The 45,329-nt window shown below is 69.1% G+C and carries 44 protein-coding genes; 21 read left to right on the plus strand and 23 right to left on the minus strand.

Annotated elements, in window-relative coordinates; all coding sequences use genetic code 11:
- Positions 1 to 81: 81 nt before the first annotated feature.
- From MJ797_RS09335 to MJ797_RS09345, 3 genes are read right to left on the minus strand one after another with little or no spacing between them, the layout of a single operon-like run.
- Positions 82 to 750 carry an E3 binding domain-containing protein gene (locus tag MJ797_RS09335; RefSeq protein WP_239333740.1) on the minus strand — a complete coding sequence of 223 codons (669 nt, stop codon included), beginning with the start codon at positions 748 to 750 and terminating at the stop codon, positions 82 to 84.
- A 4-nt stretch (positions 751 to 754) separates the two neighbouring features.
- Positions 755 to 1,738, minus strand: coding sequence for an alpha-ketoacid dehydrogenase subunit beta (locus MJ797_RS09340; RefSeq protein ID WP_239333742.1), 984 nt, complete (start codon positions 1,736 to 1,738; stop codon positions 755 to 757).
- A gap of 39 nt (positions 1,739 to 1,777) precedes the next feature.
- The gene (locus tag MJ797_RS09345) at positions 1,778 to 2,830 is read right to left on the minus strand and encodes a thiamine pyrophosphate-dependent dehydrogenase E1 component subunit alpha (RefSeq protein ID WP_239333744.1); all 1,053 of its coding nucleotides are present in this window, start codon (positions 2,828 to 2,830) and stop codon (positions 1,778 to 1,780) included.
- A 289-nt stretch (positions 2,831 to 3,119) separates the two neighbouring features.
- Between MJ797_RS09345 and MJ797_RS09350 the strand changes: the two genes are divergently transcribed.
- The 3 genes from MJ797_RS09350 (at position 3,120) to efeB (ending at position 8,460) form a co-directional block, all read left to right on the plus strand.
- A complete protein-coding gene (locus tag MJ797_RS09350; RefSeq protein ID WP_239333887.1) occupies positions 3,120 to 4,655 on the plus strand; it encodes an AMP-binding protein in 1,536 nt (511 codons plus the stop codon).
- 230 nt (positions 4,656 to 4,885) lie between these two features.
- Complete coding sequence (gene efeU, locus MJ797_RS09355; RefSeq protein ID WP_239333746.1) at positions 4,886 to 7,030, plus strand: iron uptake transporter permease EfeU; 2,145 nt, start codon at positions 4,886 to 4,888, stop codon at positions 7,028 to 7,030.
- A 95-nt stretch (positions 7,031 to 7,125) separates the two neighbouring features.
- The gene (gene efeB, locus MJ797_RS09360) at positions 7,126 to 8,460 is read left to right on the plus strand and encodes an iron uptake transporter deferrochelatase/peroxidase subunit (protein WP_374581859.1); all 1,335 of its coding nucleotides are present in this window, start codon (positions 7,126 to 7,128) and stop codon (positions 8,458 to 8,460) included.
- A gap of 183 nt (positions 8,461 to 8,643) precedes the next feature.
- Here efeB and MJ797_RS09365 read toward each other — a convergent pair whose 3' ends face one another.
- Positions 8,644 to 9,501 carry an SDR family oxidoreductase gene (locus tag MJ797_RS09365; RefSeq protein ID WP_239333750.1) on the minus strand — a complete coding sequence of 286 codons (858 nt, stop codon included), beginning with the start codon at positions 9,499 to 9,501 and terminating at the stop codon, positions 8,644 to 8,646.
- 136 nt (positions 9,502 to 9,637) lie between these two features.
- On the opposite strand from MJ797_RS09365, the gene MJ797_RS09370 reads away from it, so the two are divergent.
- The 7 genes from MJ797_RS09370 (at position 9,638) to MJ797_RS09400 (ending at position 15,315) form a co-directional block, all read left to right on the plus strand.
- A complete protein-coding gene (locus tag MJ797_RS09370) occupies positions 9,638 to 10,063 on the plus strand; it encodes a helix-turn-helix domain-containing protein (protein WP_239333752.1) in 426 nt (141 codons plus the stop codon).
- Between the two features lie 185 nt (positions 10,064 to 10,248).
- Positions 10,249 to 10,395, plus strand: coding sequence for a hypothetical protein (locus MJ797_RS09375; RefSeq protein WP_239333754.1), 147 nt, complete (start codon positions 10,249 to 10,251; stop codon positions 10,393 to 10,395).
- Between the two features lie 51 nt (positions 10,396 to 10,446).
- Positions 10,447 to 12,168, plus strand: coding sequence for a helix-turn-helix domain-containing protein (locus MJ797_RS09380; protein WP_239333756.1), 1,722 nt, complete (start codon positions 10,447 to 10,449; stop codon positions 12,166 to 12,168).
- A gap of 136 nt (positions 12,169 to 12,304) precedes the next feature.
- Positions 12,305 to 13,708: an SRPBCC family protein gene (locus MJ797_RS09385; protein ID WP_239333758.1), complete on the plus strand. Its 1,404-nt coding sequence runs from the start codon at positions 12,305 to 12,307 to the stop codon at positions 13,706 to 13,708.
- Positions 13,693 to 14,037, plus strand: coding sequence for a 2Fe-2S iron-sulfur cluster-binding protein (locus MJ797_RS09390; RefSeq protein WP_239333760.1), 345 nt, complete (start codon positions 13,693 to 13,695; stop codon positions 14,035 to 14,037). Before MJ797_RS09385 ends, MJ797_RS09390 begins: the two co-directional genes overlap by 16 nt.
- 22 nt (positions 14,038 to 14,059) lie before the next feature.
- Positions 14,060 to 14,266: a hypothetical protein gene (locus MJ797_RS09395; RefSeq protein ID WP_239333762.1), complete on the plus strand. Its 207-nt coding sequence runs from the start codon at positions 14,060 to 14,062 to the stop codon at positions 14,264 to 14,266.
- Positions 14,263 to 15,315: an NADP-dependent oxidoreductase gene (locus tag MJ797_RS09400; RefSeq protein WP_239333764.1), complete on the plus strand. Its 1,053-nt coding sequence runs from the start codon at positions 14,263 to 14,265 to the stop codon at positions 15,313 to 15,315. The genes MJ797_RS09395 and MJ797_RS09400 overlap by 4 nt, the downstream gene beginning before the upstream one ends.
- 134 nt (positions 15,316 to 15,449) lie before the next feature.
- On the opposite strand, the gene MJ797_RS09405 is transcribed toward MJ797_RS09400, so the two are convergent.
- The 5 genes from MJ797_RS09405 to MJ797_RS09425 all read right to left on the minus strand — a co-directional run bounded on the left by MJ797_RS09405 (position 15,450) and on the right by MJ797_RS09425 (position 20,496).
- Entirely contained in the window at positions 15,450 to 16,610 is a 1,161-nt protein-coding gene (locus MJ797_RS09405) for an epoxide hydrolase family protein (RefSeq protein WP_239333766.1), read from the minus strand.
- A gap of 350 nt (positions 16,611 to 16,960) precedes the next feature.
- Positions 16,961 to 17,746: a ThuA domain-containing protein gene (locus tag MJ797_RS09410; RefSeq protein WP_239333768.1), complete on the minus strand. Its 786-nt coding sequence runs from the start codon at positions 17,744 to 17,746 to the stop codon at positions 16,961 to 16,963.
- Positions 17,747 to 17,764: 18 nt separating this feature from the next.
- On the minus strand, positions 17,765 to 18,526 hold the full coding sequence (locus tag MJ797_RS09415; RefSeq protein WP_239333770.1) for an SDR family NAD(P)-dependent oxidoreductase: 762 nt from the start codon (positions 18,524 to 18,526) through the stop codon (positions 17,765 to 17,767).
- 113 nt (positions 18,527 to 18,639) lie between these two features.
- The gene (locus MJ797_RS09420; protein WP_239333772.1) at positions 18,640 to 19,419 is read right to left on the minus strand and encodes an SDR family NAD(P)-dependent oxidoreductase; all 780 of its coding nucleotides are present in this window, start codon (positions 19,417 to 19,419) and stop codon (positions 18,640 to 18,642) included.
- Between the two features lie 390 nt (positions 19,420 to 19,809).
- A complete protein-coding gene (locus tag MJ797_RS09425; protein WP_239333774.1) occupies positions 19,810 to 20,496 on the minus strand; it encodes a TetR/AcrR family transcriptional regulator in 687 nt (228 codons plus the stop codon).
- Positions 20,497 to 20,538: 42 nt separating this feature from the next.
- On the opposite strand from MJ797_RS09425, the gene MJ797_RS09430 reads away from it, so the two are divergent.
- Positions 20,539 to 21,168, plus strand: coding sequence for a TetR/AcrR family transcriptional regulator (locus tag MJ797_RS09430; protein WP_239333776.1), 630 nt, complete (start codon positions 20,539 to 20,541; stop codon positions 21,166 to 21,168).
- A 147-nt stretch (positions 21,169 to 21,315) separates the two neighbouring features.
- Here the strand turns inward: MJ797_RS09430 and MJ797_RS09435 are convergent, their stop codons facing one another.
- The 7 genes from MJ797_RS09435 to MJ797_RS09465 form a co-directional block, all read right to left on the minus strand.
- Positions 21,316 to 22,767, minus strand: coding sequence for a flotillin family protein (locus tag MJ797_RS09435; protein ID WP_239333778.1), 1,452 nt, complete (start codon positions 22,765 to 22,767; stop codon positions 21,316 to 21,318).
- An 83-nt stretch (positions 22,768 to 22,850) separates the two neighbouring features.
- Entirely contained in the window at positions 22,851 to 23,060 is a 210-nt protein-coding gene (locus tag MJ797_RS09440) for a hypothetical protein (RefSeq protein ID WP_239333780.1), read from the minus strand.
- A gap of 318 nt (positions 23,061 to 23,378) precedes the next feature.
- Positions 23,379 to 23,660 (minus strand): hypothetical protein, encoded by a 282-nt coding sequence (locus tag MJ797_RS09445; protein ID WP_239333782.1) that lies wholly within the window; start codon positions 23,658 to 23,660, stop codon positions 23,379 to 23,381.
- Positions 23,661 to 23,945: 285 nt separating this feature from the next.
- Complete coding sequence (locus MJ797_RS09450) at positions 23,946 to 25,700, minus strand: PEP-utilizing enzyme (protein ID WP_239333783.1); 1,755 nt, start codon at positions 25,698 to 25,700, stop codon at positions 23,946 to 23,948.
- A 140-nt stretch (positions 25,701 to 25,840) separates the two neighbouring features.
- On the minus strand, positions 25,841 to 26,329 hold the full coding sequence (locus MJ797_RS09455; RefSeq protein WP_239333785.1) for a VOC family protein: 489 nt from the start codon (positions 26,327 to 26,329) through the stop codon (positions 25,841 to 25,843).
- A 63-nt stretch (positions 26,330 to 26,392) separates the two neighbouring features.
- Positions 26,393 to 27,310: a sugar phosphate isomerase/epimerase gene (locus MJ797_RS09460; RefSeq protein ID WP_239333787.1), complete on the minus strand. Its 918-nt coding sequence runs from the start codon at positions 27,308 to 27,310 to the stop codon at positions 26,393 to 26,395.
- A gap of 91 nt (positions 27,311 to 27,401) precedes the next feature.
- Complete coding sequence (locus tag MJ797_RS09465; RefSeq protein WP_239333789.1) at positions 27,402 to 28,856, minus strand: aldehyde dehydrogenase family protein; 1,455 nt, start codon at positions 28,854 to 28,856, stop codon at positions 27,402 to 27,404.
- Positions 28,857 to 29,342: 486 nt separating this feature from the next.
- On the opposite strand from MJ797_RS09465, the gene MJ797_RS09470 reads away from it, so the two are divergent.
- From MJ797_RS09470 to MJ797_RS09500, 7 genes are all read left to right on the plus strand, one after another.
- A complete protein-coding gene (locus MJ797_RS09470) occupies positions 29,343 to 30,173 on the plus strand; it encodes a polysaccharide deacetylase family protein (protein ID WP_239333791.1) in 831 nt (276 codons plus the stop codon).
- 145 nt (positions 30,174 to 30,318) lie between these two features.
- Positions 30,319 to 31,365 (plus strand): ATP-binding cassette domain-containing protein, encoded by a 1,047-nt coding sequence (locus MJ797_RS09475; protein ID WP_239333793.1) that lies wholly within the window; start codon positions 30,319 to 30,321, stop codon positions 31,363 to 31,365.
- Entirely contained in the window at positions 31,362 to 32,174 is an 813-nt protein-coding gene (locus tag MJ797_RS09480; protein WP_239333795.1) for an ABC transporter permease, read from the plus strand. The genes MJ797_RS09475 and MJ797_RS09480 overlap by 4 nt, the downstream gene beginning before the upstream one ends.
- Positions 32,175 to 32,317: 143 nt before the next feature.
- Positions 32,318 to 33,397 carry a maleylpyruvate isomerase N-terminal domain-containing protein gene (locus tag MJ797_RS09485; RefSeq protein WP_239333797.1) on the plus strand — a complete coding sequence of 360 codons (1,080 nt, stop codon included), beginning with the start codon at positions 32,318 to 32,320 and terminating at the stop codon, positions 33,395 to 33,397.
- Between the two features lie 533 nt (positions 33,398 to 33,930).
- Positions 33,931 to 34,353 (plus strand): RNA-binding S4 domain-containing protein, encoded by a 423-nt coding sequence (locus MJ797_RS09490; protein WP_239333799.1) that lies wholly within the window; start codon positions 33,931 to 33,933, stop codon positions 34,351 to 34,353.
- Between the two features lie 157 nt (positions 34,354 to 34,510).
- Positions 34,511 to 35,143 carry an ECF RNA polymerase sigma factor SigK gene (gene sigK / locus MJ797_RS09495; protein WP_239333801.1) on the plus strand — a complete coding sequence of 211 codons (633 nt, stop codon included), beginning with the start codon at positions 34,511 to 34,513 and terminating at the stop codon, positions 35,141 to 35,143.
- Entirely contained in the window at positions 35,140 to 35,904 is a 765-nt protein-coding gene (locus tag MJ797_RS09500; RefSeq protein WP_239333803.1) for an anti-sigma factor, read from the plus strand. Before sigK ends, MJ797_RS09500 begins: the two co-directional genes overlap by 4 nt.
- Positions 35,905 to 35,987: 83 nt before the next feature.
- On the opposite strand, the gene MJ797_RS09505 is transcribed toward MJ797_RS09500, so the two are convergent.
- Complete coding sequence (locus MJ797_RS09505) at positions 35,988 to 37,211, minus strand: malic enzyme-like protein (RefSeq protein ID WP_239333889.1); 1,224 nt, start codon at positions 37,209 to 37,211, stop codon at positions 35,988 to 35,990.
- A gap of 195 nt (positions 37,212 to 37,406) precedes the next feature.
- Between MJ797_RS09505 and MJ797_RS09510 the strand changes: the two genes are divergently transcribed.
- Positions 37,407 to 38,087 (plus strand): DsbA family oxidoreductase, encoded by a 681-nt coding sequence (locus MJ797_RS09510; protein ID WP_239333805.1) that lies wholly within the window; start codon positions 37,407 to 37,409, stop codon positions 38,085 to 38,087.
- Positions 38,088 to 38,443: 356 nt separating this feature from the next.
- On the opposite strand, the gene MJ797_RS09515 is transcribed toward MJ797_RS09510, so the two are convergent.
- Positions 38,444 to 38,968, minus strand: a complete 525-nt coding sequence (locus tag MJ797_RS09515) for a GNAT family N-acetyltransferase (RefSeq protein ID WP_239333807.1) — start codon at positions 38,966 to 38,968, stop codon at positions 38,444 to 38,446.
- Positions 38,965 to 39,237, minus strand: a complete 273-nt coding sequence (locus MJ797_RS09520; protein ID WP_239333809.1) for a DUF1778 domain-containing protein — start codon at positions 39,235 to 39,237, stop codon at positions 38,965 to 38,967. The genes MJ797_RS09515 and MJ797_RS09520 overlap by 4 nt, the downstream gene beginning before the upstream one ends.
- Before the next feature lie 549 nt (positions 39,238 to 39,786).
- On the opposite strand from MJ797_RS09520, the gene MJ797_RS09525 reads away from it, so the two are divergent.
- Both MJ797_RS09525 and MJ797_RS09530 read left to right on the plus strand, forming a co-directional pair.
- Positions 39,787 to 39,975, plus strand: coding sequence for a type II toxin-antitoxin system HicB family antitoxin (locus MJ797_RS09525; protein WP_239333811.1), 189 nt, complete (start codon positions 39,787 to 39,789; stop codon positions 39,973 to 39,975).
- Positions 39,975 to 40,199: a type II toxin-antitoxin system HicA family toxin gene (locus MJ797_RS09530; RefSeq protein ID WP_239333813.1), complete on the plus strand. Its 225-nt coding sequence runs from the start codon at positions 39,975 to 39,977 to the stop codon at positions 40,197 to 40,199. The genes MJ797_RS09525 and MJ797_RS09530 overlap by 1 nt, the downstream gene beginning before the upstream one ends.
- Positions 40,200 to 40,372: 173 nt before the next feature.
- Here the strand turns inward: MJ797_RS09530 and MJ797_RS09535 are convergent, their stop codons facing one another.
- The 4 genes from MJ797_RS09535 to MJ797_RS09550 form a co-directional block, all read right to left on the minus strand.
- Positions 40,373 to 40,573, minus strand: a complete 201-nt coding sequence (locus tag MJ797_RS09535; RefSeq protein ID WP_239333815.1) for a hypothetical protein — start codon at positions 40,571 to 40,573, stop codon at positions 40,373 to 40,375.
- 396 nt (positions 40,574 to 40,969) lie between these two features.
- Positions 40,970 to 41,554, minus strand: coding sequence for an isopentenyl-diphosphate Delta-isomerase (gene idi / locus MJ797_RS09540; protein WP_374581839.1), 585 nt, complete (start codon positions 41,552 to 41,554; stop codon positions 40,970 to 40,972).
- 104 nt (positions 41,555 to 41,658) lie between these two features.
- Complete coding sequence (locus tag MJ797_RS09545) at positions 41,659 to 42,570, minus strand: aromatic prenyltransferase (protein ID WP_239333819.1); 912 nt, start codon at positions 42,568 to 42,570, stop codon at positions 41,659 to 41,661.
- 1,204 nt (positions 42,571 to 43,774) lie between these two features.
- Positions 43,775 to 44,560, minus strand: coding sequence for a class I SAM-dependent methyltransferase (locus tag MJ797_RS09550; RefSeq protein ID WP_239333821.1), 786 nt, complete (start codon positions 44,558 to 44,560; stop codon positions 43,775 to 43,777).
- Positions 44,561 to 45,329: the final 769 nt, after the last annotated feature.

A 45,329-nucleotide genomic window follows, 5' to 3' on the forward strand; every position in this document is an offset into this window, starting at 1 on the left:
GGGAATGGACCGGCCTGGGGGTGGGGGGTGCCGGTGTCGCAGCCGGTTCCACGCCGCGGGTGCCGTCCCTGAACGACTTCGTCATCCGGGCGGCGGCGGTAATGCGCGATCGCGTGTGTCGGCGGCGGCCGCGAGGTCCACGTCCGCCCGGCGGATGCGTCCGCCCGCCCCGGTGCCGGCCACCGTGGCGAGGTCGACGCCGAGGGTCTCGGCGTGCCGGCGCACCAACGGGGCCGGCGGTGGCGGGGCGGCAGTTGGCGGGATGGCCGCTGGCGGGATGCCGGGAACCGCCGGGCGCGCGGTGGTCGCGGCGGTGGTCGCGGCGGCAACGGTGGTCACCCGGGCGGTCGCCGCCGCCTCGATGTCCTCGGAGACGATCCGGCCATCTGGACCGGTGCCCTGGACGGCCGTGAGATCGATGTCGTGTTCCCGCGCCACCCGGCGGGCGTTCGGGGACGCGAAGCGCCGCTCGGCCGGCGCGGGGCGGGCCCGCGGTCCGCCGGGCGGCACCTCTCCCGCGGCGAGCAACCAGCCCACGAGCGCGCCTGGCGGCAGCGTGGCCCCGGCCGCGACGACCGGATGGAAGAGTCCCTCCCCCTCGGCCTCGACGTCCGCGTCGACCTTGTCGGTGGCGAGCCTCATGATCACATCACCGGGACGGACCAGACCACCGGCCGGCACGACCCATTCGGTGATCGTGCCTTCCCGCATCGTCAGCCCGAGCTTGGGCAGCAGCACCTCGACAGCCATGGCGTCAGCCTCGGGCGAGCAGCCGGCGGCAGCCGTCGGCTATCCGGGTGCGGTCGGGGATGTACGCCCGCTCCAGCACCGGGCTGAACGGCACCGGGGTGAACGGCGCGCCCAGGCGCGACACCGGCGCGTCGAGGTAGTCGAAAGCGGCCTCCTGGACCTGCGCGGCGATCTCCGCGCCGATGCCACCGAACCGTACGGCCTCGTGCACCACAAGCACCCGGTTGGTGCGCACCACCGACTGCACGATCGTCTCGCTGTCCAGCGGCTGCACGGTGCGGGGGTCGATGACCTCGACCGAGACGCCCTCGGCCGCGAGCTCCTCGGCGGCGGCCAGCGCCTCGACGGTCATCCGGCCCAGCGCCACGACGGTGACGTCGTCACCGGTACGCAGCGTGGCGGCCGTGCCGATCGGCACCTCGTAGATCTCCTCGGGCACCTCGCCTCTGGATCCGAGCAGCGCCTTGTTGAGCATCACGATGACCGGGTTGTCGTCACGCACAGCGGAGACGATCATCCCTTTGGCGTCCGCCGGGGTGGCAGGCATGAGCACCTTGAGGCCCGGGGTGTGCGCAAGCCATGCTTCCAGGCTCTGGGAGTGCTGCGCGGCGGCGCCGAGCCCGGCACCCGCCGCGGTCGTGATCGTGAGCGGGACGCTGACCGAGCCGCCGTACATGAACTTCATCTTCGCCGCCTGGTTGACCACCTGGTCCATGCAGACGCCGAGGAAGTCCATGAACATCAGGTCGCACACCGGCCGCAGGCCACGGGCGGCGGCGCCCACACCGAGGCCGATGATCGCAGCCTCGGAGATGGGGGTGTCCACAACACGGCGCGGCCCGAACTCCGACAGCAGCCCGTCGAACATGTGGAAGACCCCGCCGTAGCCGGCGACATCCTCACCGGCTACGAACACGTCGTCGTCGTCGCGCATGACCTGCGCGAGGCCCTCGTTGAACGCTTTGACGTAGGTCAGAGTGCGTGTCATCGGCCGTTGAGCTCCTTTCACCGCTGGTCGCCGTGGGCGTCACACGCTGTAGACATCCCGGGCGATGTCGGCCGGGTCCGGCTCGGGACTCGCCGCGGCGAAGGCGATCGCCGCGGCGACCTCGGCCCTGGTCTGCGCCCAGATCTCCGCAAAACGCTCCGGCGCGACCGTGCCGGCCGCGGTGGCCCCGCTCTCCAGCAACTTGATCGCGTCACGTTCCTTCCAGGCGTCGATCTCCTGCTGGGTGCGGTACGGGATGCGCAGGCCCTTGACACCCTGATGATCGTAGTAACGGTAGGTCTTGGCCTCGACCAGCGTCGGGCCGCCACCGGACCGGGCCCGCTCCACCGCGCGCAGGGTGGCCGCCCGGACGGCGGCCGCGTCCATGCCGTCACAGATCTCGCTCGGCATGCCGTAGGCCGCCGCGCGATCGGCAACATCGGTGAGCAGCATGTGCCGGGCCTGCGGGGTGAACTCGGCATAGCCGTTGTTCTCGCAGACGAGCACCACCGGCAGGCGCAGCACGGCGGCGAGGTTGGCTGCCTCGTGGAAGCTGCCGATGTTGGAGGCGCCGTCGCCGAAGAAGGCCATCGCGACGGTGCCGTCGCGGCGGTAGGCGCCGGCGAACGCCGCGCCCACCGCGATCGGGATGCCCGCGCCCACGATCCCGTTCGCGCCGAGCATGCCGATCGACAGGTCGTTGATGTGCATGCTCCCGCCCCGGCCGTGGCAGTAGCCGTCGGCCCGGCCGTACAGTTCGGCGAACATCCGGCGGAAGTCCGCGCCCTTGGCGACCGCATGGCCATGCCCGCGGTGGGTGGAGGTGATCTGGTCTTCGTCCCGCAGCGTGCTGATCGCGCCAGCGGCGACCGCCTCCTGCCCGACGTAGAGATGCAGGAAACCGGGCAGCGTGCCGGCCTCCATCAGCCGGCCGGCCTCGGTCTCGAACACCCGGATGCGCACCATCCGGCGGTGCAGGTCCAGGAGCACGCCCGCGTCGGCACCGGCGTCGGCGTTGGTGGTGGCGACGGCCGCGGGCCGGGCGGGCCGGGCGGGCCGGGCGCTCTGGTCGGCCGCGACGGCTCGCGTCATGATGCCTGCCCCTCTCTCCCTGGCCCGGCGTCCGCGCACAGCGGACCGCTGCGCCGTCCGAGCATCCTGGAGTTTGTCGAAATGGACTCTAGTAAGAGATGCCTCCCCACACCAGACTCATAGCCGATGTTTGTCGTTGGCCCCCACAGCAAGAGCGCCCGCGGTGCCCACGGCGGAGGCCGGAACTGTTTCTTGACTGCTCTTACAGTTATGGGTCTACATTCGACGTGACCAGCAAGCACGCAGCCGGCAGACGTGAGAAGCGGGGCGGTGAGGTCCGTTGGAGCTGGTGGGGATCGGTGCGCGGGCACGGCGTGAGCCGGCTGGCGTCGCCCTCGTCGACGACACCGGCCAGCTCACATGGGCGGAGCTCGCCGACCAGATACGCGCCGTGGCCGCCGAGATGCTTGCCGTCGCGGGCGGTGACGGCGCGCGGGTCGCCGTCACCGGTGAGAACCTCATCCCAACCCTTGTCGCGCATGCCGCGGGCATCTGCGCCGGGGTCGGTACCGTGGCGCTGTCCCGCCAGCTCACCGCCGGTGAGTTCGCCGACCTGCTCGTGGACGCCGGCGCGGTGGCCGCCGTCGCCGGGCCGGCTGGCCGCGAGGGCATCGCCCGGGCCGCCACGTCCGCGCGGTTACGTGCCGTTATCGTCCACGGCGCCGCCCCCGAACCGCACCCCGGCTGGACGGACTGGACGGACTGGACGGGTAGTGACCGGCCGTTGCCGACCATCGCCGGCCGGCCCGCCCGGCCGCCTCTCGTCTACACATCCGGCACCACCGGGCGGCCGCGGGCCACCGAGGTGCGCTGGACCGCGCCGGCCCCCGGCACCGCGGCCGGCTATGCCGCCGCGCTGGCTACCCGCTCGGCTTTCCCGCCCGGCCCGCACCTCGTGGTCGGGCCGCTGGCACACAATGGCCCGCTCAGCTGCCTGCGCCATCTGCTGTCCGGGCAGCCCGTGATCATACTCGGCCGGTTCGACGCGGAGCGTGTGCTGCGGCTCATCGAGGCCCACCGGGTGACGTCGTCGGTGATGGTCCCGACGCACTTCGCCCGGCTGCTCGCCCTGCCCGCGGGCGTACGCGGTCGCTACGACGTGACCAGCCTGCGCAGTGTCTCCCACACCGGGTCAGCCTGCCCGCCCGACACCAAACGGGCAATGATCAACTGGTTCGGGCCGGTGCTGGTGGAGTCGTATGGAGGCAGCGAGGCGGGCACTGTCTGCCGCATCACAAGCGACGAATGGCTTGCCCGGCCCGGGTCGGTCGGGCGATGCGTACCACCGTTCGAGGCGGTCGTCCTCGACGCGGACAACGCGCCGGTGGGCGTCGGCGAGATAGGTGTGCTGGGTTTTCGCGCCCCGGCCGACCGGGGCATCCGTTATCACGGCGACCCCGTCAAGACCGCGGCCGCCTACCTCGCGCCCGGTGTGTTCACGCTCGGCGACATCGGCTTCGTCGACACGGATGGTTACGTCCACATCACCGACCGGCTCGCGGACATGGTCGTCTCCGGTGGGGTGAACCTCTACCCGGCCGAGTGCGAACGTGTGCTGGCGGACCACCCGGCGGTCGTGGACGTGGCCGTGATCGGTGTGCCCGACGCGGACCTGGGCGAGACGCTACGGGCGCTGATCGTGCCCCGTGGAGAACCGCCGGGCCCAGGCGAGCTCGACCGCTTCTGCCGGCTGTCACTCGCATCATACAAATGCCCCAAATCATACGAAATGGTCGCAGACCTTCCCCGTAACGCCATGGGGAAGCTTGACAAAAAAGCGTTACAACGCTCTTACTGGCGCTCTGAGCGCACCATCGCGGGATGACATCCCGTACATCAGGGCAACCCGCCAGACATCATGATCAGCCATGATGCCCAGACGGGACCACCCACGGAGAGCACGCCCACCCGCACGCCAGCCGCCCGGCTGACCAGACGGACAGCTGTCTTCTGATCTCATCTGAAACCTGATGATGCTCTCTAATTAAGTGAAGTTTACTTATACTTCTGATAACCTCCGCTAGGTCGACATCAGCGATCACGGAGGTATCAGGCGTGTGGAGTGAGGTTGTCCCGAACCTGCTCATCGGGTTACGTGAAGGTCTGGAAGCGGGTCTGATCGTCTCGATTCTGGTCGCCACGCTTGTGCGTGCCGGCGAGCGGGCGCGCCTGCCCCAGGTCTGGACGGGCGTGCTGGCCGCCGTCGCGCTCTCCGCAAGCTTCGGTGCCGTCCTGACCTTCGCAGCCACCGAGCTGTCGACCAAGGCCCAGGAAGCGTTCAGCGGCATCCTGAGCCTGGTCGCGGTCGGGTTCGTCACCATAATGATCTTTTGGATGCGCAGCTCGGCGCGGGCGCTGTCCAGTGAGATCAGCGAAAAGATCACGGCTGCGCTGGCACTCGGGCCGGGCACGTTGATCATCACCGCGTTCCTGGCCGTCGCCCGGGAGGGGCTGGAGACGTCCCTGTTCGTCTGGACGACCACCCGCGGCGCGTCCGAATCGGTCGCTCCGCTGCTCGGAGCCTGCGCCGGCCTCGCGCTCGCCACCGGTTTGTGCGTCGGCATGTACCGGCGGGCCGTGAAGATCAACCTGACGAAATTCTTCACGCTCACCGGCATCGGGCTCATCGTGATCGCGTCCGGCGTGGCCGGCTACGGCCTACGTGATCTACAGGAGAGCGGCATCCTGCCCGGCATCGACGCGGCCGCGTTCAACCTCGGCGCCACCGTCGACCCGAGCTCGTGGTACTCCAGGCTCGTCGAGGGCATCTTCAACATCACGCCGCGTATGAGCGTGCTCCAGGTCGTCGGCTATCTCGGCTATCTGATCCCGGTCATGGTCCTGTTCGTCCGGGGCATCCGCCCCGCCCCGGCGGCACCCGCAGCTGTGCCGGCTGCCACCGCGTCGGCAACCACCGCGCCGGCAGCCAGCGGGGCCGAGGTGCCCCGGCCGGCGCCAGCCGAACCGGCACCGGCACCAGCACCAGCACCAGCACCAGCACCAGCACCAGCACCAGCGGCTACCAAATCACGGCGGGTGCCTCGGTGGGTACTCCCAGCGGCCCTGGTGGCGGTGCCGGCCGTTGCCGCTGGCGGCGCCATCCTCGCCCTCGGCCCGTCCGCCCCAACCGGCGGCACGACGATCGAGGCGACCTCCGCTTCCTGCGTCACAGCCTGGGAGGCTCCGCGGCCGGGCCGCATGATGTTCACTGTCCGCAACACCGGTGGGCAGACCATGGAGATACGCTTCATCGACCCGGCAAACGGGGCGATCCACGCCGAGATCGAACTGCTCGCGCCGGGCACCAGCCGGCCGCTGTCCGTGACCATCGGTGGTGGCACCTATGCCTGGCAGTGCCTGCCCGACGGCGGGGAGCCCGTCGTCTCGGCGAGCCGGCGGGTAGCCGGGTCGAGCGCCGGCGGGCAGGCGATCATCCCGGTCACCGAGGAGACCTTGAAGGCACCGGTGGAGGCCTACCGGGCGTTCGTCACCGCCGGCCTGGCCACGCTGCAACGCGACACCGACACGCTTCGGGCTGACATCGAGTCAGGTGACCTCGACGCGGCCCGTCGCGACTGGCTCCCGGCTCATCTCGGCTACGAACGCCTCGGCGCCGCCTACGGCACGTTCGGCGATTTCGACGCGTCGGTCAACGGCCAGCCCGCTGGCCTGCCGGACGGCGTCAGCGACCCGGACTTCGCCGGGTTCCACCGCGTCGAGTACGGGCTGTGGCACGGCGAATCGATGGACTCGTTGAAAGCGGCCGCCGCGAAACTCGCCGATGCCGTCGGTGCGCTCGCCACGGCCTTCCCGACCCAGGAACTCGATCCGAACGACCTGGCCCTGCGCAGCCATGAAATTCTCGAGAACACCCTCGAGTTCCAGCTCACCGGTGCCGCCGACCAGGGCAGCAACACAACGCTGGCAACGGCCGCGGCGAACGTGGACGGCACCCGCGAACTGTTGACAATCATCACACCGCTGCTGGCGGCCCGTGCGCCAGCGACGCTGGCGGCGTCCGAACGCGAGCTCGACGCGTTCGGATCGCTCCTGGCACGGATCGCCCACCCCGCCGGGACCTGGATCGCTCCGGCCGCCCTCCCCCGCGCAGACCGGCAGCACTTGAACGGCAGCCTCGGCGCGCTGGTGGAAACCCTCGCGCCCATCCCGGACATCCTGGAAATCAGGAGCGCCGGATGACCGGGCCCGGCCTGCCCAGCCCCAACACCAACACCAACACCAACACCAACACCACCGCATCCTCTGCCGCGCCGTCCTCCGGAGTGCCACCCATCATGGCCGAAGCGTCCGAACCGTCACCGCCGCCGCGGCAGGCAACCGCCGCTGACACCGCCACCACAGCCGTCACCAGCTGTCCGGTGCCCCGGCGCCGCGCCGGGTTCGCCAGGGGCGCGCTCGGGCGCCGGTCCTTTCTCGCTGGCGCGCTGGCCGCGGGCGCGGCCGTGGGCGCCGGGGGCACCGTGCTGGCCACCACCGCCAACGCCGACGACGGCAGCCCCAGGAGCTCCGACGAGGTGGTCGCCTTCCACGGGACCCACCAGGCCGGGATCATCACACCACCACCGGCGGCGGCGGTGTTCGCGTCCTTCGACGCGATCACGACGGACCGGGCCGGGCTTGTCGACCTGTTCAGGACAATCACCGAACGGGCCCGTTTCCTGACTGCCGGCGGCACCCCGGTCGACCTCGGCACGACCGCCCCGCCGTCGGACAGCGGCATCGTCGGGCCCGCGGTGCCCCCGGACGCGCTGACCGTCACCGTCGGTGTGGGCGCATCCCTGTTCGACAACCGGTTCGGCCTGGCCGACCGAGCGCCGCGCCACCTCACACCGATGCGCACCTTCCCCAACGACAACCTGGACGCGACGCAGTGCCATGGCGACATCAGCCTCCAGCTGTGTGCGCACAGCCGCGACACCGTGCTGCACGCGCTGCGTGACATCGCCCGGCACACCCGCGGCGGCATGCAGCTGCGGTGGCGCATCGACGGCTTCCAGAACCAGCCCCGGCCGTCGGGAGCCCAACGCAACCTGCTCGGCTTCAAGGACGGCATCGCCAATCCGGACGTGACCAGCGCCGCCGAGCTGGACCGGCTGGTCTGGGTGCGCGGCGGCGACGAGCCCGCCTGGACCACGGGCGGCTCCTACCAGGTCATCCGGGTCATCCGGATGCTGGTGGAGTTCTGGGACCGGGTCTCCCTCAACGAGCAGGAAATGATGATCGGCCGGCGCCGGGACACCGGCGCGCCGCTGGACGGCACGGCCGAGACCGACACCCCGGCCTACGCCGGTGACGCCGACGGGAAGATCATCCCGCTCGACGCGCACATCCGGCTGTCCAACCCCCGCACGGCCGAGACCGCCGACTCCCGTATCCTGCGCCGCGGCTACAACTACGACCGGGGCATCGACACCAACGGCAACCTCGACATGGGCCTGGCCTTCTGCTGCTACCAGCAGGACATCGCCCGCCAGTTCGAGGCGACCCAGACCCGGCTCATCGACGAGCCGCTGGTCGACTACATCAGCCCGACCGGTGGCGGCTACTTCTTCGTCCTGCCCGGCGTCCGGGACGCCGCCGACCACCTCGGCCGCACCCTGCTCACCTGACCCTGCTCACCTGACCCTGCTCACCTGACCCCGAATGCCGGCCTGGCCGGACGAGGGAGAGCCGGTGGCGGGCTGGGACCGGGTAACACCGGCCCGCCACCGGCCATGATCGCTGCTATCAGGCACATATACCCAATAACCGATTCCGGGCCTGCCCCGGCCCCGCCTACCGCCTTCGCCCGGTCAGGCCTTGGCGGCGACGGCTACCGCGTCGGCGAGGCTGGTGGTGGGGCGGCCGAGCAGGCGGCGCAGGTCGCCACTGTCGGTGGTCAGCTCGCCGCGGCCGATGCCGAGATCCGAGTCGGCGAGCAGGCTTGCGAAGGCCTCGGGGACACCAACGTCGACGAGAGCTTTGGTGTACTCCTGGGCAGGCAGGTTCTGGTAGACGACCGTCCTGCCGCTCTGGCGGGAGACCTCGGCGGCCAGCTCGGTCATCGTGAAGGGCTCGTCACCGCCCAGTTCGTATACGGCGCCCGCCTGGCCGGCACCCAGCAGGACGGCAGCCGCCGCGGCGGCGAAGTCGGCGCGGGTGGCGCCGGCGATCCGGCCGTCGCCCGCGGCGCCGAGGAGCACGCCGTGTTCGAGCGCGGGAGCGAGGTTGTCGGTGTAGTTCTCGATGTACCAGCCGTTACGCAGGAAGACGAACGGCAGGCCGGAGCCGCGGATGATCGACTCGGTGGCCTTGTGCTCCGTGGCCAGTGCCAGACCGGTGGTGTCGGCGTTGAGGATGCTTGTGTACGCGATGCGGCCGACGCCGGCCGCGACGGCCGCATCCACGATGTTGCGGTGCTGGGCCGCGCGCTGGCCGACCTCGTTGGAGGAGATCAGCAGCAGCCTGTCCGTGCCGGCGAGGGCGGTGGCGAGCGTCTCGGGCCTGGTGTAGTCGGCCTCCCGGACCTGCACGCCGCGGGCGGCGAGATCGGCGGCCTTCTCAGGGCCGCGCACGGCCGCGACGACGTCGTCGGCGGGCACGCCGCGTTCCAGCAGCTCCTCGATGACAAGGCGGCCGAGGTGCCCGGTGGCGCCGGTAACAGTGATCATAGCTTTCTCCCTGGTGGTCGATCTGATGTTGCCCGTGCGGTAGGCACGCCAGGAGTGTACTAACTATTGGTAAGTGTAGTCACATTGGTTAGTACGGTTGATGGGGATGGCGCCCCGGGTCGCTACAGTGGTTACCATGAGCCGCTTGATCCCCACGACGGCCGCGTCCGCCGACCCGGCGGACGCTCTGGCCGCCGATGTCTTCGCCCGCGCATGCCCCTCGCGGCGGACGATGGAGACCGTCACCAGCAAGTGGGGGATCCTCGCCCTGGCAGCGTTGACCCAGGGCGAATACCGGTTCAACGCGCTGCGCCGCAGAGTCGACGGGGTCAGCGAGAAGATGCTGTCGCAGACGCTACAGGCGCTGGAACGCGACGGGCTGGTCCGCCGGGACGTCCAGGCGACCATCCCGCCACGCGTGGAGTACAGCCTGACGCCGCTCGGCGTGCGCATCGCGGCGAAGCTGCGCGAGCTGATAGATCTCATCGAGAGCGAGATGCCAGCGGTGATCGCGGCCCAGACGCGCTACGACCGGGCAAAGCCCCCTGCCTCGTCGGCCTGACGGTTCCTGGCGGCAGCCGGCGCACACGCCGCCAGGAACCCCGACAGGGCCGTCAGCCGTAGGTAATGACAACGGACGACCTGAATACCTTCCCCTGCAGCGCCGCCCATACAAACAATCGTCGCGCTCTCTGGCCCTCCAAAAAAAGTGGGATCGCTGATTGCAAATCCGGCTGGAACAGAAGCGTGACAGGGCCGTTCGGCGGTCGGCAACGGATCCGGCACGGGCTGGGACGCTGGGACGGCATACGGGCGATGACCTGCGGGAATGGCGTGGTGTGGGACGCCGAGGCTGGGACGGCCGGGCCCGATCCCGCCGAGGCGGTATCCTAATCCCTCCGACGCACCGCCCTGACGAGGGGCGAGATTCCGGGGGCCTGGTCGATGGCATCACGCGCTGAGGAACTGGGTGACTTCCTCGCGGAACTGAAACAGCGCAGTGGCCGTAGTTACGAGTGGATCGGCAGGAAGGTCAGCGCGGGTAAATCCACCGTGCAGCGCTACTGCACCGGCTATTCCGTGCCGCCGGAGTTCGGCACGCTCGAGCGCATCGCCCGGGTGTGCGGCGCGAACAGCGACGAGATAGCACGGCTGTTTCGGCTGTGGGAACGCGCCATCTCGGCAGCTGCCGAGGTTTCGACCAGAGATAATGGCGCGGGCCTGGCCACGGATGGCAGCGAGCGGAAGAACGCCACCGAAGCCGCCGAGGCGGTGACGGTTCTCGGCGGGCCACCGGCGCGGGCACCGGCCGCGGTGGACGCCATCCCATCACGGCCGGCCAGCTGGTGGCGACGCCGCCGGCACTGGGCCTGGCTGGCCAGCCTCGGGCTGAGCGTTGTGCTCATCACCCTGACCACCGCGGTGAGCGGCCCGCCTTCCCGGCAGCCATCCGTCCCCGCGTCGCAGTGGATTACCGGCCCGGCCTGGGAACAACCGGCGCGGCCCGTGCCACCCACCCTGTTCGGCGTCACGATCAACAGCCAGACTGGGATCATGCCGTCCTTCAGGGTCGGCGCGGTCCGGCTCTGGGACAGCGGCACCCAATGGGTGAACATCGAGCCCGACCGCGGAACGTTCGACTGGGCCGGGCTGGACCGCGAGGTGGCCGGAGCGCAAAGCGCGGGACTGCCGGTGTTGTTTACCTTCGGCGGGACTCCCGGATGGGCGAGCCCGGCGGGTCCCGTGGGACCCTACCGGGAAAAGCCACGCACCACACCGCCGGACGACCTCGCCGACTGGGACGTGTTCGTGGCCGCTCTGGCCGGTCGTTACCAGGGCCGGATCGAAGCATACGAGCTGTGGGTGCTGGCCACGGACATCCGCTTCTACAACGGTAGTGTCGAAACCCTGGTCGAGATGACCCGGCGGGCGAGCGGGATCATTCGTGCGGCCGATCCGAAGGCGACGGTTGTCTGCCCGGGGATGGGAAACCTGTGGGTGCCCGACGGCCGGCGGATGTTACAGCGGTTTGCCGAGCTCGGCGGATACAACTACTGCGACGTCGCCAGCGTCAAGCTCTACCAGCGCATGACGTCCGACCCGCCGGAAACCATGGTGGAACTCGCCACCACGATCGACAGGGCGTTTCATGAAGCCGGGGTCCACCCACCGCTGTGGAGTACCGGCACCTTCTATCAGATCAGCAGCCAGGATCACCTGCCGGAGGAACAGGCCCGCAACTTCGCGGTGCGCTTCTACCTGGCCGGTATCTACGCACGCTCGGTCAACCTCGAACGGATGTACTTCTACAACTGGGGCGGCATCAAGATCCCGATTGTTCTCCAGGCCGTGGACGGTGCCCCCACCCAGGCCGCGCTCGCGGTCGAGCAGCTGCAACGCTGGCTCGTCCATGCACAGAGCCGGGCCTGCGGCCACGGCCTGGCGATCAGGCTGCCGGACAACGTCTGGCAGTGCCTGTTCACCATTGTCGAACCCGATCGGCGCTACGACGCGACGATCCGGTGGACCGACCACGGCACCGCGACCACCACCGCCGAACCCGGCGTCGCGGCGATCCACCGGCTGGACGGCAGTACAACCGCCGTCCAGCCGGGAGACACCATCACTGTCACCGAGGAACCGATCCTCATCGAGCATCGGCCATAGGGCGTTCCCCGGCAGCCAGCTGGCATGGCCGCAGGCCCCGCAGCGTATTCCGGCCGGGGGGATTCCGGTGTGATCCCCTGCCTGGCGCCTGGCGACCGGTTACTATAGCCGGACACAAGAAACTTCGGGAGGCGTCATGGTCACGCAGGAGCCCGGCACCCGCGCCCGTTGCCCCGGCCCGTCCGCTCAGGACTACCTCGCCGCGGACACCCGGCCCGTGCCCGACGTCCTGCGGCTCACCGTGAACGAGTACCTCGGCAACGACGACATCGATGCCGAGCGCTACATCTCCCCCGCATGGCATCGCCTGGAGGTCGAGAAGCTCTGGCGGCGGGTCTGGCAGTTCGCCTGCCGAGAGGAGGACATCCCCGAGGTCGGTGACCACGAGATCTACGAGATCGCCGACGACTCGCTGCTGATCGTGCGGACCGCGCCGACCGAGATCCGGGCCTTCGTCAACGCCTGCCTGCACCGCGGGCGCAAGCTGCGCACCACCAGCGGGCACGTCCCGGAGTTCCGCTGCCCGTTCCACGGGTTCACCTGGAACATCGACGGCACCCTCAAGAGCATCCCGTGCGCCTGGGACTTCCCCCACGTCGACCGGGAGAAATTCAGCCTGCCCGAGGCGAAGGTCGCCACCTGGGGCGGCTTTGTCTTCATCAACATGGATCCCCACAGCGAGTCGTTCGAGACCTTCGCCGGCGATCTGCCGGACCACTTCGCCCGGTGGCCACTGGAAGACCGTTATACCTCGTTACACATCGCGAAGATCCTGCCCTGCAACTGGAAGATCGGGCAGGAGGCCTTCCTGGAGGCCTTCCACGTGATCGGCACCCACCCGCAGCTACTGGCCTGGATGGGCGACGCCAACTCCCAGTACGACGTGGTGGCCAGCGCCAACTGGGACCGCACGATCACCGTGCAGGGCGTGCCGAGCCCGCATCTGGCGGGCGGCGTGACCGAAGAGGATGTCCTGGAGAGCTTCTACTTCTCGCGCGGCTTCTACGCCTCGGCCCAGGGCCGGGACCTCACCGCGGCTGGCGGCGACCTACCGGAGATCCCAGCCGGTGGCACGGCCCGCGCGGTGCTCGCCGACCAGATGCGCGCCCAGTTGAGCGCGCTCTCCGGCGAGAGCCACGCGGAGGTCACCGACAGCGAGCTGCTGGACGCGGTCAACTACATTCTCTTCCCGAACTTCCACCCCTGGGCGGGGAAAAAATCGAATATCATCTATCGGTTCCGGCCCTACGGTAACGACCCCGACCGCTGTGTTGCCGAAATCTTCTTCCTGTCGGGATGGCCCAAGGGCACCCCGCGCCCGGCCCCGGCGAAGATCCGATGGGTGCCCGCGGGCATGAACATGGCGGACGTTCCCGAACTCGGTCTGCTGGGCCCGGTCTTCGACCAGGACCTCGCCAACCTGCCGTTCGTCCAGCAGGGCCTGAAGGCGACCCGTAAACCAGGCATAACGCTCGCGGACTATCAGGAAAGCCGCATCCGGCACTTTCACCACCTGCTCGACACGTGGATGTCACGCTGACCGCTCAGGTGACGGTAACGCCGTCCGGCATCGTGCTGGCCGTGGCCGAGAGCGAGACCGTCTTCAGCGCCGCCCGGCGGCACGGCCTGTGGTGGCCGACCGTCTGTGGCGGGCTCGGTACCTGCCGTACCTGCGTGCTGCGGGTCAGCGTGGGGGTGGCCAACTGCGGCCCGGTTGACGATCTTGAGCAGGAGGGGCTGACCGCCCTCGGTCCGGAGGCGGACGGGCGCCTCCGGCTGGCCTGCCGACTGCGTGTGACCGGCGCGGTCGTGGTCGTCAAGCGCGGCGTACGCCGTGTGGAGGAACTGCGCGGCCTGGAGGAGCTGTGAACGTGCGGTGAACGCAAAACCCATGAGCCTGACTCACCCGATCACCAAACAGGTGTACACGCTGACCGACGCCGGGCTGGTCGAGGTCCACGACCCGACGACCGGCCAGCGCGGCCTGTTCGACTCCGAGGGCCGCTGGCAGTCGGGCGAGATCCGTCACGCGGACCTGCAGATCACCGGCTGGGTCGGCCGCCGCGCCCGGCCGCGGGACGGGAAAACCCCGCCATGAGCACCACCGGGCGCCACACCCGGGTGGTGACGCTGGCCCGCCGTCCCGGTCCGGGTGGACCAGCGCCCGAGGACTTCACACTCACCGAACGAGCAGTGCCCGAGCTGGGTGCGGGCCAGCTTCTCGTCCGCAACGCCTTCATGAGCGTTGACCCGTCGATGCGGGGTCGCCTCGAGGAGACCGAGAAGCACTACACGACCAACTTCGCCGTCGGCGAGCCGCTGGACGGCTCCGCCATCGGGCGGGTGCTCGCGAGCCGCGTTCCCGGCATCCACCCAGGCGCGTGGGTGCGCCACCGGCTCGGCTGGCGAGAGCTGGCGATCGTCGAGGCGACGCCGGGAAACCCCGCGGCGTTCAGCGCCGTCGACGCCACGCGCGCCGCGCCGTCGGCCTGGCTCGGCATCCTCGGCCAGACCGGTTTCACCGCCTATGCCGGGTTGCTGCGTGCAGGCGAGCTGGCCAGGGGGGACGCTGTCTTCGTCTCCGCGGCCGGCGGGGCGGTCGGCAGCGCGGTCGGCCAGCTCGCCCGGCTGCTGGGTGCCGCCAGCGTCATCGGCAGCGCGGGCAGCGTGGCCAAGTGCCACCTGCTTACCACGGAGCTCGGCTTCGACGCCGCGGTCGACTACCGCGCGGAACCGATCGCGGCCGGGCTCGGGCGGGCCGCGCCGGACGGCATCGACCTGTACTTCGACAACGTCGGCGGCGACCACCTGGTGGCCGCGCTGCATGCTCTCCGGGTCGGCGGCCGGGTCGTCCTCTGCGGCATGATCTCCCAGTTCACCTCGACGGCACCCCGGCCCGGTATCGACCACCTCATCCAGGCTGTGCTCAGACGGGTGACCCTACGCGGGTTCATCATCCGCGACCACGAGGACCTGCGGACGGAGTTCACCGACCGTGTCTCGGGCTGGCTGCGGACCGGCGAGCTCGTATCCAGACAGACGGTCGTGGACGGCCTGGAAAACGCGTCCGCAGCCTTCCTCGGGATGCTACGGGGTGACAACGTCGGCAAGATGCTCGTCCGTGTCGACCCCGACGTCGAAGCATGACCGAAAGCCGCACAATCCGCCGGCCGCGGGTCTGGGAACGTGTGGCCGACGCCGAGGTCCTGGACGCCGAATCGACCGCGGCAGCGCCCAAGCCAAGGGTGCGGTAACAGACCTCGCCAACGCGGCAGAGCCGTTCAGAGCCGCTGGGTGCGGAAGAACGCGCGGACGTCGTCGACGAGCAGCTCGGGCTCCTCCATCGCCGCGAAGTGGCCGCCCCGGGCCATATCCGTCCAGTGACACAGGGTGGGGAAGGCTGCCTCGCACCAGCTACGAGGAGCCCGGACCATTTCGGCCGGGAACGCGGCATGGCCGAGCGGGACCGTGATCGGCGGGGGCGTGTGGCGCCGGCCGGGACCGATCGACTCGTAGTAGAGGCGGGTCGACGAGTTGATCGTCCCGGTCAGCCAGTAGATCGAGATATTGTCAAGCAGCCGGTCGTGACTGAAGCGAGATTCGATCGTGCCGTTGCAGTCGCTCCACCCGTGGAACTTCTCCACGATCCAGCCGGCGAGCCCGGCCGGCGAGTCGACGAGGCCGTAAGCCAGCGTCTGCGGCTTCGTACTCTGGATCCTCTGATAGCCGGTCTCGTAGTCGGCGAAATGCTTCACTTGGGCCAGGATGGCCAGGTCCGCTTCGTCCAGGCCGGCGGTCGGGTCGTTGCGGTCCGGTGGCGGCGCCGGCAGCAGATTGAGGTGGATGGCCCGTACTCGCTCGGGGGCCAGGCCGGCAGCCGTGGTGGTGACCGCGCTGCCCCAGTCGCCTCCCTGCGCGAAGAACCGCTCATAGCCCAGGCGGGTCATGAGCTCCAGAAAAGCGTCCGCGGCCCGGGTGATGTTCCATCCCCGCTCGGTCGTCGGACCTGAGAAGCCGTAGCCGGGCAGGGACGGGACGACGACATGGAAGGCGTCGGCCGGGTCACCGCCGTGGTTTGCCGGGTCGGACAGGGGGCCGAGCACCTGCCAGAACTCCGCCACCGAGCCCGGCCAGCCGTGGGTCAGCAGCAGGGGCCGGGCCGTCGGTTCGGGAGAGCGTGCATGGATGAAATGGATGCGCTGCCCGTCGATCCCGGTAGTGAACTGAGGAAAGGCGTTGGCCCGGGTCTGGAAGCCCGACCAGTCGTAGTCGTCCTTCCAGTACCGACACAGCTCGACCAGGAAATCGCGTTCGGTGCCGTACTCCCACCTGGTGCCGGGTATCTGGTCGGGCCACCTGGTCCGGGCCAGCCGGCCACGGAGATCGTCGATCTCGGCGGTGGTGACGCGCACATCAAAGGGCTCGATGGTCGGTGGGGTCATGGCCTGGTCCATTCGCGGGTCACGTCGGTGGGGGGTCGATGGGCACACTGTGGGTCTTTTAGCTGTGGGTCTTTTACAGGTCCGGCTGACGGGTCATCGACAACCATCTCTCAGAATGAGAGAAATTATATGACTAATTTGGGAACGTCAAGACGAGCTGTCCCCATCGTGATGGTCTGATACCGACGATGCGGCACGCGAGTAGCCCCTTCACCGACGTCGATCCGGTCAGCGGCCCGCTGTAGGCGTCCGCTGAGCGGATCAAAGGACCAGGGTGGCTCCCTGCGCCGCCGTGCGACGCACGCGCCCCAGCCCCGCCCTTTGATCTACACTCCTGTTACCGGGGCCTCCTACCCGGCGCCGTGCTCCGGGCCGTAGACCGCTCTGGACAAGCAACGGTCGAGCACCGTGATGAACTCCGGGACGGTCCAGCTCCCCCGGTCGCTGTGGCCGAGGTCGTCGACGCCGAGGTCCTGGACGTCGAATCGGCCGCGGCAGTGTCCAAGGGTGAGGTAGCAGACCTCGCCGGCAGCATGGCGACGCAGGTAGAGCACGGGCTGGAGAGCGTCCGCGGAAGCGGGCACCTGCCCTTCGGCGAAGCCCCGGGACGGCCCGCGGTAGCGGGTGTGCAGCAGCACGTCGATCGGCGGGTGGAGCTCACTGACGTACAGCTCGTCGCTGACCTGGAAGGGGCTGATCCCCGCGACCAGCGGATGATCCGGCTGGGTGATCTCGACCTGATAGGGCGCGATCGGGGGGTGGCCGAGGAACTGGCTGCCCAGCACCGCGGCCACCGCTCCGAACACCCGCGGCGTCGTGAACAGACGCGCCCCGCCCGGCGTGGGCGCCTCGATCGCCGCGTTGGTGGCGTGCAGTGCCAGCCACCGCCCGCCGCGCGCCACGAAGTCCACCAGGACCCGCTGCTGCTCACGGCTGGGCCGCACGTCACAGGTGTAGGTGACGAGCAGGTCGGCGGACTCGATCGCATCGATGCGGGCGTAGTCCTCGAAGACCCGGGTGCGCACCCGCTCGTGTCTTCCCAAGCGCTCAAGAAGGTGTAACCGCGCGAAGTCGAAGTCGTGCCAGCGCCCGCCGCACACGAGTACGGCGTCCACCCGGCCGGCCGGTCCCGCCATGGCTTGCAACCGCCGGTTCTAGAACTGCACGCGGGTGACGAGCCCGCCGTCGACCACGAGGTTGACCCCGTTACAGAATGCGGCCCGGGGGCTCGCCAGGAAGGCGACGGCTGCCGCGACGTCCTCAGGGCGGCCGTACCTGCCAACCGCAATCTTGGCCAGGACCTCCGCGTAGACCTCCGGCCGCTGCTCCCGGATCTTCTCCCAGTCGCCGCCGGGGAATTCGATCGGCCCGGGGGAGACCGTGTTGACCCGGATCCCCCGCGGCGCGAGGGTCCGCGCGAGCGCCGCGGAGTGGTGCAGCACGGCCGCTTTGATAGCCGAGTAGGCGTTGGCGGATGCCGGCCGCACCGTGTCGAAGGCGTTCGTCGTGCCGATCGCGATGATCGAGCCACCGCCGTCGGCGAGGTGCGGCACCGCGGCCTCGGCGAGCCGGACGAACGGCAGCAGGTCACCGTCCAGGCTGCGCTGCCACTGGCCAGGGTCCTTGGCCGCGCCGGCGGATACGTTGGACACGACGATGTCCAGCCCGCCCAGTTCCGCCGCGGCGCCGTTGACGAAAGCGGTGAGCGCGTCGGTGTCGCTGACGTCGAAGGGCTCGGCACACACCTGGGCACCGTCGGCACGCAGCTCGGCCGCGGCCTTCTCCAGACCTTCGGCGCCGCGGGCGCACAGGGCAAGCGAGCAGCCCTCCTGGGCCAGCGTCGCCGCGATCGCCCGGCCGAGTCCTCGGCTGGCGCCCGTCACCAGCGCCCGCCGTCCCGCCAATTCAAGATCCACTATCTGTCACCTTTCGTCGGCCATCGATGAGTTGCCCACACATCCCACGTGTTCGGTGGGGCAATCATCAGCGCGGTGGGTACCGGCACAGCGGGCATCAGTACGGCGGGCATTCAGTACGGCGCTATTCCGCCGCTCACGGTGATGCACTCGTTGTGCAGATAGGGCACCTCGTCGCTGAGGATCCACGCCGCGGCCGCCGCGATCTCCGCGGGAGTGGCGTACCGGCCGAGCGGCACCGCGCGCTCCATGCCGCCCTTGAAGGCCGTCTCGTCCACCCCGGTCAGCGTCCCGAGCCCGGCGCCCAGCGAATCCATCATGCGGGATTCGACGACGCCCGGCGCCAGGGTGTTGACCCGGATCCCAGCATTCGCGACCTCCAGGGACAGGCAGCGGGCCATGCCGTGCACGGCATGCTTGGAAGCGTTGTAGATCGATGTTCCACCGCTCCCCATCAGCGCCGCGATGGACGCGGTGAAAAGTATCGAGCCGCCGTTGCCCTGGGCCACCAGCTGCCGTACCGCAGCCTGCGCTGACAGAAAGGCCCCGAGCACGTTGACGGCGAAAACCCGGTGGTAGTCAGCGGGATCGAAGTCCGCCACCGGCCGCACCATGCACTCCACGCCGGCATTGGCATGGTAATGGTCCAGTTTTCCGAAGGCCTGGACAGCCGCGTCGACGCTGGCCTGCGCGCCGGCCGGCGTGGTTATGTCGACGCCGACGCCCACGGCGTCACCACCGATGGCCCGCGCAACCGTCCCGGCGGCGGCGCCGTCGAGGTCGGCGACCACGACCAGCGCCCCTTCCGCCGCGAGCCGCCGGCTGACCGCCGACCCGATCACACCCGCACCGCCGGTGACGACCACCGACCGGCCGCTGAGTCCCGCGAGCATCCCGATCCCTTCTTGGAGCCTGTCTCACGTCGTGGGTCCGGCCCACCGCGCCCAGACGGCCCCTGGCCGTGTTCTCGGACGAACCGATAACCCGTATCGAGGTCGGCCTCGACCTCAGCAGACTCCGGACCCGGAGCACGGGAGCTGCAGGCTCCGGACCCGGGGCACGGGAGCTGCAGGCTCCGGACCCGGGGCACGGGAGCTGCCGCTATCGGGCTCCTCGCCTGGGAGCAGCCGAGGAGCGGCCGGGGCACGGCGCTTCCCCCCGAGGTTACTTTTGTGATGGCGACAACAGTAACTGGCCTTGGCCGTCCCGCCAATATCTGTCCACGGGTTCCGCGCGGGCGGCACCGTCCGGTGGCAGGAAAATCAATGACAAAGCGTCGACCATTAATCGACAGTGAGTATCCGTTCGGACACGGCATCCAGCGCGCGGCGCAGCGCCTTCGGCGGCTGCTGGCTCAACGGGCCGTCGTCCATGCGCATCGGATGGATGGCGAGCAGCAGGTGGTTGAGGGTACGCGCGGCCAGTGACTGGGTGGCGTGCTTGGCCACGGCGGAACGCCGCGTGGCCGGTACCCGCGCGGAGACGATGTAGTCGAACGACCGCTCGATGTGCAGTTCCTCGAAGTCCCGCCGCAGCGTGCGCGCCTGCTGGGTCGCGCCGGGCATGTGCAGGTAGAGCAGCCGCGCCTCGTCGGGGTGGGCCTCGATCCAGTCCCAGACCGCGGCGGTGACCCGCCTGAGCGCGGTGAAGTCACCGGGCTCGTCATCGGAGCGAGCCGCGGCGACGACGGCGTTGGTCGCGCCGACCACCCGCCGCAGCGCCACGTCGAACAACTCCTCCTTGCCGGAGAAGTGGTAATAGACGGCGGTGGGGACGACCTGGGCTTCTGCCGCGATGTCCTGGACACTCGCCTCGTCGAACCCCTTGCGCGCGAACACCCGGATGGCGGCGCTGATAATAGTCAGGCGTCTGGATGGCCGATGGGCCGGCGGCCTGCCCCGCTCGGGCAGGTTTGCGGGCTCCGCCACGGTGAACGCCTCCCGACCGTCTGTTCCTGTTCGCAGAGCCATGCCGGCCCAGGTGTCCCGCAGCTTTCAGGAGTAATCTGCCACATGACCGCGAGTACCGACCGGAGCGGTGAACCACGACGACCGGCACACCGGCCATCCCGCCGCCCTGACGTCATCGAGGCTGCCACCCGGCTGTTCGCCATGCGTGGCCTGGAAACGGTCACCGTTGCCGACATCGCCGACGAAGCCGGGATGACGCCGGCCGCCGTCTACTACCACTTCCCGTCCAAGGTTGACATCCTACTGGAGGCCATGCGGAGCTTCAGCGACGCCTTTGTCATGGAACTGGATGCCCGGATCACCGGGCCGGCCGCCGGCAACGGCCCCATCGGCGATCTGCTGACCAGCATGCTGGGGTGGCTCGACGGCCAGCGCCTCGCCGGAACGGTCTACTTCGTGACATCGTCCGGGGCGAATCTCGCGGCGGAGGCGTTGCGCCGGGAAACCCGGGTCCGCCTGATGGAACTGCTTACCCGTGCGGTGCGCGCGGCCCGGCTTCCCGCCCAGCGCATGCAGGCGGCGGAGGCCGGTGTGATGGCGACGGGCCTGCTGTCCCTGATCGAAACGGCGGCGGCATCCTGGCTGGCCGAGGACGCCATCCTCGAAGGGCTCGGTCGACGCCGTTTCCTGCGGGAGACCGCCGCGCTGGCCGAGCGCATCGTCGGCGCCTGACGCCGGCTGGGCTGACTTCGCCCATGCTGGCCCGGCGCACCGCGCCAGCACGCCGGGCCAGCACCCGTTGCGGCGGGCGCTCCACATCCTGTGCGACCATCCCGTGCGACCGGCGATAACAGGCACCTGGGATGACTGTTGAGTCAGCTATGCCTCGTCAGCATCAGCCGCCGGTAGGGCTGGCTCCACGGGGGCGGATGCCGGTGCCGGGATGTCGACATGCGGCGCCGGAACATCAACAGAAACGGTACCGGAAGCTGGCGGGCCGGGCCGCGCCTGGCCCGCCAGCAGGGACCGCGCGAGCTGGAGACCGGCGCTGCCCTGGGAAAGCGCCTGGGTCAGCAGCTCGCCGATACCGGTCGCGCCATTGAGGAGGATCATCTGGTCGACGTCGCCGAACGGCTTCGCCGCCGCCTCGACAATGGCCGGCCACTGCTCGGCGAGCTGCTGGCCGATCACGGCCTCCTGGTTCACCGACAGGGCGTCCGCCCGCGCCCTGATCCCCGCGGCCTCCGCCAGCCCCTTGGCCTGCAGGGCGTCCGCCTCGGCATCACCGACAGCGCGCCGGGCATGCGCCTGGGCATCACCGAGGGTACGGGTCGACTCGGCCTGCGCCGCCGCCAGCAACGTCGCCTCCCGGGCGCTCGCCTCAGCCGCGCTGATCTGCGCGTCGCGGCTGGCACGGGCCAGGGTGATCTGCTCATAGGCGCGGGCGTCCGCCGGCTTGCGGATCGTCGTCTGCAGCCGCTGCTCCTCCAGGTCCGCCTCAAGCTGGGCAACCTTGGTCTGCTCGACCACGACCTGCTGGTGAGCGGCTGCTTCCGCCAGCGGGCCGGCCTGCTGCCCTCGCGCGGCGGCCTCGTCGACCTCGGCTTGGAAACCCGACTGCTTGATGGAGCTGTCCCGGGCCGCCTCCGCTTTGAGCGCCGCGGCGACCTGCTCCTGCTCGGTCGCCTCACGGTCGGCCTGCGCCTCGGCGATGCGCGCCTGGGCGGCCACGGCGGCGACGTGCGGGCGACCGAGATTCTTGATGTAGCCGGTGGGATCGTCGATCTCCTGGATCTGCAGGGAGTCAACAATCAGCCCGAGCTTCTGCATCTCCATACCGGAACTCGCCCGGGTCAGCGCCGTCAGTTTCTCCCGGTCCCTGATCATATCCTCAATGGTGAGCTGGCCGACTATCGCCCGGAGATGGCCGGTGAAAACATTGTGCACCCGGTCGTCCATCTTGTCCTGCTGGTCAAGGAATCTCCGGGCGGCGTTGGCGATCGAGGCGTAGTCATCCCCCACCTTGAAAATCACCACACCGCGCACGCCGACCGGGATGCCCTGCTGGCTGACACAGTCGGTACTCAACTGAGCGGCTCGAAGATCCAATGACAGGCGCCGCACATTCTGCCCGCCCGGGAACACCAGCACCCCTTTCCCAGTGATAATCTTGAAACCCAGGCTTTCCGCCACGGAATTGTCCGGATTTTTGTATGCGCGTAAGCCGGAGATAATCAGCGCTTCGTTGGGTTCCGCCACCCGCCACATCAACCTGATAACGCCGATGATGCCGATGGCACTCGCACCCACCGCGATGAGGATCGAGACCACGCGATCTCCTCTGTTGAGACCAGGATTTGCTGAAACTTACGAGAATGCGCTGGCCAGAACGGCGTACCCAGCGTCCGTGGTCCTCACAACCTGGTGACGATCACAGTACGGGGCGGGTGATACTCCACGATAAGCACGCGGGAGCCGATCGCGATGGTCACACCGTCCTCAGCGGCATAAGCATGGAACGCCTCCGCGCCACCACGCACGGAAACCATCACCTCGCCCACCATATCCGGCCTGATTGTCCCGGTCACCCGAGCCGTCTTGCCCAGCATGATCTGATCGGCCATGCACTCTCCCACTCGGCATCGGGATAGAGCATAGGCACGCAGAGCGTGTTTGAGATCGTCATTCCGGCTCGCCGCGCCCAGGCGCCCCCTGGCTGCATTGTCGGCCAAACCGATACAACTCATCCGGTATCGCTTCGGCCTTCCGCCTTGCCAGGGAGCACCTGGACACAGCTCACTGATCGAAAGCCCGATCTCAAACACGCTCTCATGGTCCCCGACCGTAGGTCCGTGGCGAACAGCCCATACACCATTGTCGGGAGCATGACGATCCAATGTGATCGGATCAGGCGCCGCGGCGGGCACGGCCGCCGGCAGCGGTCAGGACGGAGGCTCGCCCGGGGCTCCGCTCCGCCAAGCGTCGGCACCGGCTGACGTGGCCGCGGCTGTGGCAGCCCGGGCCTGCTGCAGTTTCACCTTCGCGACCTCACCGGGTGGCACCTCCAGCTGCCGCGCCCACTGCCGGGTCGCCGACACCACGGCGACGCTGACCAGAACCATGCCCGTGGCTCCCAGCAGGCCGCCGATACCGACGAGCAGCCCCCCGCCCACCAGCAGCCGCCGGCTGGGCTGAATGCCATGGCCGTATGTCTGCGCACCCATATATCCGCCGCCTTGTCGTCCGGTGCCTTTCCGGCACCTCGCCGCCGGTCAGCCGATGGTTTGACGGTGCCACCACCACGAGACCCGCGACATCAGCCCGGAGCTTTCCCGTCACCGATTCTGGCCACTCGGGGCCGCGGCGCATCACCCGTTGCGAGTGATTCAGGACCGGTGGTCCAGGGCCGGTGATGCGGAATCGCGGGCGCGCCATACGGATTGGGTGGGATGACGGACGGACGGGTGGGCCCCCCGCATCCCACCCGCTGTCAGCCGTGCCGGGTGTCTTCAGCCGTCGGCGGGGACGGCCGAGACCACCGTGACCGTGCCGGCCCCGCCGTCCACCGTCACCTCGGCACCGTCGCGCAGCCGCGCGGTGCCGTCGCCCACCGAGATGACACACGGGATGCCGAGCTCACGGCAGACCACGACCGCGTGGCTGTTGAGGCCGCCCACGTCCACCACGGCCGCGCCAGCCACCAGGAACAGCGGCGTCCACGCCGCGTCCGTGATGGGGGAGACCAGGACCTCGCCGGGCTCGAGGGCGTCGCAGCCGGCCAGATCGGTGATGACGCGGACCCGGCCGGTGTAGACACCGTGGCTGCCCCCGACGCCGCTGAACACCTCCCCCGCCACCGCCGCGGCCGGGCTCTCGCGGTCCCGCCGCGGCCAGGTGGCGATGTCGGGGTCCTCGGCGACGAAGAACGGCGGCTCCAGCTGGGCCAGTCCGGCGTACTCGACCAGCCGCCGCGCGATCACCGGCGTGAAACGGCCGGGGTCGGTGAGGTAGCCGTCGAGCTCGTCCGCGAGCAGCATCATGACGTCCTCGGGACGGGCGAAACGACCGGCCTCGACACCGCGGCGGCCCAGCTCGCGGATTGCCATACGGATCTCGTGCAGCGCCGCGACGCAGTTGGACTTGGTGCGTTCCCGCGCGGGCATCCAGACATCGACCGCCCGCATACCGATGTCGAAGGTGGCAAGAGCCTCGGCGTTGCCAGCGAGCGCCTCGCGGATCTCCGCCGCGATCCGCGCGCGGCGGGCTGCGAGCATATCGTGACGCAGGGCCGGCGACTCCGAGTCCGGGCTGTTGCGGAGCCGGTCGACCAGGGCAAGCGCCGCGGCGGGATCCACCTCCCACGCCAGCGAGTGGATGTCCCACTCGTTGGGGCCACGGTCACCGTAGTTGGCGAGGAAAGCGGCAAAGGCGTTCCGGAAGAGGGCAATGTCACTCTGAGTAACATCGCCCGTGGCGTCCTCGCCCAGGGCGATGGCCACCGTGGCTGGGCCCTTGTCGAACAGCGTGGTCAGCTCGGTGGACCCGGTCACGGCACGGGACAGGTCCCACAGGCCCACCGCGGGCGAGGCGGAGTCGATGCCGCCGATACCGCTGATCACATCGAGCAGGTCGCTGCCGCGTCCCACGCTTTCACAGATCGGCCCGAGGATACCGGGGCCGAAACTCGCCGGGAGGCTGGAGATCACGTGCCGGTAGAAGATGCTCTTCTCGCTCTCGTCGAGCAGCGCGCGGACCCGGGCGACCAGTTCTCTCTCGGAGAGCGTCGTGAGATCGGGCCGGTCGCGACGCCACGCCCGCACGCGATCACGATCGGTCATGGCATCGGTGAACTCCGTGGTCGCGAGGAGCCGCTGCACCGAAGCGCCGGCCGCCGCCGCGCGCTCGGCGTCGACGTCGTCGGGATGCGCGACGTAGGGCGGGATGTCGGGCCGCTCCCCGACGAAGGCCCGGTCGGTCTGCTCGACCGGCATCCCCAGCCGCAGCGAGAACAGCCGCATGTGCGACAGGTTGAGGTAGAAGTAGCCTCCGAACAGCCCCGCGATCTCGGGCCGGTCCGCCGACATCTCGTCGGGGCGGTAGACCCCGATGTCGATGAACCCCTGCCGCCACGCCCGCAGGACGCTGACATAGGCGAGCGTCCAGCCCAGGGGGCTCGCGGGCGCGGGAAACGTCTCGCCCGCGTTGGCCCTGGTGTAGTGGGGCAGCCGCGGGCTGCGCTCCCAGTCTGCGACCCAGCTCTGCACGGCGCGTCCCCTCTCCGCTGATGCCAGGCGCCAGTACGGACACACATGTAATGGCCGGCACGAATGTGACGGCCATTACATGGCACTAACTATGTGATGTCAACAGAAAGTCTGCGATGCGCGCGTCTCCACAGCCGGGCTCACCCAGCCCGGCCAAGATCCTCGACCAGCTCGATGACGTTGCCCTCGGGATCAGCCCAGAAGGCGATCAGCCGCCCGCTCGCCTCGACCAGCTCCGGCTCTGACAGCGGGCTCGCTCCCCCACGGCGCATCCGCTCGGCGGCCCCCACGGCGTCGGCGGCGTACAGGGTGAGGTAGGACAGGCCGCGGCGGGCGGTCGGCGGCACAGCCGGCGCGAGCGGGCCCGCGCCGGTGGCGGGCCGCAACAGCTTGATCCGCTCCCCCCACGGGGTGCGCAGCCAGACCACGGTGGCCGCCGCCCCCAGGCCCAGTTTGGCGTTGAGCTCGGCAGGCACGTCCGAACGGTGCGCCTCGGTACAGCCGAGCGCCTCACGGTAGAAGCGGACCATGCCCACCAGGTCGTCGACGACGATCCCGACCTCCAGCGGCCGGGTCATCACCAGTGCCGAGGTGGCCGGGGCCGGGGTGGACGAGGGCGGGGTGGCCATCGCCCCTCCTCCCCCGTGCCTTCTCGACCGCACGTCACCGTGACACCCATCACAGTCGAGAAACTAAATACTGTCAATAGTAAGAGTGTCTGATGCCGGGGAGAACCGACCATGCCCCCGCAGGAGCGCGCGCAGCCCTGCGACGAGCCGGGGCGCGATCCGCTCGGGCGGCTCGGCACGCAGCCGCTCGGAGATGACCTCGATCGACATGCCCACCTCGGGACGGCGGCGGGCCGCGGCCGCCAGCAGACCGGTCAGGTCGAACTCGCCGTCACCGAGCGGCCGCCGGTTGGCCAGACAGTCAGCCAGCAGGTCGTCGTCCTCGGCCACCAGCGGCCCGTCGGACAGCTGTAGCCGCACGACATACGGCCAGACACCGTCGCCGAGGTCGTCCGGGGTCTGGCCGCCGCGGTAGACGTGCCAGACGTCCAGGCAGACCCCGCCGTTGGCCCGGCCGGCGGCACGCACCAGCGACGCTGCCGCGGCCCCGTCGGGGATATTGGTGAACGGCAGGAACTCGACGCCGAGCACGACGCCCGTCCCGACGGTTGCCGCCCGGTCACAGGCCCCGGCGAAGCGGGCCACCGCGTCATCCCAGCTCCCCGCGTAGGGACCGATGACCCCCACGTAGGGCACCCGCAGCCGCTCCGCGACCGCCCAGCAGACCTCTTCGGCCTCGTCGGGCTGGCCGCCCAGCGGGCGCAGCACGTCGAGCTCGCCCACGGTGACACCACCCTCGGCGAGCGCGTCCTCCAGCTCGGCCAAGCCGTGGCCGGCCGCCAACCAACGGCGCAGCCAGCTCAGGCTGAGACCGATGGAGGTGAAACCGGCGGCACGCGCCACCTGTGCCCGCCGCAGCGGCTCCAGCGGGGGCAGCGAATGGAACGACAGCACCACCCTGGCGAGGTCCTCCGGCCCGCCCCGGTCGGGCCCGGGGACACGCCGGGGCAGCCCGCCATCAGCACCTGCGATCACAGCCATCGGGCTCCTTCACGGACACGTGCGCCGTCTATCGACGTCGGACGCGCATACGGGCACAGCGCCTGGATGCGCTGTGCCGGCCGGGAGCGGCTCACTGGACGGCCGCTCCCGCGGTACCGCTGGAACCCGTGGGCAGCTGCAGCGACATCAGCTCGACATACTCGGCCAGCCCATGTTCACCCAGTTCGCGGCCGATACCGGACCGCCGGAAGCCTCCGAACGGGGCAAGCACGCTGAACCGCCCGCCGTTGATCGCCACCTGGCCGGTGCGCAACCGGCGCGCCACCGCGATCGCGGCCGCGTCGTCCGCGGCGAACACCGCGCCGGACAGGCCGTAGTCGGAGTCGTTGGCTGCGGCGACGGCCTCGTCGGCGTCCGCTACCGGGATGACCGCGAGCACTGGCCCGAAGATCTCCTCGCGGGCGAGCACGGCGTCGTTACGCAGGCGGCTCACCACGGTAGGACGCACGAAGTAACCGCGGTCGAGCCCGGGCACGGGCCCTGGACCGCCGACGAGCACAGTGCCCTCGTGCCCGGCCTTGTCCAGGTAGGACGCGATCGAACGCGCCTGCGCGGCCGAGGCGACCGGCCCGATCGTGGTCGCCGGGTCCAGCGGATCGCCGACCACCTGCGCCTCGACCAGGGCGACCAGGCGCTCCTCCACCTCCTCGAGCAGCTCGTGGGGGACGAGCAGCCGGGTGGTCGCCGAACAGGTCTGGCCGTTGTTGACAAAGCAGCCCCGCACGGCACTGGTGACCGCACGGTCGAGGTCCGCGCCCGGGCAGAGGATGAAGGCGGACTTGCCGCCGAGCTCCAGGGTCAGCCGCTTGATACCGGGCCCGGCGAGCTGGGCGACCCGTGCACCCGCGGCCGTCGACCCGGTCAGGCTGACAAGGTCGACCTCGGGATGGCCAGCGAGGGCCTCCCCGGCCACGGGCCCGCGGCCCGTCACGATGTTCAGGACGCCGGCGGGCAGGCCAGCCCCATGGGCGACGTCGGCGAGGGTGAAGGCCGCGGAGGGCGCCACGCTGCTCGGCTTGGCCACCACCGTGCATCCGGCGGCGAGCGCCGGGGCAACCTTGGCGGCCAGCTGGTAGAGCGGATAGTTCCACGGTGTGATCGCGCCGACGACCCCGGCTGCGACCCGCAGCACCAGCGACGATCCGATCCGCTCCTCCAGCGGGAGACGCTCGGCGACATCGGCGGTCGAGCGGATGACGGACACGGCCAGACCCACCTGGATGCGCTCGGACGTGACCAGCGGCGTGCCGACCTCACGGCTCATCAGCGTCGCGAGTACGGCGCCGCGGGCCTCGAGGCCATCGGCAATCATCCGCAGCAACGCGATCCGGTCGCTTCTGGGAGTGGCCGACCATCGCCCGAAGGCGCCCCGTGCGGCCATGACGGCAGCGGTGATGTCGGCGGCCTCGCCCGCCGGCACCACGCCGATGGTCTCCTCGGTCGCCGCCTCGACGACCTCGATCGTCCCGCTGCCGCTCGGCGTCCGCCACGCACCGCCGAGGTAGAGCCCGGTCCTTCGGTCCATGCGCTCCTCCGAGACAAGCCCAGGCTTTGCCGGGCGCTCTTAATAAAGCATGATGTGCGGTTCACCCGGAGAGCCGCTGGCAACAGGGACGCGGCGTCGCGGGGCTAGGGGTGCGCACTTCGCGTCATCGCTTCCCAGCCATCGCCGCGCGATGCATAGGTACCTGGCTCACCGGTTAAGAGCACCCGAGGATAGGGCGTTCGATCAGCGAGCGGCTCATCCGCGCCCGATCCGGCAAGGCGGCGGAGGAAGGCGCCCTGGTGCTGGGCGCCGACGGACGACAACGCGGCCGGGCGGGACGCGGGGAGCCGCGAGCCGGACAGTCCTATCCTCGGGCGCTCTAACCCACCACCTCCGGCGCATCCCTCCGCAGCCTCGCGATCCATCCACCCGCATGCCGCCGCCTGAGCGACGATGTCCCCCGGAGAATGCAGTAAAACCACACCCTTCGCAACCGCCTTGTACCGTTCGTCCATGGATCGCCGGATGTTGCTCTCCTTGCTGGCTATCGGCGCGGCGCAGGCTCTGGTCAGTTGCTCGGCCAAGCCCGCGGCTCCGGCGGCACCGCGTCCCGCCGGAGCGCCCGTGCCCGTTTCCGCCCGTTCCCCCGGGAACCAGCTCGCCGCGCCGCGCCCCGCGCCAGCGGCACAGCAGACGCTTCCGCCCATCCCGGCTGCCCACCCGGAAAACCCGGCGGTGGTGTTCGGCGCGCCCGCGCCGACCCGGCGGATCGCGATCACGATTGACGACGGCTACTCGCCCGAGACCGTGGCCGGTTATGTGGAGTTCGCGCGACGGTCGGGAATCCCCATCACCTTCGCGCCCAACGGCGCCTACCGGGCGATCTGGGACCGGCACGCCGACGTCCTGCGTCCCCTGATCGAAACCGGCCAGGTCCAGATCGCGAACCACACCTGGACACACCTCCAGCTGCCTGGCCGCCCGGACGACGCGATCCGCGCGGACATCGAGAGAAACGAGGACTGGATCGAGCGGACCTTCGGCATCACCTCGCGCCCCTGGTTCCGGCCGCCGTACGGCTCCCACAACGCACACGTCGACGCGCTCGTGGGCGAACTCGGCTTTACCAGAATCCTGCTGTGGAACGGGAGCTTCGGCGACTCGACACCGATCAGCCCCGAGCAGCTCATGGGCCTGGCCAGCCGCTACCTGCAACCAGGAACAATCATGCTCGGCCACGCCAACCACCCGACGGTCCTCGGGCTGTTCGATCAGATCCAGCAGCTCATCGCCGAACGCAGGCTGGAGCCGGTCACGCTGGACACGATGTTCCAGACCTCCCGGGCCGTCGGCTGAATCCGCCCGCTCTCCAGCCTGCCTATGCGACCTGCTGTGCGGCGGTTTCGGCTTGAGAACCATGTCGGCCGCCAGCCCGGTGCAGACAACAGGCGCCGAGCCGTCGACGATGAGGCTGCCAACGGACGAGGAGAGTGGGAGGGCGATGGCGACGCCGATGATCGAAGTGAAGGCGGTAACCAAACGGTTCGGATCAGTCAACGCGCTGGCCGGCGTCGGCCTGACGGCCGGGGCGGGTACGGTTCTCGGGCTGCTCGGCCCCAACGGCGCCGGCAAGACCACCCTGGTGCGGATCCTGAGCACACTGCTCACACCGGATAGCGGCCAGGCCACGATCGCCGGATACGACGTCGTCCGGGACGCGCAGCGGCTCCGTTCCATGATCGGGCTTGCCGGCCAGTACGCCGCCGTGGACGAGCTGCTCACCGGCCGGGAGAACCTCGAGCTGGTCGGGCGGCTTTACCATGTCGGAAGAGCCGAACGGCGGCGGCGGGCGCAGGAGGTGCTGGAGCGCTTCTCGCTCACCGAGGCGGGCGACCGGCAGGTGAAGACCTACTCGGGTGGGATGCGACGGCGCCTCGACCTCGGCGCGAGCCTTGTCGGGCATCCGTCCGTACTGATCCTGGACGAGCCCACCACCGGGCTCGACCCGCGGACCCGCAGCGAACTGTGGGCGCTCATCGAACAGCTGGTCACCGACGGTACGACCGTCGTGCTGACGACCCAGTACCTCGAAGAGGCCGAACGCCTCGCACACCAGATCGTCGTCATCGACCGGGGCCGGGTGGTTGCCGCCGGCACCGCTGACGAGCTCAAGACCCGCGCCGGTGGTGCCGTGCTCGAAGCCCGGGTCGTCGATCCCGGCGACCTTCACCGGGTCGCCGCCCTCCTGACCGACCTGGGCGACGGGCCGCCGCAGCTGGACACCGAGCGGCGCCGGGTCGCGGTCCCGACCGGTGGAGGGGCCAAGGTCCTGCTGGCCGCGGGGCGCCGCCTCGACGACGACGGGGTCACCCTGGACGATCTCGGGATCAGGCGTCCCTCCCTTGACGATGTCTTCCTCTCCCTGACCGGCCATGTAGCCACCGAGCCGGCCGATGACGAGGCGAGCGGCCAGCCCGCCGTCATGGCCGGCCCGCCCCCGCCGGCCCCGGCACCCGTGGTCTCCGCGACACCGGGAAGGAACTCATGAACGCCGTCGTCCTTGGTCAGCCAGCGGCGCGCACAGCGTCGCTCACCCCGGTCGTCGCGCTGGGCGACATCGCCGGGATCGCCCGGCGCAACCTCGTCCGGCTCATACGCACACCCCAGCTGCTGCTCATCTCCAGTGCCCAGCCGGTGCTGATCCTGCTGCTGTTCCGTTACGTCCTCGGCGGCGCCATCACCATCCCCGGCAGCAGCTACGTCAACTACATCGTCCCGGCGGTGTTCGTGGAGGCGTCGCTCATCGGTGGCGCGGCGACCTCGGTCGGGCTGGCCGAGGACCTCAAGAGCGGGATCATCGATCGGTTCCGCGCGCTGCCCATGGCCCGCTCGGCCGTGCTCGCGGGACGTACCGTCGCCGACCTGTGCCGCGCTGTCGTGGTGCTGGCGATGATGATCGCGGTCGGGGTCCTGGTCGGGTTCCGTTTCCACAACTCCGCTGCCGCGATCATCGCCGGGCTCGGGCTCGTGCTGCTGTTCGGGTACGCCATGTCGTGGGTGTTCGCATCCATCGGCCTCGCCGTGAAGGATCCCGAAACAGCCCAGGTCGCCTCGATTCTGCCCTTCTTCCTGCTGGTGTTCCCGAGCTCGGCGTTCGTGCCCGTGAGCACCATGCCGGGCTGGCTGCAGGGTTACGCGAAGGCCCAGCCAGCCAACATCACAATCAACGCGGTGCGGACGCTCATGGAGGGCGGGCCCGCCTCGCACTGGGTGTGGCAGTCGGTGGTCTGGTCGGTGGGCATCAGCGCGGCGTTCGCCCCGCTGGCCGTGCGCCAGTACCGCAACCTCACATCATGACCATATTTCATGATCATATCGATGGGCGCGGATCGCCGGCCCTCGGGGAGCCGGGGCTTGGCTTGCGGCCGTGCGGGGATCTACCGTGAGGTAACAATCGGGGCGGGGATGCCGAGGGCGGGTACACGGAAGGGCACAGACAGGTGGAAGCGGGCGATGGGCACGTAACCGACCTGCTCGGAGCATGGGCGCTCGACGCCTGCGACACCGAGGAGGCCGACGCGGTGGCGGCGCATGTCCGCGGCTGCCCATCCTGCGCGCGGGAGGCCGCGACGCTGCGGCAGGCAGCGGCGGCACTCACCATGCTCACCGTGCGGGCGGACGCCGACGCGTGGTTGCCGCCGCCGGTCGCACGAGTGTTGACCGCGGCGCTGGCGCGCCGCCGGCCCGCATCCCCGGTACCCGCCTTCGCCGCGCCCTTCGCCGCCGCGGCCGGCCTGCTGGAGTCCGCGCTCGCCGAGATCGACGAGACGGCCTGGGGCACGCCGAGCCCGGTGCGCGGCTGGACCATCAGCGACCTGGTCGCCCACCTGGCCGCGACCGACGGCCTGCTCGCCGCCGCGATCGGGATCGCGGCGGACCCACCGGTGGATCCGCACCAGAACACCGTCGCCCACAGCGAGCTGGTGATCGCCCACGCCCGTACCCGGCCGCCCGCGCACTCCCGTGAGCTGTGGCGGCACGGTGTCCAGGCGATCGCGGCACGGCTGCGCGCCGAACCGGCGCTGGCCAGCCGGATCGTCCAGGTCGGCGGCATCGAGATGGCCGTGGCCGACCACCTCGTCACGCGGGCCTTCGAGACCTGGATCCACGCCCGTGACATCGCCCAGGTGACCGGGCTGCGGCTGCCCAATCCGCTCGGGGAGCACCTGCACGCCATGTCCGGCCTTGCCGCGCGGCTGCTCGATCAGCTGTGCGCGTCCCATGCCCTGGGGCTCGGTACGCCGACGTCCGGCGGGTCCCCCGCCGGGGTGGTCCGGCTCACGCTCACCGGGCCAGGCGGAGGGTCCTGGCTGGTGCGGGTCGGCGCCGCCGGTCATGCCGAGGCTGCCGACGACGCGGCTCGCACCCCGCCCACGGCCGAGGTCTCCCTCCATACGGTGGAGTTCTGCCTGCTGGTCGGCGACCGCAGAACGCCCGGCGACCTCGACGTCGTCATCACCGGGGACGACGCCCTCGGCCGCAGGCTGCTCGCGCTCGCCCCGGCGCTGTCCGGCCCGTGAACAGTGACGAGTGCCCGGCAACAGGGGCGTGGATCCAGGACGGGAATCCCGGCGACCTGGCAGGAGTTCGCCACCCATCTCGACGCCTATGAGACGGCACACTTCGCCCCCGAGCCGGGCGGACGCGCTGTCGCGGACGCCACGCTCGCCCTGCTCACCACCTTCCCGCCCAGTCACCTCGCACCCGCGGCGCTGGTCAGGCGGTTCGCGCTCGGCCTGATGGACGACGGCCTGCACGGCGTTGGGCTACCCGCGGATCTCCCGGGCGGAACAGGCCGCATGCGCCGCGGCGGTACGGCTACGCGGGCCGGGTGGTGCGGTTCCTGCCGCCGCGCACCAAACCGTTGTACGCCCGCCAGCGGCCCAACATCCGTAGCTATCCCGACGGCTACGACGTCTCCCAGCTCGGCACCTTCCCGCGCGGCTGTCCGGTGGCACCGCCCGCACCGCCCGCACCGCCCGCACCGCCTGCACCGGACGCACCGCCCGCACCGGACGCTGCCTCCGCCTCGCCCGCTTCATAGGATCGTGGTATGGCGTCGCAGGAACTGACCGCGCGGGTCGACAGCTGGATCTGGTCCGTGCGGCTGGTCACGACGCGCTCGCAGGCCACCGCGGCCTGCCGCGCCGGGCATGTGCATCTCAACGGTGACCGGGTCAAGCCGGCCCATGCGGTACGCGCCGGGGACACGGTGCGGGTACGCCACGGCGGGCATGAGCGGATCGTCGTCGTCACCCGTGTCCTCAGCAAACGGACCAGCGCGGCCGTCGCCGGGGAATGCTTTATCGACCACAGCCCACCACCGGCACCCAGGGATGTCGCGGCGGTGGGTGCCCGCGACCGCGGCGCCGGACGTCCGACCAAGCGCGACCGCCGCGCGCTGGAACGCCTTCGTGACCACGAAAAACGCCAGCGTACCTCGTCGTCGCCCCCGGACACCCCGTCCCACGGGTGAGACGTTCGCCGCCGCTCCGGACGGGAAAACCGTCGGCGACGAGCGGACGGTTCGATGGCGATGACCGCCTCGGTGGTACCGCGATAGCACGGTTACCGGCACAATACGAAGAACGCGATCACAATCTCGGCATGATTCCGAGAAGAGCCGGAAACGGATGTCGATGCGAGGCGAGGACAATCCACGCCGGGTGCTGCGCCTCGCGCCGCACACCCCGTCACACCCCGCGTCCGATACCGCGGCGCGCGCGGACGACTTCCTCCAGCGCGCCAGCCGCGGTGACACCGATGCGTTCGCGGCCCTCTACGACCTGCTCGCCCCGCGGGTGCTGGGGCTCGTCCGGCGGGTGCTGCGGGACCCCGCGCAGTCCGAGGAGGTGACCCAGGAGGTGTTCGTCGAGGTGTGGCGGACCGCCGCCCGCTTCGACCCGGCCAAGGGCAGCGCGGTGGCCTGGGTCTGCACGCTCGCGCACCGCCGGGCCGTCGACCGCGTCCGCTCGGTCCAGGCGGCCACCGACCGGGAACGCCGCGCGGCCCTGCTCGGCCATCGGGACGGCGACGGTTTCGATGACGTCGTCGAGCAGGTCGAGGCGCGGCTCGAGCGTGAGCATCTCCGCCGCTGCCTGGACCACCTCACCGACAGTCAACGCGAATCGATCACGTTGGCCTATTATCGCGGGTACACCTACCGTGAGGTCGCGGAGTACCTGAAGGTCCCGGCTGGAACGGTGAAGACGAGGATGCGCGACGGCCTGATCCGGTTGCGTGACTGCCTGGGCGTCGGCCGATGACTCCCCCACGCCCGCCGTCCCCGGACATCCACGCGCTGACCGGCGCGTACGTCCTCGACGCCGTGGACGGCGACGAACGGGCGGTGGTCGAAGAGCATCTCGCCGGGTGTGACGTCTGTGCGCGGGAGGTGACCGAGCTACGGCTGACGGCGACGGCCCTGACCAGGGCTGACGAGGTGGAGCCGCCCGCGTCGCTGCGGGCTGCGGTACTCGCCCGGATCGCGACGGCCCCGCAGCTCCCGGCCCTGGACGACCGGCCGCGGGACGGGCGACGCCGTGGCCGGCCCCGTCACCCCCGCCTGCCGCGCCGGGTTACCGCGGCGGCCGCCGCGGCGCTGGTCGCGGTGACCGGGCTCGGCCTCACCGTGGCCGACCAGCAGCGACGTCTCGACAGCGAGCGCCAGCGTGCCGACCGGCTGAGTGCGCTCGCGACCGCAGCCCTGTCACGTTCAGCGGCCATGCCGCTGGCTGGCGGCGGGAGCCTGGCCGTGGTGGCGGTGGCCGGCAACGCGCTGGTCTCAGCGCGGGACCTGCCTGTGCTCACCGGCGGGCGGGTGTACCAGTTCTGGCTTGCCGGCCTGAACCCTGCCAGCCCGGACGGGGTGCGGTCCGCGGGTATCGCCGACGGCCGCGCGGTCGCCGTCGACCGTCTGCTCACCGGCGTCGGTGACGCCCGTTCCATAGTCGTCACCGCGGAGCCCGCCGGCGGTTCGGCGCGGCCAACCACCCCCATGCTGGTTGACGCGCCCATCCGCACCTGACCAGGCCGCGTTCCCGCGCGGTGAACATACTGCGACCAGACGCTCGCTCCCCGGCAGGCAGGGATCCTCGCCGCACGTGCGCATCACTGCGCCGCGGTGAGCGCACACGCCGCGGCCACGGCCACGGCCTCGGTCAGCCCCGGATGGTCCAGCGCGGGCAGCAGCGCCCCCGGCTCCGCCTGCGCGGCCAGGGCGTACGCGGCGGCCAGCCGGGCCGCGGGGGTGATCGACATCCGGGTGGTAACGGCCGCGGTGACAAGACCGGGCAGGGCGTGCAGCGGGCGCGGTCCGGTAGTGGCGGCCAGCAGCGGCGGTGGGGTCTCCAACCGGGTACGCAGTACCGGCACGCTCCGCGGCGGTGCCGCAAGGCCCATGAGATCGATGACAAGGTCCGTCTGGTCGGCAACGGCGTGCAGCGCCTGGATGCCGTACTCCACCGGATCATAGAGAGTGATGTCGCCGATCCCCGCGGCGACCAGGAGACCAGCCAGGTCACCGCCTCGTGCCGGGTCCACAAGCACGACCCGCGCTCGGCCTGGATCGATCGCCCGCGTACGCAGCGCGTTGACGGCCGCGGCGGTGGCGGCCACGGCCAGCCCGTCGTTGACCGCGTCCAGCACCAGGTGGGACGCGGCGCCGAAGGCGGCGCGGGCGGCATCGATGTGACGGATGTGGGTGTGCACCAGAACGGTCGCGGCAAAGCCCGGAGCGAGCATCCGGATGACGCTCGCAAGCTCGTCGGCGCCGTGCGTGGCGACCGGCAGGGGGATGACGTCCAGGCCGGTTGCCCGCTGCAGGTGGACGGCCTGCGACTCCACCGCGGGCAGAGCGGTTTCGGCGGGTAGCGGTTCGAAGTCCAGGACGGCGCTGGCGTCGGTGAGCAGCGCGATCCGGCGGGACCGGCCGGTGTACCGGTCGGTGTGGCGGGGATGGGCGGCGAGATGGGTGATGACGCGCCGGTCCGCGTCGGCGTCCAGCAGCGCGACGTCATGACCGGTGGTGACCGCGGCACGCACCTGTTGGGCGAGCTTGCCGGCGGACGCGGTGGAGAAGACAAGGTCCTCGGTGTGCAGCAGATCGGCGCCCAGAGCACGGCGCAGCGCGTCGGTCAACCGGGTCAGGGTGCGGGCGCTGTCGGCGTCCAGGACAATGCGGCGCGCACCGGTGGGGTCACCTTCGTCGGCCTGGCAGGTGACGGTGCCCGGCACGTCCGCGATGACCGACCGGACCACGGCGACCGCGTGCGGCGGGACACGGATCTGAATGCTGTAGGCGGGATTCACCCCAGCGGGACTCGGCGTCAGCACGTCCCCTCCACCCGCGGCCGAGACGGCCGAAACACGGCTTGACCAACGTGTCGCGAACGACGTGTCGCGCCAGAAGAACCAGAACGTCACGACCGCGGCGCCCATGCGACGCTCCGCTCAGCCTCGCGTGGCTGCGCGAGCAGCCCCTTGTGCCCTGCGAGCATAGCCCGGAGCACCGATGCCGAGGAGAGCCCTATGCGGATTGACATCTGGTCCGACCTCATCTGCCCGTGGTGCTGGATCGGTAAGCGCCGATTCGAGCAGGCGCTGATCAGTTTCCCCCAGCGCGACCAGATCGAGGTCGTCCACCATTCTCTCCAGCTCGACCCGGCCATGCCCACCGATCGCGTCGTGCGCCAGACCGACATGCTGGTCGCCACATACGGCATGACCCTGGCGCAGGCGCGGGCGAGCCAGCTCGCGCTGGAACGCACCGCGGCCACCGTCGGCCTCGAATACCACCTGGCCGACAGGGTCGTCGGCAACACCGCTGGCGCGCACCAGCTCGTGCAGCTGGCCGGCGACCGCGGCGTCCAGGACGCCGTCGTCGAGCGCCTCTACCGGGCACACTTCACCCAACAGCGATCATTGTTCGATCATGAATGCCTGATCGGGCTTGCCGGCGAGGCCGGCCTGGACCCGGACGAGGCCCACCGCGTGCTCGCCGAGGGCACCTACGCCGACGCGCTGGACGCCGACGCCCGACAGGCGCGGGCACTCGGTGCCACCGGTGTGCCGTTCTTCGTCATCGACAACAGGTACGGGGTCTCGGGCGCCCAGCCCCCGGAGATCTTCATCGAAGCGCTCTCCCATGCCTGGGCCGATACCCATCCGGCCGAGGAACGAGCTGAAGAAGCGATGACCCATCCAGCATAATTTTGTTAACAAAAACAAGAGTGACCGGCAACAGGGGACACGGCATCACCGAATCCCGTCTTCGGCCGTTCCCCTCCGTTCACCCAGCACCGGCCGGCGCACATAGTCCATAGCCCTCGGCGATATGTCCATGGATGTCTACCAGCGTCCGTCGGTGCAGGTCACAGCCTCGGGATGCGGGTTTGATGTTGGCGCGGGTGGCTTCGGGTAGGCATGGTGCCAGTGCTGCGAGCGATGTGACCTGGCGGTCGGGGCTGTCGATGGTGCGCGATCGACAGCGCTGCGTCCAAGACGGTGGTACGGGTGCGCCGTCGCGCGCTGATCAGGTTACGCGAGCGGTACCCGAGCCCGCTCGGTCACGTGCCGCTGAGGGCCTTGCGGAGATCCTTCATCAGTAGGAAGAGGTGCATGGGGTCAGTAGGGCCGGCCTCGAACGTCGCCAGCCGGAGGCAGAAGTCACGGGCGACCTCGTTCTCACAATGGATCAGCAGGGCCCGTACACCGATGACCTCACCGGCCACAGCGACGCGGCGCATTGCGTCGACCACCAGCGCCCGGCCGAGCCCGGCACCCTGGACGGACAGGTCCACGCCGAGCCGGGTGAGGATCACCACCGGCTGGTGATAGCGGCCCACGCCCTGGGTCAGCCGCCGCGGCGCCTGGGCCGGCGCGACCGACCCGGCCGCCAGCGCGTAATAGCCCACCACCCGCTGATGTGCGTCATCGGTTCCGGTGACCACGTACACCCGGGAGGAGCCGGACTGGTGCGCCTGCAATGCGTGCGCGGTCAGCCAGGCTGACTGCGCCGCCGACCCGCAGTCGAACCCGGCCAGCATGTGCGTTGCGGCCAGCGGCTCGACCGGGCCGAACGGGCCGGTCACCGACCGGCCTGACCCGGCTCCAGGTGATCGAGGACGGTGGGCGTGGTCAGCAGTTCCCGCAGCCCCGGCACGTCGGCCGCCGGCCGGTCAAGTGCATGATCGAAAGCCTGCCAGCTCGCCTCGTCCAGGACGAAGACCCGCCGATCGGCCAGGATATCGGCCGCGGCATCGGTCGCCGCCTTCAGCACGAACGCCGACACTGTACTGCCCGCAGCCGAGCTGGCAGCCTCCAGCAGAGCTTTCTGCGCCGGCTCCACCCTCAGATGCATCCGCTCATCCTTCGCACTAGTCACCCCACGAGTGTACGTACAACGTACACATCACACTAGCGCTCGCTGGCGATCCCCCGCGCTCTCGGCCCTGGTCGCTCTGAGGGAGGGACGCCACCAGAACGGCGAAAACCCCGGCGGTATCAAGCGGTGGAGACGACACCCGACGCCCGCCTCGTGCTGGGACCCGAACCTCGAAAATTCGTACGCGGGGCTGGTTGGGCAGGGAGCTGGCGCGGTGACGCGTGAGCGCTCCGTTTCCAGCTCCCTCCCGTCGATTCCGTGACGGACGTCCACCCCCGTTGCAGTACAACTGCAGTACAGTGCCGTTCTCGTCCGCAGTGACGGAATGTGAAGAAGTGTCCGATCCGCCATCGAGACGGCGTGGCGCGTAGCGCTCGCCGCCGGGTGCATGCCGATCATGTCCGCTACAGTCGAGAGGGCGGTGAGCGTCCAGCAGGTAGGCGGCAGCCCGGTCTGGCGACGGACTGTGTTGCTGATCCGGGCGGCATTCGGCGTACTGTAGATCGTATGAGTCGGGTGGTTCACGTGCCTTACACCGTCGAGCAGGACGAGACCGGCTGGTTTTGCGCACGTGCCGCTCTCCCGGGCGGCGGGGCCAATGGGGAGGGCCGGACTCGGGGCGAGGCGATCGAAGACCTGCGTGCAGCGTTGGAAGGTTGGTTCGCCGAGTTCGGCGCGCCGGACGAGCTGGCGGTGACGGTCGGCGTGGCCTGATGCCGCCGGTCCCCGCGCTACGTGGCGCCCAGGTGGTCAAGGCGCTGGAAAAGGCCGGTTTCACCGTGGCGCGGATCCACGGCAGTCACAACATCATGAAGCATGAGGACGGACGCCGTACGACGGTCCCGGTTCACGGGGGCCGTGATATTCGGCCCGGTACGTTGCGGGCTGTTCTTCGGGATGCGGGCCTTACCGTCGATGACCTGCACGGCTTGCTGTAAGCAGCGATCATGAGATACGTCACTGGAGACTGATCCCCGAACCTACGGATTATGAGCTGTCGTGCACTTCGTCCGCTTATATCCGCTGACGTCCGTCAGTGCAGGTCACAGGCTTGGCTCTTTCCGTGGACGTACGCCGACGTCCGTAGTCATCAGCCGGCATGGCTGCCACGTCAGGGCAGATGAACATGTAATCCGTAGTTTGCTTCGAGACGCCCACCGGCGTCCGTGGCCGTCCGCAGGCTCAGGTTGCCGGCGCATCCTCGTCCGCCGACATCCACGGCGGTCCCCAGCCATCCGTCGCCTGTCAGGTTGGCTGTTACCGGTGCGGGCTCCCGGCACTGCCCGATCCGCGGATCAAGGGACACACGCATACTTTCTCGGTCCGCTCCCGTCCACCACGCCGACGTGTGTCACCGAGTCGGCGGCGTCGACGCCCTCCGCCGAGGTCCTGCGGGGCCAGCAGCACACCCGTGTACGATCCGGCTCGTCCTTGAGTTACGCCCAGTCGGCGTAGGCCTGCGGTGCCTGGATATCAAGGACATGTCAATTGGTGTAATGGTTAACACACCCGCTTGCGGGAGTTTTCGGGTTCGACTCCCGAGTCGGCGGAGCGAAGTCTCCTTTCGGTCGGCTTCCTTGCGCTGGCTTTGGAATCGGGGATGGCTGAGATGGTTCTTGACCTTCACTCTCTTCACAAGAAGAACGCCTTGGCGTTGCACCGAGCATTTGACTGCATCAGTCGCTTCAGTTCGCGAACGTCATCCGCGTTAAGCATGACCAACCGTTTCGGGCTCCCAATGTTGAGCGTTTCCGACCGCCCGGCGGATTCCGGGCAAAGCGGCGGCCAGGACAGTACTGAACCAGACGGAGAAAGTATGTTCCACACGCCACTCCCGCAGCTCGGGCGGAGTGAAAAATCTGAATTCCACCACCTCGGTAGGGTCGATGTTTAGCGGCGGATCCACCATTCCGACGAAGAGGTGATTGTACTCGCGCTCGATGAGCCCGGAGTCTGGATCAGTACAGTGGTACTGCGTGGTGCCCGCACCTTTCAGGTCCCGGGGTGTCACTCCCAGCTCCTCGCTGACTCGGCGGGCCGCTGCTTCGTACGGAAGTTCGCCGAGGAAAGGATGACCGCAGCAGCTGTTCGACCAGACGCCCGGTGAGTGGTACTTGGTCAGCGACCTACGCTGCACGAGCATTCTGCCGGTCCGGTCGAACAGGAACACAGAAAAGGCGCGATGGAGTTGACCGGGGGCAGTGTGGGCAGCGAGTTTCTCCGCTTGGCCGATGGTGGCGCCCGCCTCATCGACCAGCTCAAGCACGACTGTTCCTGCGGATATAGAGATCAAGTTCTATCCTTCGCTCGACGGATACGCTCCATACGTATCACGCAACACTTGCGGTGGTCTACAGCATTCTTTGTCGACTTGGATCGGCTTATCCTTCATCGCCATCAGACGATTGAGGCCATGGGGCTATTCCATGCCTTCATAAGGGCCACCAGCTGCCCGCAATAGCTGCGTTCCGCCTTCATATAGTTCGTCCCCTCGGGGCCGAATGACCAGGCGACGGCGTTCATCTCTTCCTCGTCGTGGGACGGGGCGGTGCGGAAGAATATCCGCAGGCGCTCGTCGATGGAAGGGAACTCTCCCAGGGGCAGCCTGAGGGCGTAGAAGCCCACTCTTTGTATCACTCCATCGTCGACCGACATCGTGACGGAAAAAGTATATCCGTCCGGCGCGGTGAATTTCGACATGTCCTTCAATACGGCGTCGCCGGGCATCTTTCCCCGGGCAAGCGAGATGAATTGCTCGCACTGTTGCGGAGTTATCTGCTGTGCAGTCCGAAAATAGATGTTCGCGGTGTCGTGGTGGTAGTCGACGGCTACGTGCCGAACCGCGACCAAGCCCAAGTCCCGGAACAGCGGCTCATGCCGGCGAATCGGTTCAGGTACGGCGGGTACGGCCAGGATATCCTCTACGGGCCGTATTCCCCCAAGATAGAGCCAGGTTTTCGAAAGCCCACGCTCCGCATCGAAGTCGCAAAGCTCGGTCGGAGTACCTCCGTATAGATCACCCCAGGAATTGATCAAGTAAGCCATCTTGTTGTCCGGGCTGAGTAGTCCCGCGCGAACGGCTACACCTATGGTGTCCGTCACCCTACGCTCGTAAAAGCGGTAGTTGAGCGTGGCCCCGGGCTTGTCGGTGGCCCGCCAGAGAACAGCGCCCTCATGGAAACTCTGGGCGTAGGCGTTGACGACCGTCCGCGTGACGGACTCCGAATACCCTGAGCCGATCGCGTCGGCCGTGGTCTTGGCGTCCCGCAGAAACTGCTGGGCTGAGAACTGCGACGGCAATGAAGTCATTACAAATCCAATCCATCTCGGTGGGCGTATTGAACAAGTCGTTTTCCAGACCCGGCCGGATTCGACGATTCCAGGGCTGCTCCGATATTATTCTACCCCCGACGGTTGGCAGGTGTACGGAGCTCGCAGCGATGACCGCTAACTTGGAGAACCGGCTGCCGCGCCTGAATGAGCGGGACCGCGCATGGCATTGGCCTATAGAAGTGTGGTCCTGAGTACGGGGGAATAGGTGCCGTCTATAGAGCCACGAGCCCGCGCCCAGGGAGATCGTGATACCCGCTTTCGAGCTCGACAAAATACGCACCGTGGACCCGCCCTTTCGATACGTAGTTTGACGCGTGGAGCCGCGCCGTAGCGACGCCGGAGAAAGCGCACACCGTCAGCCCATCAAGAATTCGTTGCCGCCGTCATCTGCCAGTTCCACCGCGCAACGGATGTACTGATGCCATCCAGACTGTGTGGATATGAGCAGGCGGGCTGCCCCCACCCCCTACGCGGCACTGAAGTTTCGGGTGTCAGCCCCCCGTATCCGCGATGCCGGAACGCATAACCGCTCGGCGACCTGACATATAACGACTGTCATGCCCGTGGATCGGAGGCTTCGATCAGAGCGCGGGCGCTCTGCCGCGCTAGTGTCTGGGCGCATGGGCAGTCCCAGGGAGTGAGTTCGTCGACTTCAGTTGGCCCATCTCAGCAACGAGACGCAGCCCCACCCGTCATCGTTTAGAGCGCCCGGCAATAGGGGAATGGATCAAGGAGCGGGGCTGGAGTGCGTGCATCGCAAGGCTGCGGAGGGAGCCACCCTGGTGCTCTGGGTGGCGACCGACGACAACGCGGCGAGGTGCGTGCCCCAGCCCCGCGACGCCGCGTCCCCTATTGCCGGTCGCTCTTAGTAACGCGACCTGGCCCCCAGTCCACGAGCGCCATCAACTATGGAACGTGACCACGGCGCCGGCTCCCTGCCCCACCGAGACCGGGGCCGACCGACGGCAACCCGGAGCTGGCCGCGTGGTTCGCCGCGTACTTCCAGCCGCAGCATGAGGCCGTCGCCCTTCACTGGTTTCTGCGGCAACTTGGCAGGTCATTTTTCCGGGGCGCAAGCATAGATGGAGGCCGGTATGGAACAGCAGCCGAGAAAGCGCGCGGCGGGCGATCCGCCCGTCGCGCACCGCTGGTGTCGGACTTCCTATTGTGTCCACGTTCCTCATCGCTGGCCCCAAGCGGCGATGGAGGCCATTCCAAGGTCGACGAAGTCGCCACGAGTGATCTGGTCAAGGACAGTGTCGATGTCCCCGGGCTCGAGGCCGTACGATGTAATATATGGCTCGAGTTGCTGAATGCTCTTCTGCCAAAATTGGGTCATCGGGCGTAGGCCGCCGACGACTGGCAGAAGACAATCCATGCTGATGGAACTCAGCCCGAGTTCGCGTAGGGGCTGCGGATATTCGCGTGCCCACGTATGATCGGTCCCGAACCGTTCTTCGACGACTGCCATCAGCGCCATGCTGACCCTGCGAAAGGCGCTATTTGTCGAGGAGCCGAGGGGAAATCCTGCTGGATCCTCGATCACCAGCCAGCCGCCGGGGGAAAGCCAACGGGCCACTTTGGCAAGGTCGAGGACTCGACTTCGTTGATGGCAAAAAACCCATCGGGCGTGAATGACGTCGAATGAACCAGGCGGAAATTCGTCAGCTGTTATATCGTGCTGAAGGAACTGGAGGTTGCCGAAGGGGGATGCGTGCAGAAAACGCAGGTCCAGATCTGTCGCGGTTACCATCCCGTCGGGACAGCGGACGGCCAACCACTGGGCGACGGTTCCGAGGCCTGTGCCTATATCGAGACACCGCCAGTCGGGTGCAGGGCCGAGTGCGTCGAGCCGGCGAAAGGTAGCTGGGTCGAGTTCCTCGGCAAGAGCGGCAAGTCGCGTGTACTCGTTCTCGCCGTGATGAGCGTAAATTTCTTTACCGTAGGAGTCATGCCCTGTTACCACCTGTGTACCTTTCAGCTTGCACCGCGGGTGTCGCGGATCGACAGTGTCGCGGATCGCGGGGGGTTCGCGCCCGTGATAATCATATGATCATCCAGCTCCAATATCCAGTGACTATACAGATCGGAAGAATGATGTCAATTCCTTTGATGGTGGTTCGTTATGTTCGGCGTGGATTCGATAGATCCACTCCGCAATAAAACGGGCATTGTCGCTGGTCGGGCGATGAATCCTGGGTGGCGATCATGGATGAGCTGCGCCGCGGCGCTGACGGTCATGAGGGCCTGGAGTGGACGGTCGGGGTCGGCTCCGGGGTGGTCTGCGCTCACCAGCACGCCGCAGGTGCCCATAACCGGCCGCCCGCCGACATCCCGCGCAGGTTTTCGCGTGTACCGAGTTGAGCCTGGGGGGCTCGGTTCGAATGGCCTGACTTGGCTCACGCTGATCGCTCCAACAAGGTCGCAGGTCTGCGACCTGCGGCGTTGCCTCGTCCTGCGGTGAAAAGTGCGCACTAACCACCTGCCATTGCCCCGGACCCCTCCTTAAACGTCGGCCGGGTGCTGAGCGGCGCTGGGGATTCCGACGTATGGCGCGGATTCCGGGCAAGCTGGGTGTGCAAGCCCCGCGCCCGTCGTCGCGAACGTCCGCACCTCGCTGCGCCGGGCGCCCCCGCGCCCGGGTGCCCGGGTGCCCGCACCGCCACCACCGTGTCCCGGTACACATCCAACCCGGCAACACGATCGATCAGCACATCCATAGATGACCGCCTCCC

Origin of the sequence: Protofrankia sp. CiP3, from assembly GCF_917627345.1 — a bacterium.
Taxonomy (GTDB): domain Bacteria; phylum Actinomycetota; class Actinomycetes; order Frankiales; family Frankiaceae; genus Protofrankia.

What these genes read in the sequence shown, in the direction of transcription:
- MJ797_RS09420 (WP_239333772.1), bottom strand. Translation starts at nt 19,419, where the DNA reads ATGCTCGCGGGACTCAGCGGCCGGTCGGTGGTCGTCACCGGCGGTGCG.
- MJ797_RS09430 (WP_239333776.1), top strand. Translation starts at nt 20,539, where the DNA reads ATGACCGCGAGTACCGACCGGAGCGGTGAACCACGACGACCGGCACAC.
- MJ797_RS09530 (WP_239333813.1), top strand. Translation starts at nt 39,975, where the DNA reads ATGCCGCCGGTCCCCGCGCTACGTGGCGCCCAGGTGGTCAAGGCGCTG.
- MJ797_RS09335 (WP_239333740.1), bottom strand. Translation starts at nt 750, where the DNA reads ATGGCTGTCGAGGTGCTGCTGCCCAAGCTCGGGCTGACGATGCGGGAA.
- MJ797_RS09510 (WP_239333805.1), top strand. Translation starts at nt 37,407, where the DNA reads ATGCGGATTGACATCTGGTCCGACCTCATCTGCCCGTGGTGCTGGATC.
- MJ797_RS09480 (WP_239333795.1), top strand. Translation starts at nt 31,362, where the DNA reads ATGAACGCCGTCGTCCTTGGTCAGCCAGCGGCGCGCACAGCGTCGCTC.
- MJ797_RS09500 (WP_239333803.1), top strand. Translation starts at nt 35,140, where the DNA reads ATGACTCCCCCACGCCCGCCGTCCCCGGACATCCACGCGCTGACCGGC.
- MJ797_RS09460 (WP_239333787.1), bottom strand. Translation starts at nt 27,310, where the DNA reads ATGGCTGTGATCGCAGGTGCTGATGGCGGGCTGCCCCGGCGTGTCCCC.
- MJ797_RS09465 (WP_239333789.1), bottom strand. Translation starts at nt 28,856, where the DNA reads ATGGACCGAAGGACCGGGCTCTACCTCGGCGGTGCGTGGCGGACGCCG.
- MJ797_RS09455 (WP_239333785.1), bottom strand. Translation starts at nt 26,329, where the DNA reads ATGGCCACCCCGCCCTCGTCCACCCCGGCCCCGGCCACCTCGGCACTG.
- MJ797_RS09535 (WP_239333815.1), bottom strand. Translation starts at nt 40,573, where the DNA reads ATGCGTGTGTCCCTTGATCCGCGGATCGGGCAGTGCCGGGAGCCCGCA.
- MJ797_RS09410 (WP_239333768.1), bottom strand. Translation starts at nt 17,746, where the DNA reads ATGGCGGGACCGGCCGGCCGGGTGGACGCCGTACTCGTGTGCGGCGGG.
- MJ797_RS09400 (WP_239333764.1), top strand. Translation starts at nt 14,263, where the DNA reads ATGAGCACCACCGGGCGCCACACCCGGGTGGTGACGCTGGCCCGCCGT.
- MJ797_RS09380 (WP_239333756.1), top strand. Translation starts at nt 10,447, where the DNA reads ATGGCATCACGCGCTGAGGAACTGGGTGACTTCCTCGCGGAACTGAAA.
- MJ797_RS09490 (WP_239333799.1), top strand. Translation starts at nt 33,931, where the DNA reads ATGGCGTCGCAGGAACTGACCGCGCGGGTCGACAGCTGGATCTGGTCC.
- MJ797_RS09470 (WP_239333791.1), top strand. Translation starts at nt 29,343, where the DNA reads ATGTTGCTCTCCTTGCTGGCTATCGGCGCGGCGCAGGCTCTGGTCAGT.
- MJ797_RS09405 (WP_239333766.1), bottom strand. Translation starts at nt 16,610, where the DNA reads ATGACCCCACCGACCATCGAGCCCTTTGATGTGCGCGTCACCACCGCC.
- MJ797_RS09395 (WP_239333762.1), top strand. Translation starts at nt 14,060, where the DNA reads ATGAGCCTGACTCACCCGATCACCAAACAGGTGTACACGCTGACCGAC.
- MJ797_RS09385 (WP_239333758.1), top strand. Translation starts at nt 12,305, where the DNA reads ATGGTCACGCAGGAGCCCGGCACCCGCGCCCGTTGCCCCGGCCCGTCC.
- MJ797_RS09445 (WP_239333782.1), bottom strand. Translation starts at nt 23,660, where the DNA reads ATGGGTGCGCAGACATACGGCCATGGCATTCAGCCCAGCCGGCGGCTG.
- MJ797_RS09520 (WP_239333809.1), bottom strand. Translation starts at nt 39,237, where the DNA reads ATGCATCTGAGGGTGGAGCCGGCGCAGAAAGCTCTGCTGGAGGCTGCC.
- MJ797_RS09545 (WP_239333819.1), bottom strand. Translation starts at nt 42,570, where the DNA reads ATGACTTCATTGCCGTCGCAGTTCTCAGCCCAGCAGTTTCTGCGGGAC.
- MJ797_RS09370 (WP_239333752.1), top strand. Translation starts at nt 9,638, where the DNA reads ATGAGCCGCTTGATCCCCACGACGGCCGCGTCCGCCGACCCGGCGGAC.
- sigK (WP_239333801.1), top strand. Translation starts at nt 34,511, where the DNA reads ATGTCGATGCGAGGCGAGGACAATCCACGCCGGGTGCTGCGCCTCGCG.
- MJ797_RS09340 (WP_239333742.1), bottom strand. Translation starts at nt 1,738, where the DNA reads ATGACACGCACTCTGACCTACGTCAAAGCGTTCAACGAGGGCCTCGCG.
- MJ797_RS09345 (WP_239333744.1), bottom strand. Translation starts at nt 2,830, where the DNA reads ATGACGCGAGCCGTCGCGGCCGACCAGAGCGCCCGGCCCGCCCGGCCC.
- efeB (WP_374581859.1), top strand. Translation starts at nt 7,126, where the DNA reads ATGGCCGAAGCGTCCGAACCGTCACCGCCGCCGCGGCAGGCAACCGCC.
- MJ797_RS09475 (WP_239333793.1), top strand. Translation starts at nt 30,319, where the DNA reads ATGGCGACGCCGATGATCGAAGTGAAGGCGGTAACCAAACGGTTCGGA.
- MJ797_RS09365 (WP_239333750.1), bottom strand. Translation starts at nt 9,501, where the DNA reads ATGATCACTGTTACCGGCGCCACCGGGCACCTCGGCCGCCTTGTCATC.
- MJ797_RS09440 (WP_239333780.1), bottom strand. Translation starts at nt 23,060, where the DNA reads ATGGCCGATCAGATCATGCTGGGCAAGACGGCTCGGGTGACCGGGACA.
- MJ797_RS09425 (WP_239333774.1), bottom strand. Translation starts at nt 20,496, where the DNA reads ATGGCTCTGCGAACAGGAACAGACGGTCGGGAGGCGTTCACCGTGGCG.